57 protein-coding genes (2 of these 57 running past the window's edge) are annotated in these 55918 nt (G+C 69.3%); 25 read left to right on the plus strand and 32 right to left on the minus strand.

Going from position 1 to position 55918, the window contains the following annotated elements:
• On the plus strand, positions 1 to 472 hold the final stretch of the coding sequence (locus ABEA43_RS26120) for an ATP-binding protein (protein WP_345565722.1). 758 nt of this gene lie to the left of the window's left edge; the window shows 472 of its 1230 coding nt (coding positions 759-1230); the start codon falls outside the window, past its left edge; its stop codon occupies positions 470 to 472.
• 58 nt (positions 473 to 530) lie between these two features.
• Here the strand turns inward: ABEA43_RS26120 and ABEA43_RS26125 are convergent, their stop codons facing one another.
• From ABEA43_RS26125 to ABEA43_RS26155, 7 genes are all read right to left on the minus strand, one after another.
• Complete coding sequence (locus ABEA43_RS26125) at positions 531 to 1457, minus strand: aldo/keto reductase (protein ID WP_345565723.1); 927 nt, start codon at positions 1455 to 1457, stop codon at positions 531 to 533.
• A gap of 121 nt (positions 1458 to 1578) precedes the next feature.
• The gene (locus ABEA43_RS26130; RefSeq protein WP_345565725.1) at positions 1579 to 2559 is read right to left on the minus strand and encodes an ABC transporter permease; all 981 of its coding nucleotides are present in this window, start codon (positions 2557 to 2559) and stop codon (positions 1579 to 1581) included.
• A 5-nt stretch (positions 2560 to 2564) separates the two neighbouring features.
• Entirely contained in the window at positions 2565 to 4016 is a 1452-nt protein-coding gene (locus tag ABEA43_RS26135; RefSeq protein WP_345565727.1) for a sugar ABC transporter ATP-binding protein, read from the minus strand.
• A 29-nt stretch (positions 4017 to 4045) separates the two neighbouring features.
• Positions 4046 to 5068, minus strand: coding sequence for a sugar ABC transporter substrate-binding protein (locus ABEA43_RS26140; protein WP_345565729.1), 1023 nt, complete (start codon positions 5066 to 5068; stop codon positions 4046 to 4048).
• Positions 5069 to 5116: 48 nt separating this feature from the next.
• Positions 5117 to 5851 (minus strand): SDR family NAD(P)-dependent oxidoreductase, encoded by a 735-nt coding sequence (locus ABEA43_RS26145; protein WP_345565731.1) that lies wholly within the window; start codon positions 5849 to 5851, stop codon positions 5117 to 5119.
• Positions 5848 to 7206 (minus strand): L-fuconate dehydratase, encoded by a 1359-nt coding sequence (locus ABEA43_RS26150; protein WP_345565733.1) that lies wholly within the window; start codon positions 7204 to 7206, stop codon positions 5848 to 5850. Before ABEA43_RS26150 ends, ABEA43_RS26145 begins: the two co-directional genes overlap by 4 nt.
• On the minus strand, positions 7203 to 8048 hold the full coding sequence (locus ABEA43_RS26155) for a fumarylacetoacetate hydrolase family protein (protein ID WP_345565735.1): 846 nt from the start codon (positions 8046 to 8048) through the stop codon (positions 7203 to 7205). Before ABEA43_RS26155 ends, ABEA43_RS26150 begins: the two co-directional genes overlap by 4 nt.
• A 685-nt stretch (positions 8049 to 8733) precedes the next feature.
• Between ABEA43_RS26155 and ABEA43_RS26160 the strand changes: the two genes are divergently transcribed.
• A complete protein-coding gene (locus tag ABEA43_RS26160) occupies positions 8734 to 9918 on the plus strand; it encodes a cytochrome P450 (protein WP_345565737.1) in 1185 nt (394 codons plus the stop codon).
• Between the two features lie 124 nt (positions 9919 to 10042).
• Here the strand turns inward: ABEA43_RS26160 and ABEA43_RS26165 are convergent, their stop codons facing one another.
• Together ABEA43_RS26165 and ABEA43_RS26170 are read right to left on the minus strand one after the other, a co-directional pair.
• Positions 10043 to 10678 (minus strand): DUF559 domain-containing protein, encoded by a 636-nt coding sequence (locus ABEA43_RS26165; RefSeq protein ID WP_345565739.1) that lies wholly within the window; start codon positions 10676 to 10678, stop codon positions 10043 to 10045.
• Between the two features lie 1252 nt (positions 10679 to 11930).
• Positions 11931 to 12776 carry an LLM class flavin-dependent oxidoreductase gene (locus ABEA43_RS26170; RefSeq protein ID WP_345565741.1) on the minus strand — a complete coding sequence of 282 codons (846 nt, stop codon included), beginning with the start codon at positions 12774 to 12776 and terminating at the stop codon, positions 11931 to 11933.
• 75 nt (positions 12777 to 12851) lie between these two features.
• On the opposite strand from ABEA43_RS26170, the gene ABEA43_RS26175 reads away from it, so the two are divergent.
• Positions 12852 to 13352, plus strand: a complete 501-nt coding sequence (locus tag ABEA43_RS26175; protein ID WP_345565743.1) for a MarR family winged helix-turn-helix transcriptional regulator — start codon at positions 12852 to 12854, stop codon at positions 13350 to 13352.
• 225 nt (positions 13353 to 13577) lie between these two features.
• Here ABEA43_RS26175 and ABEA43_RS26180 read toward each other — a convergent pair whose 3' ends face one another.
• Genes ABEA43_RS26180 through ABEA43_RS26190 form a run of 3 tightly spaced genes read right to left on the minus strand, consistent with a single transcriptional unit; the run spans position 13578 to position 15506 of the window.
• Positions 13578 to 13988 carry a DUF2000 family protein gene (locus ABEA43_RS26180; RefSeq protein WP_345565745.1) on the minus strand — a complete coding sequence of 137 codons (411 nt, stop codon included), beginning with the start codon at positions 13986 to 13988 and terminating at the stop codon, positions 13578 to 13580.
• Between the two features lie 59 nt (positions 13989 to 14047).
• Positions 14048 to 14884 (minus strand): SRPBCC domain-containing protein, encoded by an 837-nt coding sequence (locus ABEA43_RS26185; protein WP_345565747.1) that lies wholly within the window; start codon positions 14882 to 14884, stop codon positions 14048 to 14050.
• A complete protein-coding gene (locus ABEA43_RS26190) occupies positions 14877 to 15506 on the minus strand; it encodes a helix-turn-helix domain-containing protein (protein WP_345565749.1) in 630 nt (209 codons plus the stop codon). Before ABEA43_RS26190 ends, ABEA43_RS26185 begins: the two co-directional genes overlap by 8 nt.
• Positions 15507 to 15567: 61 nt before the next feature.
• On the opposite strand from ABEA43_RS26190, the gene ABEA43_RS26195 reads away from it, so the two are divergent.
• Complete coding sequence (locus tag ABEA43_RS26195; protein WP_345565750.1) at positions 15568 to 15729, plus strand: hypothetical protein; 162 nt, start codon at positions 15568 to 15570, stop codon at positions 15727 to 15729.
• 17 nt (positions 15730 to 15746) lie between these two features.
• Positions 15747 to 15878, plus strand: a complete 132-nt coding sequence (locus tag ABEA43_RS68215; protein WP_425570372.1) for an AraC family transcriptional regulator — start codon at positions 15747 to 15749, stop codon at positions 15876 to 15878.
• A 205-nt stretch (positions 15879 to 16083) separates the two neighbouring features.
• Here ABEA43_RS68215 and ABEA43_RS26205 read toward each other — a convergent pair whose 3' ends face one another.
• Positions 16084 to 17112 carry a GDP-mannose 4,6-dehydratase gene (locus tag ABEA43_RS26205; protein ID WP_345565752.1) on the minus strand — a complete coding sequence of 343 codons (1029 nt, stop codon included), beginning with the start codon at positions 17110 to 17112 and terminating at the stop codon, positions 16084 to 16086.
• A gap of 282 nt (positions 17113 to 17394) precedes the next feature.
• On the opposite strand from ABEA43_RS26205, the gene ABEA43_RS26210 reads away from it, so the two are divergent.
• From ABEA43_RS26210 to ABEA43_RS26225, 4 genes are all read left to right on the plus strand, one after another.
• Positions 17395 to 18642: a glycosyltransferase family 4 protein gene (locus tag ABEA43_RS26210; protein ID WP_345565754.1), complete on the plus strand. Its 1248-nt coding sequence runs from the start codon at positions 17395 to 17397 to the stop codon at positions 18640 to 18642.
• Between the two features lie 20 nt (positions 18643 to 18662).
• Entirely contained in the window at positions 18663 to 19373 is a 711-nt protein-coding gene (locus ABEA43_RS26215) for a class I SAM-dependent methyltransferase (RefSeq protein WP_345565756.1), read from the plus strand.
• Entirely contained in the window at positions 19370 to 20425 is a 1056-nt protein-coding gene (locus ABEA43_RS26220) for a prenyltransferase (RefSeq protein WP_345565758.1), read from the plus strand. The genes ABEA43_RS26215 and ABEA43_RS26220 overlap by 4 nt, the downstream gene beginning before the upstream one ends.
• A 127-nt stretch (positions 20426 to 20552) precedes the next feature.
• Positions 20553 to 21548 (plus strand): DUF1702 family protein, encoded by a 996-nt coding sequence (locus ABEA43_RS26225; RefSeq protein WP_345565917.1) that lies wholly within the window; start codon positions 20553 to 20555, stop codon positions 21546 to 21548.
• 7 nt (positions 21549 to 21555) lie between these two features.
• On the opposite strand, the gene ABEA43_RS26230 is transcribed toward ABEA43_RS26225, so the two are convergent.
• On the minus strand, positions 21556 to 22185 hold the full coding sequence (locus tag ABEA43_RS26230) for a class I SAM-dependent methyltransferase (RefSeq protein ID WP_345565919.1): 630 nt from the start codon (positions 22183 to 22185) through the stop codon (positions 21556 to 21558).
• Positions 22186 to 22271: 86 nt separating this feature from the next.
• Between ABEA43_RS26230 and ABEA43_RS26235 the strand changes: the two genes are divergently transcribed.
• From ABEA43_RS26235 to ABEA43_RS26260, 6 genes are all read left to right on the plus strand, one after another.
• Complete coding sequence (locus ABEA43_RS26235) at positions 22272 to 22724, plus strand: pyridoxamine 5'-phosphate oxidase family protein (protein WP_345565760.1); 453 nt, start codon at positions 22272 to 22274, stop codon at positions 22722 to 22724.
• Positions 22721 to 22912 (plus strand): ferredoxin, encoded by a 192-nt coding sequence (locus ABEA43_RS26240; protein ID WP_345565762.1) that lies wholly within the window; start codon positions 22721 to 22723, stop codon positions 22910 to 22912. The genes ABEA43_RS26235 and ABEA43_RS26240 overlap by 4 nt, the downstream gene beginning before the upstream one ends.
• 33 nt (positions 22913 to 22945) lie before the next feature.
• Entirely contained in the window at positions 22946 to 24034 is a 1089-nt protein-coding gene (locus ABEA43_RS26245) for a Zn-dependent alcohol dehydrogenase (protein ID WP_345565763.1), read from the plus strand.
• 126 nt (positions 24035 to 24160) lie between these two features.
• A complete protein-coding gene (locus ABEA43_RS26250; RefSeq protein ID WP_345565765.1) occupies positions 24161 to 24586 on the plus strand; it encodes a hypothetical protein in 426 nt (141 codons plus the stop codon).
• 58 nt (positions 24587 to 24644) lie between these two features.
• Positions 24645 to 25445 (plus strand): phytanoyl-CoA dioxygenase family protein, encoded by an 801-nt coding sequence (locus ABEA43_RS26255; RefSeq protein ID WP_345565766.1) that lies wholly within the window; start codon positions 24645 to 24647, stop codon positions 25443 to 25445.
• A gap of 146 nt (positions 25446 to 25591) precedes the next feature.
• Positions 25592 to 26128 (plus strand): GNAT family N-acetyltransferase, encoded by a 537-nt coding sequence (locus ABEA43_RS26260; RefSeq protein WP_345565767.1) that lies wholly within the window; start codon positions 25592 to 25594, stop codon positions 26126 to 26128.
• 7 nt (positions 26129 to 26135) lie between these two features.
• Here the strand turns inward: ABEA43_RS26260 and ABEA43_RS26265 are convergent, their stop codons facing one another.
• From ABEA43_RS26265 to ABEA43_RS26290, 6 genes are read right to left on the minus strand one after another with little or no spacing between them, the layout of a single operon-like run.
• Positions 26136 to 27143, minus strand: a complete 1008-nt coding sequence (locus ABEA43_RS26265; RefSeq protein WP_345565921.1) for a sugar phosphate isomerase/epimerase family protein — start codon at positions 27141 to 27143, stop codon at positions 26136 to 26138.
• A complete protein-coding gene (locus ABEA43_RS26270) occupies positions 27144 to 28295 on the minus strand; it encodes a Gfo/Idh/MocA family protein (protein WP_345565769.1) in 1152 nt (383 codons plus the stop codon).
• Positions 28296 to 28306: 11 nt separating this feature from the next.
• Positions 28307 to 29362, minus strand: coding sequence for a substrate-binding domain-containing protein (locus tag ABEA43_RS26275; RefSeq protein ID WP_345565771.1), 1056 nt, complete (start codon positions 29360 to 29362; stop codon positions 28307 to 28309).
• Positions 29359 to 30381 carry an ABC transporter permease gene (locus tag ABEA43_RS26280; protein WP_345565773.1) on the minus strand — a complete coding sequence of 341 codons (1023 nt, stop codon included), beginning with the start codon at positions 30379 to 30381 and terminating at the stop codon, positions 29359 to 29361. Before ABEA43_RS26280 ends, ABEA43_RS26275 begins: the two co-directional genes overlap by 4 nt.
• Positions 30381 to 31865 carry a sugar ABC transporter ATP-binding protein gene (locus tag ABEA43_RS26285; protein ID WP_345565775.1) on the minus strand — a complete coding sequence of 495 codons (1485 nt, stop codon included), beginning with the start codon at positions 31863 to 31865 and terminating at the stop codon, positions 30381 to 30383. Before ABEA43_RS26285 ends, ABEA43_RS26280 begins: the two co-directional genes overlap by 1 nt.
• A 22-nt stretch (positions 31866 to 31887) precedes the next feature.
• Positions 31888 to 33045: an ROK family transcriptional regulator gene (locus tag ABEA43_RS26290; protein ID WP_345565777.1), complete on the minus strand. Its 1158-nt coding sequence runs from the start codon at positions 33043 to 33045 to the stop codon at positions 31888 to 31890.
• Between the two features lie 146 nt (positions 33046 to 33191).
• On the opposite strand from ABEA43_RS26290, the gene ABEA43_RS26295 reads away from it, so the two are divergent.
• Positions 33192 to 34676: an alpha/beta fold hydrolase gene (locus tag ABEA43_RS26295; protein ID WP_345565779.1), complete on the plus strand. Its 1485-nt coding sequence runs from the start codon at positions 33192 to 33194 to the stop codon at positions 34674 to 34676.
• Here the strand turns inward: ABEA43_RS26295 and ABEA43_RS26300 are convergent.
• Both ABEA43_RS26300 and ABEA43_RS26305 read right to left on the minus strand, forming a co-directional pair.
• On the minus strand, positions 34673 to 35545 hold the full coding sequence (locus ABEA43_RS26300) for an SDR family oxidoreductase (RefSeq protein WP_345565781.1): 873 nt from the start codon (positions 35543 to 35545) through the stop codon (positions 34673 to 34675). The genes ABEA43_RS26295 and ABEA43_RS26300 overlap by 4 nt on opposite strands.
• A gap of 55 nt (positions 35546 to 35600) precedes the next feature.
• Positions 35601 to 36665, minus strand: a complete 1065-nt coding sequence (locus ABEA43_RS26305; RefSeq protein ID WP_345565783.1) for an MBL fold metallo-hydrolase — start codon at positions 36663 to 36665, stop codon at positions 35601 to 35603.
• Positions 36666 to 36719: 54 nt separating this feature from the next.
• On the opposite strand from ABEA43_RS26305, the gene ABEA43_RS26310 reads away from it, so the two are divergent.
• The gene (locus ABEA43_RS26310; RefSeq protein ID WP_345565785.1) at positions 36720 to 37565 is read left to right on the plus strand and encodes a glutathione S-transferase family protein; all 846 of its coding nucleotides are present in this window, start codon (positions 36720 to 36722) and stop codon (positions 37563 to 37565) included.
• Here the strand turns inward: ABEA43_RS26310 and ABEA43_RS26315 are convergent.
• Entirely contained in the window at positions 37513 to 38796 is a 1284-nt protein-coding gene (locus tag ABEA43_RS26315; RefSeq protein WP_345565788.1) for an MFS transporter, read from the minus strand. The genes ABEA43_RS26310 and ABEA43_RS26315 overlap by 53 nt on opposite strands.
• Positions 38793 to 39359 (minus strand): winged helix-turn-helix domain-containing protein, encoded by a 567-nt coding sequence (locus tag ABEA43_RS26320; protein ID WP_345565790.1) that lies wholly within the window; start codon positions 39357 to 39359, stop codon positions 38793 to 38795. The genes ABEA43_RS26315 and ABEA43_RS26320 overlap by 4 nt, the downstream gene beginning before the upstream one ends.
• A 73-nt stretch (positions 39360 to 39432) precedes the next feature.
• Between ABEA43_RS26320 and ABEA43_RS26325 the strand changes: the two genes are divergently transcribed.
• The 3 genes from ABEA43_RS26325 to ABEA43_RS26335 all read left to right on the plus strand — a co-directional run bounded on the left by ABEA43_RS26325 (position 39433) and on the right by ABEA43_RS26335 (position 44229).
• A complete protein-coding gene (locus tag ABEA43_RS26325; RefSeq protein WP_345565792.1) occupies positions 39433 to 40077 on the plus strand; it encodes a B3/B4 domain-containing protein in 645 nt (214 codons plus the stop codon).
• A gap of 204 nt (positions 40078 to 40281) precedes the next feature.
• The gene (locus tag ABEA43_RS26330; protein WP_345565794.1) at positions 40282 to 43920 is read left to right on the plus strand and encodes a multifunctional oxoglutarate decarboxylase/oxoglutarate dehydrogenase thiamine pyrophosphate-binding subunit/dihydrolipoyllysine-residue succinyltransferase subunit; all 3639 of its coding nucleotides are present in this window, start codon (positions 40282 to 40284) and stop codon (positions 43918 to 43920) included.
• 126 nt (positions 43921 to 44046) lie between these two features.
• On the plus strand, positions 44047 to 44229 hold the full coding sequence (locus ABEA43_RS26335) for a DUF6104 family protein (RefSeq protein WP_345565796.1): 183 nt from the start codon (positions 44047 to 44049) through the stop codon (positions 44227 to 44229).
• Here ABEA43_RS26335 and ABEA43_RS26340 read toward each other — a convergent pair.
• Positions 44226 to 44849, minus strand: coding sequence for a TetR/AcrR family transcriptional regulator C-terminal domain-containing protein (locus tag ABEA43_RS26340; protein ID WP_345565798.1), 624 nt, complete (start codon positions 44847 to 44849; stop codon positions 44226 to 44228). The genes ABEA43_RS26335 and ABEA43_RS26340 overlap by 4 nt on opposite strands.
• 10 nt (positions 44850 to 44859) lie before the next feature.
• On the minus strand, positions 44860 to 45729 hold the full coding sequence (locus ABEA43_RS26345; RefSeq protein WP_345565800.1) for an alpha/beta fold hydrolase: 870 nt from the start codon (positions 45727 to 45729) through the stop codon (positions 44860 to 44862).
• A 158-nt stretch (positions 45730 to 45887) separates the two neighbouring features.
• On the opposite strand from ABEA43_RS26345, the gene ABEA43_RS26350 reads away from it, so the two are divergent.
• Both ABEA43_RS26350 and ABEA43_RS26355 read left to right on the plus strand, forming a co-directional pair.
• Positions 45888 to 46691, plus strand: a complete 804-nt coding sequence (locus ABEA43_RS26350; RefSeq protein ID WP_345565802.1) for a DUF4097 family beta strand repeat-containing protein — start codon at positions 45888 to 45890, stop codon at positions 46689 to 46691.
• A complete protein-coding gene (locus ABEA43_RS26355) occupies positions 46688 to 47428 on the plus strand; it encodes a PadR family transcriptional regulator (protein ID WP_345565804.1) in 741 nt (246 codons plus the stop codon). The genes ABEA43_RS26350 and ABEA43_RS26355 overlap by 4 nt, the downstream gene beginning before the upstream one ends.
• A gap of 43 nt (positions 47429 to 47471) precedes the next feature.
• On the opposite strand, the gene ABEA43_RS26360 is transcribed toward ABEA43_RS26355, so the two are convergent.
• The 6 genes from ABEA43_RS26360 to ABEA43_RS26385 form a co-directional block, all read right to left on the minus strand.
• Positions 47472 to 48329, minus strand: coding sequence for an oxygenase MpaB family protein (locus tag ABEA43_RS26360; RefSeq protein ID WP_345565806.1), 858 nt, complete (start codon positions 48327 to 48329; stop codon positions 47472 to 47474).
• Between the two features lie 76 nt (positions 48330 to 48405).
• Positions 48406 to 49362, minus strand: a complete 957-nt coding sequence (locus ABEA43_RS26365; RefSeq protein ID WP_345565808.1) for a zinc-binding dehydrogenase — start codon at positions 49360 to 49362, stop codon at positions 48406 to 48408.
• Between the two features lie 9 nt (positions 49363 to 49371).
• Positions 49372 to 50247: a hypothetical protein gene (locus ABEA43_RS26370; protein ID WP_345565810.1), complete on the minus strand. Its 876-nt coding sequence runs from the start codon at positions 50245 to 50247 to the stop codon at positions 49372 to 49374.
• Between the two features lie 45 nt (positions 50248 to 50292).
• Positions 50293 to 50718: a type II toxin-antitoxin system VapC family toxin gene (locus ABEA43_RS26375; RefSeq protein ID WP_345565812.1), complete on the minus strand. Its 426-nt coding sequence runs from the start codon at positions 50716 to 50718 to the stop codon at positions 50293 to 50295.
• Positions 50705 to 50959 (minus strand): hypothetical protein, encoded by a 255-nt coding sequence (locus ABEA43_RS26380; RefSeq protein ID WP_345565814.1) that lies wholly within the window; start codon positions 50957 to 50959, stop codon positions 50705 to 50707. The genes ABEA43_RS26375 and ABEA43_RS26380 overlap by 14 nt, the downstream gene beginning before the upstream one ends.
• 96 nt (positions 50960 to 51055) lie before the next feature.
• Positions 51056 to 52495: an acetyl-CoA synthetase gene (locus ABEA43_RS26385; RefSeq protein ID WP_345565816.1), complete on the minus strand. Its 1440-nt coding sequence runs from the start codon at positions 52493 to 52495 to the stop codon at positions 51056 to 51058.
• Between the two features lie 284 nt (positions 52496 to 52779).
• On the opposite strand from ABEA43_RS26385, the gene ABEA43_RS26390 reads away from it, so the two are divergent.
• The 3 genes from ABEA43_RS26390 to ABEA43_RS26400 all read left to right on the plus strand — a co-directional run.
• Positions 52780 to 53901, plus strand: coding sequence for a trypsin-like serine peptidase (locus ABEA43_RS26390; protein ID WP_345565817.1), 1122 nt, complete (start codon positions 52780 to 52782; stop codon positions 53899 to 53901).
• 343 nt (positions 53902 to 54244) lie between these two features.
• Positions 54245 to 55369, plus strand: a complete 1125-nt coding sequence (locus ABEA43_RS26395; RefSeq protein WP_345565818.1) for a trypsin-like serine peptidase — start codon at positions 54245 to 54247, stop codon at positions 55367 to 55369.
• Between the two features lie 198 nt (positions 55370 to 55567).
• On the plus strand, positions 55568 to 55918 hold the 5' portion of the coding sequence (locus ABEA43_RS26400; RefSeq protein ID WP_345565819.1) for a trypsin-like serine peptidase. The gene runs 813 nt beyond the window's last position; the window shows 351 of its 1164 coding nt (coding positions 1-351); it begins with the start codon at positions 55568 to 55570; its stop codon lies beyond the right edge, outside the window.

A 55918-nucleotide genomic window follows, 5' to 3' on the forward strand; every position in this document is an offset into this window, starting at 1 on the left:
TCTGATCAAACGCGTACCCGCCTGGTCCCGGAACCTGAGCAGCCGTGCCGTCAGCACGTCCAAGGTCGCCTTCGTGGACTCCGGAGTCGCTGCGAACCTCCTCAGCATCGACGCACGAGGGCTCATTCGCCCGGGCGGGTTGTTCGGGCCCTTGCTCGAAGGCTTCGTCCTCATGGAGCTGGCACGCCAGCTGACCTGGTCGGAGGCGCAGGCCGACCTGTACCACTACAGAACCAAGGACGGCGTCGAAGTGGACGCCGTGCTGGAGAATCGGCGGGGACAGGTGGTGGGCATCGAAGTCAAGGCTTCCTCCACCGTCCGGGCCGACGACTTCAAGGGCTTGCGGCACCTCGCTGATCGACTTGGTGATGATCTGGTCGCCGGAATCGTCCTGCATACCGGCACTCAGACGCTGCCCTTCGGCGACCGGATGCGCGCCATGCCCGTCAGCGCGTTGTGGGAGGCCGGCTGACGAGATCCACCACGATCACCGCTGTCCGGCCGGTTACGCAGCGTTTTGCGACAGCGCGCTATTGCGGCAGCAGACCCTCCGCCGCCAGTTCCTCCCACAACGCGTCCGGGACCGGGCTGGACCACAGGGCGGCGTTCGCGGTGACCTCCTCGGGCGCGCGGGCGCCCAGGACGATCGTGGCGATCGCCGGGTGACGCAGGGGGAAGGCCATGGCCGCCTGGGGCAGCGTGACGCCGTGGCGTTCGCACACCCGCGCGATCCGCCTGGCCTTCTCCACCAGCGGCGCCGGGGCCGGCTGGTAGTCGTACGTGCCCGACGGCTCGTGGGTGGCGAGGAGGCCGCTGTTGAAGACGCCCGCCGCCAGCACCCTGACCCCGCGCTCCACGCACGCCTCCAGCAGGGGCAGGCCCGACTGGTCGAGCAGGGTGTAGCGGCCCGCGAGCATGACGACGTCGATGTCCGTCTCCTGGATGAAGCGCAGCGGCGCCTGCCACTGGTTCATCCCGACGCCGATCGCCTTGACCACGCCCTGGGAGCGCAGCTCGGCCAGCGCCGGATACGCCTCCATGATCGCTTGGTCCACGTGCGCGTCCGGGTCGTGGATGAGGGCGAGGTCGACGGCGGGCAGCGCGAGCCGGGTCAGGGACTCCGCCAGCGACCTGCGTACGCCGTCACCGGTGAAGTCCCACTGACGGACGAGGTCGGCGGGGACGTCGAAGCCCTCGTCGTCGCGGCCGTCTCCAGAGGGCGCGGGCACCAGCAGGCGCCCGACCTTCGTGGACAGGACGTAGCCCGAGCGATCGGCGAGCGCCGCGCCGAGCCGCCGCTCCGACAGGCCGAGCCCGTAGTGGGGCGCGGTGTCGAACAGGCGCACCCCGCTCTCCCAGGCGGCTTCCACCGTGGCCAGGGCCTGCTCGTCGGAGATCGGCTGGAAGAGGTTCCCGAGCGGCGCGCCGCCGAAGCCGTGGCGCGGCAACGCGATCACGCCGCACCCCCGCGCTCGGTCCTGGACCCGCACCCGCTGGCACTGATGCTCGCGCTGGCCCTCACGCTGGCGCTAGCCCCCGCGCTGGTGGGGCGAAACGCGCCGGTCGTATGATGTGTCATCAATCTTGTGCCTTTCCGCCCGCGATCCGGCTGATCATCAGCGCGATCAGGATGATGGCGCCGTAAATGACCGGCTGCCAGAAGCCGGAGACGCCGATGAGCGTCAGGATGTTCTGGACCAGGCCGATCACCAGCACGCCGGTCAGCGCGCCGAGGATCGTGCCCTTGCCGCCGTCCATGCTCACGCCGCCGATCACCGCCGCGGCGAACACCATGAAGATCCACCCGACCCCCTGGTTGTTGCCGATCGCGCCGAGCCGGCCGGTCTCCAGGATGCCGGCCAGCGCGGCCAGCGTTCCGCCCAGGATGAACACGCCCCACAGGACCCGATCCACCCGGATGCCCGCGGCGCGGGCGGCGTCGGAGTTGCCGCCGATCGCGTAGAGCGAGCGGCCGAGCCTGAGGTAGCCGAGCGCGAAGATGCCCGCGGCGAACAGCACCGCGGCGATCCAGATGGCCGCCGGCAGGCCGAGCCACATGGCGCTGCCCAGGTAGAGGATCGACTCGGGGAGCTCGAACAGCGTCTTGCCCTCGGTCGGACCCTGCAGGAAGCCGTGCACGATGATCAGCATGGCCAGCGTGACGATGAACGCCGACAGCTGGAACCGGATGATCAGGAACCCGTTGAACGCCCCGATGGCCGCACCGATCAGCAGCGCGAACGGGATCACCAGCACGCCCGGCAGCCCGATCCCGAACCCGCCGGCCGACACCGGGATGACCAGCATCACCGCGATGGCCGGGGCCGTGCCGACGGTCGACTCCAGCGAGAGGTCGAACTTGCCGGCGATCAGGATCATCGCCTCCGCCAGCACGAGGAGCGAGATCGCCGCCTGCTGCTGGAGGACGTTGGTCAGGTTGCCCGCCGTCAGGAAGGTCGGATCCAGGAACGCGCCCACGACGATCAGGAGCAGGATCACCGGCACCAGCGTCAGGTCACGGAACCTGGCCAGCCGCACCCGGGGGGCCGGCGCAGTCAAAGTGGTCAATCTTCTATGCCTTCCATCACGGCCACGAGCTCGTGGTCGGTCCACCCACGCGGCACGTCCTTCACGACCCTGCCGTGGAACATCACCAGCACCCTGTCGCAGATGCGCAGATCATCCAGCTCGTCGGAGACCACCACGGCCCCCGCTCCCCGTTCGACCGCGTCCTCCACGGCGCCGAGCAGGGCCTGCTTGGCCTTGACGTCGACGCCGGCGGTCGGGTTGATCACCACCAGCACCCTCGGGTCGTCCACGAGCGCCCGCGCGAAGACCACCTTCTGCGCGTTCCCTCCGGAAAGGTCTCCGACGGGCTGATCTGGTCCTTCCGTCTTGATGTCCAGATCTTTGATCATCTGTACGGCCTTGACCCGCCGTTTGGCCGGCGACACCATGCCGTACCGGCCCAGCTTGCGGGCGATGGGGAACGTGGAGTTCTCCCCCACGGACAGCAGCGGCACGAACCCCTCGTGGTGACGGTCCTCGGGCACGAACCCGAGACCCGCCTCCATGGCGGCGGGCACGTCACCCGGCCGCACGCGGGTGCCGTTGACCGTGACCGTGCCCGCGTCCGCCCTGCGCAGCCCGACCAGGGTCTCGGCCAGGCCGACCTTGCCGCTGCTCGCGGATCCGGCCAGGCCGACGACTTCGCCGGAGCGTACCGAGATGTGGACGTCCTGGTAGCGACCGCCCAGCGAGAGGCCCTCGCCCGTCAGCACCACCGTCTCGGCGGGCGTGCGGGTGCGGGACTCGTACGCCTCGGTGGCCTCCCCCGTCATGGCGGCGACCAGCTCGTCGTGCGGGAGGTGGGCGACCGGCCGCGTGACGATGTGCCGGGCGTCGCGGAAGACCGTCACGCTCTGGCAGATCTCGTAGACCTCGTCGAGGTGGTGGGAGATGTACATCATCGTGACGCCCTGCTCGCGCAGCGAGCGCATGCGGGTGAACAGCCGCTCGATGGCCGGCCCGTCGAGCCTGGCGGTGGGCTCGTCGAGGATGATGAACCTGGCGCCGAAGGACAGCGCGCGGGCGATCTCCACGAGCTGGCGCTGCTCGACGCTGAGGTCTCCGGCGAGCGCCTGCGCGTCGACGTCCACCTCGTACGTGTCCAGCAGCTCGCGTGCCCTGGCCCGCAGCGCGCGCCAGTTGATCACGTCACCGGTGGCGGACTGGCGGTTGAGGAAGAGGTTCTCCGCGACCGTCAGCGCCGGGATGATCGTGGACTTCTGGTAGACGCAGGCGACGCGCTGCCGCCAGGCGTCGCGGTCGGCGAGGGCGGGCGCCGCCTCACCCGAGAACAGCACCTCGCCCTCGTCAGGCCGCTGGAGCCCGGTGAGGATCGACACCAGGGTGGACTTCCCCGCGCCGTTCCTGCCGACGAGCGCGTGGGTCTCGCCCTCGGTGATCTCGATCTTCGCGCCGTTGAGTGCGGTGGTCGGGCCGAAGCGCTTCACGACATTTCGGGCTTCAACGTGATTTTTCATCACTTGACCTGGTTACCCCAAAGGCTCTTGTCGTCCACGTTCTCCTTCGTCACCAGTGGCGCGGGGAGCTGGTCCTCCAGGCCGTTGGGAAGCTGGATGATCGTGCTGCCGTGGTCCGTCGGGCCCGGCTTGAACGACTTGCCGTCCGCCGCCGCCTTGGCGTAGAAGAGGGCGTACTTGGCGTAAAGGTCGGCCGGCTGCGACACCGTGGCGTCGATGTCGCCCTTGCGAATCGCCTCGAACTCCTGCGGGATCCCGTCGTTCGAGATCACGAAGATGTGCTTGTCGTCGGTCGGCGGGACGAGCAGGCCCTTCTGCTTGAGCACCTGCAGCGTCGGCGCCAGGTGGACGCCGCCGGCATGCATGTAGATCCCCTTGATGTCCGGGTTCTGCTCCAGGCGGGTCTGCAGCATGGACGCGGCCTTGCTGCCCTCCCACTCCGTCGGCTCGCTGAACACCGTGATCCCGGGGAACTTCGCCTTCATGCACTCCGAGAACGCCTCGGACCTGTCGCGGCCGTTGATCGAGCTGAGCGCGCCCTGGAGCTGGACGACCTTGCCCTTGCCGCCGAGCTTCTCGCCGAGGAACTCGCAGGCCTTGGTCCCGTACGCGCGGTTGTCGGCGCGTACGACCATGTAGACCTTGCCCTTGTCCGGCCGGGTGTCGACGGTCACGACGGGGATCTTCTTGTTCTCGAGCTGCTGCAGCGTGTTCGCGACCGCGCCCGTGTCCTGCGGCGCCATGACGATCACCTTGGCGCCCTGGCCGATCAGCGCCTGCACGTTGTTGACCAGCTTGGCCACGTCGTTCTGCGAGTTCGTGGCGGGCATGAGGTCCACCTTGAGCTCGCCGGCCATCTGCGGGACGTACTTGATGTAGGAGTTCCAGAAGTCGGAGTCGGCGCGGGGGTGGTCGATGCCGACCTTCCCGCCGCCGCCTCCTCCTTCCGTGGAGGTGCCTGAGCCACACGCGGTCACGACCGCCAACAGGGCCGCGACCGCGACCGCCGGTCCGAGCTTCATTGGGGGGGTACCTTCCTTAGTGCCTTGCTGCAGGCCGGGGTGCCGGCCTCAGTTGGTTGGCCGGAGCCGGAGGCCCTGCATGCCGCCGTCGACCGCCAGCGCGGTCCCGGTGGTCGCACCGGCTTCCGGACTCGCGAGATAGGCGATCGCCGCGGCGACCTCCTCCGCGCTGACCAGGCGGCCCATCGGCTGCCTGGCGTTGAGTGCCGCCCGCTCCGCCGCAGGATCCGGAGCCGAGTCGAGCAGCCTGCCGACCCACGGGGTGTCGGCAGTGCCCGGGTTGACGCAGTTGACCCGGATTCCCTCGCGAATGTGGTCCGCGGCCATGGCGAGCGTCAGCGACAGCACCGCGCCCTTGGTCGCGCTGTAGAGCGCCCGCTGCGGCAGCCCGGCGGTCGCCGCGATCGAGCAGGTGTTCACGATCGCGGCGTGCTCGGACCTCCTCAGGTACGGCAGCGCCGCCCGCGCGACCCGGACCATGCCGAGCACGTTGACGTCGAACACCTTGTGCCACTCGCTGTCCGGGTTGTCCTCGATGCTGCCCTGTGCCCCGATGCCCGCGTTGTTGACGAGCACGTCGATGCCGCCCAGGCGCTCGGCGGCCTCGGCGACCGCCGCGCGTACCCCGGCGTCGTCGGTGACGTCCGCCTTGATCCCGATGAACGGCTCGCCGGGCGGGTTGAGGTCGAGGCAGGCGACCTTCATGCCGCGTTCGGCGAGCAGAGTGGCGGTGGCCAGGCCGATGCCGGCCCCGCCGCCGGTCACGATCGCTTTGAGGCTCACTCGTCCCTCCAGACCTCGCCGCCGGGGAACGTGTGGGCGGCGATCGACTCCGCGTGCATCTCCGCGCTGAAACCCGGCGCGGACGGGGCAACATAACGGCCGTTCCTGATGACGACCGGGTCCACGAAGTGCTCGTGGAGGTGGTCGACGTACTCGATCACGCGGCCGTCCATGGATCCGGTGACGGCCACATAATCGAACATCGACAGGTGCTGCACCAGCTCGCACAGCCCGACGCCGCCCGCGTGGGGGCACACCGGGACACCGAACTTGGCCGCGAGCAGCAGGATCGCGAGGTTCTCGTTGACCCCGCCGACGCGGGCCGAGTCGATCTGCACATACGAGATGGCCTCGGCCTGCAGGAGCTGCTTGAACACGATGCGGTTCTGGACGTGCTCACCGGTGGCCACCGGGATCGGGTCGATGCCCCTGGCGATGGCGGCGTGGCCGAGCACGTCGTCGGGGCTGGTCGGCTCCTCCACCCAGTGCGGCCTGAACTCGCGCAGCGCGTTGATCCACTCGATCCCCGAGCCGACGTCCCAGCGCTGGTTGGCGTCGATCGCGATCGGGTAGTCGGGCCCGCACACCTCGCGGGCCACCCTGAAGCGGCGCCTGTCGTCCTCGAGATCGGCGCCGACCTTGAGCTTGATCTGGCCGAACCCCTGGTCGAGCGCCTCTTTGCAGAGCCGCCGCAGCTTGTCGTCGTCGTAGCCGAGCCACCCGGGGGAGGTCGTGTAGGCGGGGTAGCCGCTCTCGATCAGCCGGTTGATCCGCTCTTCCTTGCCCTGTTCCGCATTTTTCAGGATATGGAGGGCCTGCTCCGGCGTCAGCGCGTCGCTCAGGTAGCGGAAGTCGATGAGATCGACGATCTCTTCAGGGGACATCTCGGACAGCAACCGCCACAACGGCTTGCCCGCCCGCTTGGCCTTCAGGTCCCACAGGGCGTTGACCACGGCGGAGATCGCCATGTGCATGACGCCCTTCTCCGGCCCCAGCCACCGCAGCTGCGAGTCGTTGACCATGTCCTTGTACAGGGCGCCGAGGTCCTCGACGTCCTTGCCGATCACGTACGATTCCAGCGCGCTGATGGCCGTGGTCTGGATGTCGTTGCCACGCCCGATCGTGAACGCGAACCCGTGCCCCTCGAACCCGTCGTCCGTCCTGAGCACGACGTAAGCCGCGGAGTAGTCGGGATCGGGATTCATCGCGTCGGAGCCGTCGAGCTCCCGCGAAGTCGGGAACCGCACGTCGTGCGTCTCCAACCCCACGATCCGGTACGCCCGCGCTGCCGTCACGCCCGTCCCACCGTCCGGCGCTGCCGTCACGCCCGCCCCACTGCCTGGCGCTGCCGTCATGCCTGGCCCACCGTCTGGCGCTGCCGGCCCAGCCGCTCGATCTCCAGCTCCATCACGTCTCCCGCACGCAGGTACGGCTGCCCTGGCATGCCCATCGCGACACCGGCCGGCGTACCGGTGTTGATCACGTCACCGGGCTCCAGCACCATGAACTGGCTCAGGTAGCGCACGATCTCGGCCACGTCGAAGATCATGTTTTTCGTGCCGCCGTCCTGGCGCAGCTCGCCGTTCACCCAGAGGCGCAGCGACAGGCTCTGCGGGTCGCCCACCTCATCCGCCGTCACCAGCCAGGGGCCGAGCGGATTGAACGTCTCGCAGGACTTGCCCTTGTCCCACTGCCCGCCGCGTTCGAGCTGGAACTCGCGCTCGGAGACGTCGTTGGAGATCGCGTAACCGGCGATCACCCCCAGCGCCTCCTCCCGGCTGCTCAGGTAGCGGGCCTCCTGCCCGATGACGATGGCCAGCTCCACCTCCCAGTCGGTCTTCACGCTGTCCCGCGGGACGAGCACCTCGTCGTACGGGCCGATCATGGTGTTGGCGGCCTTCATGAACACGACCGGCTCGGCCGGCACATCCGCGCCGGACTCGGCGGCATGATCGCTGTAGTTGAGGCCGATGCAGACGATCTTCCCCGGACGCGCGATCGGGGCCCCGATCCGCAGCCCTTCGGCGTCGACCACGGGCAGATCACCGCGCTCCAGCGCGTCACGGACGCGCGCTACTCCCCCGGAAGCGAGGAAAGCCCCATCGATCTCGGGCTCTCCGATGTCGCGCAGGTCACCGGCGGCATCCAGCACCACCGCCCGCTCCTGGCCGACAGGTCCTACTCGCAGCAGCTTCACACCGCATCCTTCATCTATACATCGGATGTCTTGCCTTCCGATGCTGGTGCGGACGGGTGGAGCGTGTCAAGGGTGCGGGCGTGTATACATCCGATCCGTGACCTCGAAAGACACCTTCGCGGGATTGCGGAGGGCCCTCGGGGGATCTCGGGCTACTGTGAACCGATTTAACCGCTCCGACGACTGCGTTTACGCCCTCGAAATTTCGCCCACCAAAACATCGGAGGTAAAGCCACCAGCCCCAGCACCCCACCCACAGCCGCATCCCCGCCACCCGAACCCACCACCCGGAACACACCGCCTCCGCCTCAACCGACCACCCCCGAACGCACCACCCAAACCGTCACCCGAATCGGGCCACCTCAACCCGCCACCCCGAAGGCACCGCCGAAACCCGCCACCCAAACGCACCACCCCAACGGCCACCCGAAACCGCCATGCCAGCCCCAATGCGCCATCCGAACGCACGACCACCTACGCCACCACCACCTACGCCCGACACCTTCGTCGTACCGGCTACCCACCGCTCCGGCCCACACATCGCGAGCCGAAGGAGCACCCCGCCCTCCCCGGCTAGGCCTATTGACCTCGCGCCCGGCGCGCGGCTCCTTGACGACCGTACAGGGACGTAATAGAACACGTTTCAGTAGGAGAAACCAAGCGCTTGATCAAGAGGGTGAGTCCAGTGCAGATCAACCTCATCGACAGGGACCTCTACGCGACTGCTGGACCACCACATGATCAGCTGGCCTGGCTCCGTGCCAATTCCCCCGTCCACTGGCACGAGGGCGAGCCGGGCTTCTGGGCCGTCACCAGATACGAGGACGTCGTGCACGTATCGCGGCACTCCGACCTGTTCTCCTCCTCCAGAAAGCTCGCCCTGTTCGACGAGATGCCGGAGGAGCAGATCGCGCTCCAGCGCCTCATGATGCTCAACCAGGACCCACCGGAGCACACGAGACGGCGCTCGCTGGTCAACCGTGGCTTCACCCCGCGAACGATCGGCGCCCTCGAACAACACATCCGCGACATCTGCGACGACCTCCTGGACAAGTGCTCCGGCGAGGCCGACTTCGTCACCGAAGTCTCCGCACCCCTGCCTCTCTACGTGATCTGCGAGCTGCTCGGCGCGCCCGTGGCCGACCGCGACAAGCTGTTCTCCTGGTCGAACCGCATGATCGGCAGCCAGGACCCCGACTACTCCGACTCTCCCGAAGAGGGCTCCGACGCCGCGATGGAGGTCTACGCCTACGCCAACCAGCTCGCGGCGCAGCGCAGAGCCAACCCGAAGAACGACATCGTCACCAGGCTGATCCAGCCCAACGAACACGGCGAGACGCTCGACGAGAACGAGTTCGACCTCTTCGTCCTCCTGCTGGTGGTCGCGGGGAACGAGACCACCCGCAACGCGGCCTCCGGCGGCATGCTCGCCTTCTTCGAGCACCCCGACCAGTGGGACCGCCTGGTCGCCGATCCCACCCTGGCCAAGACGGCCGCCGACGAGATCGTCCGCTGGGTCTCCCCCGTCAACCTGTTCCGTCGCACCTCCACCGCCGACCAGGTCCTCGGCGGGCAGCAGATCAAGGCCGAGGACAAGGTCGTGGTCTTCTACTCCTCCGCCAACCGAGACACCACGGTCTTCCCTGACGCCGAGGTCTTCGACATCGCCCGCGACCCCAACCCCCACATCGGCTACGGCGGCGGCGGAGCGCACTTCTGCCTCGGCAACCACCTCGCCAAGATGGAGTTGCGCATCCTCTTCGAACAGCTCGCCCGCCGCCGCCCCCGCCTCCGCCAAACCGGGCCGGCCCGGCGCCTGCGCTCGAATTTCATCAACGGCATCAAGGAACTGCCGGTAACCATCGGCTGACAACGGTGACGTGGCGGACGGTAGCGACGTAACTGACGTGGCCATGTAGCGGCTGACATGGCCTTCCCTTCGCGGGACGGGTGGTGGGGTTTGGGTGCGGTGATGTGGACGTGTGGGGGATCGATCAGGCTCGCCTGGGTGCCGCTGACCTGAATCGGGATTTGCGTCGGGCCGCACGGATGCGGCGGAGGATGCGAATGGTCTCGTCTGGACCGGGTCGCCAGCCGCGTTCGATCAGGGCGTCGGCGACGTTGTGGAGGAGGTCTGCGATCTGGCCGGGTATGACGTCTCTGCGGACGGCGATCACCCGCCAGCCGCGCTGTCGGAGCTCTTCCCTGCGGTCGGCGTCGTGTTGCCGGTCGGCGTCTGAGGTGTGGTGCTCCTGACCGTCGTACTCGACTGCGAGTTTGAACTCCTCCCAGCCCAGGTCGAGGTACGCGGATCGGTCGTTGGTCAGGTCGACCTTGATCTGGGTGACGGGCCTCGGGAGGCCGCCCTCCACGAGGACGACCCTGAGCATGCTCTCCCTGGGTGAGGCGGCACCCCGGTCGGCCAGGCTCAGGGTGTCGCGCAAGTGCCAGGAGTTGAGCGGGCGATGCCACAGGGCTTCGAGGTCCACGCCCATGCGGGCGAACTGGTCGAGTAGCACCACCGCTTCCATGCGGGGCAGCCAGCGGGCGCAGTCGAGGGCTGTGCGTTCCATGGTGGTGAGGCGGACGCCCTGGTGCTCGGTGATGTCTTCGGCGGAGAGCGGCACCACGTACGAGACGCAGCCGGGGAGCGCCAGGTAGCTGGGGGCGATCAGCTCGACTGGCCAGTCTTCCTCTGTGCCTCCTGTGAGGCTTATGCCCCAGATGTGCGCGGCCGTCTGGCGGCATACGACGGCTTGCGGGACCGATCGCGTAACCCGGGCGGCGCGCTCGGTCAGCGGGGGCGTCTTGCAGGGTGGACGCCCAAGAAGTGTGTAACGCGTCCGGTGAGGTGGGAGCTCGGTCTCCGGTTGGTGAGGCGGAGCACCCGCGGACCAGGTCTCGGATCCGGCCTTGGGTCCGGCCTTGGGTCCGGCCTGAGGTTCGGCCTTGGGTCCGGCCTCGGACGCGGTCTCGGACGCGGTGTGGGGCCATGCCTCGGACGCGGCGTGGGGCCATGCCTCGGACACGATCTTGGGTGCGGTCTCGCGAGGTGGTGCCGCCGGTGCCCCAAACCCAGCGACGGAAGCGGCCAAGGGTCCTTCTCTAGGGTCACCGCTGAAGTCGGCCATCAGTCCCGTGGTGGGATGGTCGATAGGGCTGATGGACGTCGTTGACTCGGCCGCCGTCGCCGATCCAGTGGACGTCGCGACCCCAGCGGGCCTCGCTGACCTGGCGGACGTCGCGGAGCCAGCCGGACTCCCCGGGCTGGTGCGCATCGCTGATCTGGTGGACCTCGCCGACCCAGCAGGTGCCGCCGACCCAGCGAGCGCCGCCAACCCAGCGAGCCTCGCTGATCTGGCGGACGTCGCGGAGCCAGCCGACGTCGCCGGACTGGTGCGCATCGCAGCTTCAGTAGGCGTCGCGGACCTGGCTGGGGTCACGGGCCCGGCACGGGTCGCAAGCCCAGTCGGGATCACGGGCCCGATTGGAGCTGCAAATCCAACCGGGGGTGCAAGCCCGCCGAGGAATGCGAGCCCGGCAAGGGATGAGAGCCCAGTGGAGGAACCAAGCCAGGCAGAAGACCCGAGACCAGCAGGGGACGCGGGCCCGGTGGAGGGCCCGAGACCGGCCGAGGACCCGAGACCGGTGGAGGGCGCGAGCTCGGCGGGGGGTGCGGTGGGTGGGCTGGGAGAAGGTGCAGGTCCGGTGGGGGTGGGTGGGCACGCGGATGGGAGGGGTGCGAGCGGCGGGTGATCCATGCGGCCAAGGGTGCCTCGGCGGGGTGGTGCTTGTGGGGGCCGAACTGGATTCTGTGGATAAGTTTCGGCTATCCACAGGGAACGCAGAACAGGTGCGCCGCGCACCGCCCCACGGTCCGCGTTATGGCTGGGGTGTGAGGGCGCGCAAGGCCGGGAGGACCTCTGCGGCCAAGAGTTCCGCCTGCTCACGTGGCGCGGGGCCCGTGGGAATGAAGTTCATCGAGGTGAAACCCAGCTCGGCGAACCCCGCGAGTACATCGGTCACCTGCTGCGCTGAACCGGCCACGACCGCTCCATCGTCCCCAGCCCGGCCGATGTGGAACGGCACGTTGTATACGCATCTCACGGCCCGCCCAGCCGACAGGACCCGCTCCCGCATCGCGGCCGCCTGCTCCGGCGGGGCGAAGCTGAGCGAAGGGATCCAGCCGTCCGCCAGGCGGCCGGTCGCCTCCAGGGCGCGCTTCCCGTACGTCCCCAGCCAGATCGGGATCGGGCTGATCGGCTTGGGCTCCATGGCGGCCTGGTACGTGTGGTAGCGGGTGCCTTCGTAAGTCAGGTCCGGCTCCGTCCAGAGCCCGCGGATGATGTGGATCGCCTCCACCATGCCGTCCACCTTCTCCTTCGGCGTCGGCACCCCCAGCCCGAACGCCCGGAATTCCTCATCCGAGTACCCGCCCCCGAGCCCGAGGATCAGCCGGCCGCCCGACAGCCGGTGCAGCGTCTCGGCCATCTTGGCCACCATCGCGGGCGAACGGTACGGCACCCCGAGCACCCGCGTGGCGACCCTGATCCGCGAAGTCGCGGCGGCGACCCAGGTCAGCATGGTCCACACCTCGTACGTCGGCTCGTTCCCGGACGGATGGTCCGAAGCCGATACGAAGTCGAACCCGAGCTCCTCAGCCACCCTCGCGTCCCCCACAGGATCGGCGCCGGGAGCGGCCGAGGTCGATAGGCCCAGTCCGAACATGTCGCTCTCCCCAAAGCTTGGTTTACATGTAACCTAGATCCGCAATTGGTTACACGTCAACTAAACTTCCCCGGCATGGACCCACGCTGGTTGGACGACGCCGAGTTCCGGGCCTGGATCGGCTATCGCAGGATGCGGTTGCTCCTCGACGCGCAGGTCAGCCGGGACCTCCAGCGCGACTCCGGCCTGTCCGCCCCCGACTACGACGTCCTGTCCGCGCTGACCTCGACCGAGGATCATCGGTGGCGGCTGACCAAGCTGGCCGACCGGATGCTCTGGTCGAAGAGCAGGCTTTCGCGGCACATCAGCCGGATGGAGCAGCGGGGATTGGTCACCAGGGAGGGGTTCGAAGGTGACGGCCGTGGCGCCATGATCGTGCTGACGGAAGGCGGGCTGCGGGCCATTCGGGAGGCGGCTCCCGATCATGTCGCGTCCGTCCGCCGCCACTTCATCGACCTGCTGTCGGCGGAGCAGATCGAGGTGCTGGGCACGGTTGCGGAGACGGTCCTGGCCCATCTGACAGGCGTCGACGACGCTCAGCAGGCTCAGGAGGGACCGATCACGGAAGACGTCTGATCAGCCCGCCCACGAGGGACCGGCGCCCCGGCCTGATCGGCTGCGAGAGACGCCTGACCCCCCGCTGGGGAGGCCGCAGGACGGTCCCGCCGCCCCGCCGCAGAACGGGCCCGCCGCCCGCCATCCACTGCCCGCTGCCCACCGCAAGCGGCCCGCTGCCCACCACGCGCCACCCGGCCAGCCGACCGCCGACCGTCGGTCGGCCACTGCCCGGCGACCGACCAGTCAGGGATGCAGCGTGAGCCCCTTCAGCACCTTGTCCACGCCGTTCTTAGGCCCATGGATCGCCACCCCCACCAGCGCCAGCTCATCGGCCCCCACAGCCCGCACAGCCGCCCGGTTGTCCACGTCGTTCCCCGTCTTGAACATCTCCTCGATGTAGACGGCCACCTCCATCCCCCGCCCCGACGCCTTCTCCCGCACGCCCCTCAGCTCCTCCAAGCCCCCCGCATAAACCAGCACAGGCTGCCGGAACATCGGCAGATACCCGTTCCCCGACCCGTCCTCATACGGCTCCCCGATGGTCTCCGGCACCCCGCCCGCCACCGCCGAGGCGAGGAAGGCGGTGACGTTGAGCCGCTGCCACGCGGCCAGATCCGCGCGAACCACAATGCCGATCTTGGTATCGAAACGCATGGCCCCAGTCTCCACGCCCCGCCCCGCCACCTCTTGGACGCTCGTGCGCAGGAAAGCGTCTAGCCGGCCGCCGAGATCGGCTGCCAGTCCGGGATCTCGTGGTAGCGCCGCAGCTCCGCGATCCCCGACAGGAACCCGCCCCACGCCGCGTAGGGAGGCTGTCCCGCGTCGAACCCGCTCTGCACCAACGTCAGCCGCGTCTTACCGCCCGACCCCTCCAGCTCCCACGTGCCGACCCCGGGCCCGCCCCAGTCCACGGAGAGCTTGCTGTCGGGCACCAGTTCGAGCACCTTGGCCGCGTTCGGGTCGTTGTCGAACCCGCCCATCGCGAAGCGCCCGCCCACGTACGGCTCGATCTCGATCTTGTACCCGAACCACTTGGTCACCGCCTCCGAGTCGGTCAGCGACTCGAACACCGCCGCCGGCGACGCCGCGATCGACACCTGCGCCCGCATGTCGGTGGAGGTGTAGTCGACCTTCGGCGTGAGCTCCCGCCCCTCGAAGTGCTCGACCAGGTTGGCCAGCGCCAGATACCAGTACGTCTCCAGCACGCCCCGGATGCTCTTGCCCGTGATCACGTCCTGGAAGTCGAAGTGCGTCTGCGACAGCGTCAGCGCGGTCGCGTCCCCGTCCTCCTCCAGCACGAACCCGGTGGTCGTCTCCACACCGTCGAGCAGCCACGAGAACCGGACCGTGCGCTCGTCGGCGTGCAGCAGCCGCTGGTGCGGCGCGTCCCCCTCAGGCGTCGTGCGCCCCCAGAACCCGAACCGGTCCGGCAGCTCCACCTCAGCGTGCTCGGCCAGCCAGATCCGCAGCAGGGCGGGGTCGGTCAGCGCGTGGCGCACCTCCTTGAGCGGCGCCGGCACGCGGACCTTGATGATCGTAGGCTCAGTCATTTCCTTCTCCTCTGGGATCGTCCGCCGCCTCGGGGGCCGGCGGTGCAACGGCGGGGGCCGCAGGATCGGGCTCGGCCGGGGCCTGGGGATAGCAGGCGACGGCGAGCTTGAAGCCGTCGCCCTCCGCCCCGCCATACCGGGTGAACAGGCCCTGCAGCATGCTCTGCAGCTCGTTCAAGAACTCCTGACGGTCCTCAGGACGCACGCGGATCTCCCCGGACAGGCCGATGGACGGCAGTTCGGGCGCATTCCGGTCGAGCACCGCGATGTCGGCCTGAACCTCCTCCATGAGGTCGAGCAGGTAGCCCAGGCTCAGCTCGTCACGGGCCTTGCGCAGCCCGATCCGGCCCACCAGCCGGGGCGACAGCCAGTACGACCGCGCGCCCGCCTGGTAGATGCCCTCGTGGATCCCGCGCACCTTCCGCTCCGACACCAGGTCGACCAGACCGGCGTCCACGAGCCGCTTGACGTGGTAGTAGACCCGCTGCGGCGTCTGCCCGAGCCGCTCGGCGACCTCGGAGCACGTACGCGGCTCGGCCAGCTGCCGCAGCACTTCCACGCGCTGCGGCTTGAGCAGCGCCTCGGCCTGCTCGATCTCTTCCAGGTACAGGACATCTCTCATCGCAAAAACAATCTTTTACGTAAAAATCCCTTTTGTCAATACGATCCGAGGGGATGGAGGGATGACGCATGACTGGTCCCGATACGGGCGGTCGCCCGACCGGCCGTATCGAGGCCATGTACGCCTGCACACGGCGCTCCTGGGCGACGCAACGGCCCTGCGGCGCGAGGAACTGCTCACCGCCACAGTGGGCGGCATGGCGCCGAGCGACAGCTACGCCTGAGGACCGCGTGCACGCTGATCGCGGCCGCGGACGCGGACGCGACGGGCTTCGCCGACCAGAGCCATCTGATCCGCCGGTTCAGCCGCTACTTCGGAACGACCCCGGGGTCGTTCCGCCGCGCGATTCACTGCACCCGGGCGATCCGCTGAACATTTGGGGTGGGCCGGTTTCCGTGGAGTTGGTGAACTTGCGCGCCGTAACGGTGGCGCGCCACTGACCGGTCAGCGGCCGTTTCCTGGACAGACGCGCGCCAGCGGCGGCGGGTGGCGAGCCACGGCAGCGCGTACAGGATGGGGGGTTGAGGTTTCGGCGACCCAAGACCAGTCGCCCAAGGCCCGTAACGGCCAAGACCCATCACGGCCAGGAGCTGTCCTGGTCCGGGTCGCCGCCGTTGGCCAGGAGCCGGAGGTCGGATTCGACCATCTGGGCGACGAGTTCGTCGAACGACACCTTCGGCTCCCACCCCAGTTGCACCCGCGCCTTCTTAGGATCCGCACACAGCAGATCCACCTCAGCCGGCCGGTGCAACGCCTGGTCGGTCACCACGTACCGCTCCCAGTCCAGCCCCGCCGCCGCGAACGCCGCCTCCACCAGCTCCCTGACCGACTTCATCCGCCCGGTCCCGATCACGTAGTCCTCGGGATTGGCGGCCTGCAGCATCAGCTGCATCGCCTTGACGTAGTCCCCAGCGAAGCCCCAGTCCCGCCTGGCCTCCAGGTTGCCCAGCCGCAGCTCCGTGGCCTGCCCGAGCTTGATCCGCGCCACCCCGAGCGACACCTTCCTGGTGACGAACTCCGCCCCCCGCCGCGGCGACTCGTGGTTGAACAGGATCCCCGACACGGCGAACATCCCGTACGACTCCCGGTAGTTCTGCGTCAGGAAGTGCCCATAAGCCTTCGCCACCCCGTACGGCGAGCGCGGGTGGAAGGCGGTGCGCTCGTTCTGGGGCGTCTCGCTGACCTGCCCGAACATCTCAGACGACGAAGCCTGATAAAAGCGGATCTGGCCGGCGGAACCCACCGGGACCCCTCGCGACACGCCCGAGCACACCCGGATGGCTTCGAGCATCCGCAGGACGCCCATCCCGGTCACCTCGGCCGTGAGCTCCGCCTGCTCCCACGACATCGGCACGAACGAGATCGCGCCCAGGTTGTAGACCTCGTCCGGCTGCACCCGCTCCACCGCCGAGATCAGCGACCCCTGGTCGAGCAGGTCGCCCCGCACCACCTGGACGTCCGTGAGGAGCTTGCGCATCCGGGACACGCGCGGGTTCGCCTGGCCCCTGGCCAGGCCCCACACCTCGTACCCCTGCGCCAGCAGATGCTCCGCCAGATAAGAACCGTCCTGGCCCGTGATGCCGGTGATCAGAGCGCGCCTGGCCAAGGGGTCCTCCAACTATCGCTACCTGCGGTGGCCCACCGGACGCGGCCCGACCGTGCCGTGTCCCTTTGGGACGGGAATGTACAGCTAAGCGCCTCATAGAGCATCAGGCCACCTAGAACACGTTCCACCGAACCACGCTCGGTTACAGCAACGTCGCAGTTCGCACGGCCTAAGACGGCCGTTGTGAACAATTCTCAGTGACCTACCGAATGGTAGCCTTCTCGGACTAAGGTCATCTTTCACGGTACACGCCCGTCTCTGGGCCATACCGGCAAGAAAGGGGTGTCCGTGCGGGAGCGAACGCTGCGGATCGCGCTGCTGTCCTACCGCAGCAAACCCACCTGCGGTGGCCAGGGCGTCTATCTCCGCCATCTGAGCCGCGAGCTGGTCGCGCTCGGGCACCACGTCGAGGTGTTCTCCGGCCAGCCCTACCCGGAGCTGGACGAGGGCGTCATCCTCCGGGAGGTGCCCAGCCTCGACCTCTACCGCGACGAGGACCCCTTCAGAACGCCCAAGCTGCACGAATACCGCGACTGGATCGACTGGCTCGAAGTCGGCACCATGTGGACCGCCGGGTTCCCCGAGCCGCTGACGTTCACGTTGCGGGCCCACCGCGAGCTGAAGAAGCGGCTCGGCGACTTCGACGTCGTGCAGGACAACCAGACCCTCGGCTACGGCCTGCTCGGCATCCAGAAGCTGTTCCCCGTGGTGGGCACCATCCACCACCCGATCAGCGTGGACCGGCGCATCGAGCTGGAGGCCGCCAAGGGCACCAAGCGGCTGAGCATGCGCAGGTGGTACGGGTTCGTGAAGATGCAGGCGCGCGTCGCGCCCCGGCTGAGCCCCATCCTGACCGTCAGCGAGTCCTCGCTGGCCGACATCCACCGCGACTTCAACGTTCCTCAGGCGAACATGCGGCTGATCCCGCTCGGCGTCGACACCCGCTACTTCCACCCGCGCCCGGACAAACCCCGGCGCAAGGGCTCGATCGTGGCGGTCGCCAGCGCCGACTCGCCCATGAAGGGCGTCTCGACGCTGCTGCGCGCCGTGGCCAAGCTGGCCACCGAGCGCGACGTGCACCTCACCGTCGTCAGCAAGCCCACACCGGGGGGCCCGACCGAGCAGCTCGTCCAGGAGCTGTCCCTCCAGGAGCGGGTGCGCTTCGTGCACGGCATCTCCGACGACGAGCTCGGCGAGCTGATCGCCACCTCGGAGATCTCCGTCGTGCCCTCGCTCTATGAGGGCTTCTCGCTCCCCGCCGTCGAGCACATGGCCTGCGCCACGCCCCTGGTGGCCAGCCGTACGGGCGCGTTGCCCGAGGTCGTGGGGGACGCGGCCGTCCAGGTGCCGCCGGGCGACGCCGAGGAGCTGGCCGCGGTGCTGCGCCGCCTGCACGACTCGCCCGAGGAGCGCGAGCGCGTGGGACAGGCCGGATACGACCGCGTCATGGAGCGCTACACCTGGCACGTCGTGGCCAGGAAGACCGTCGAGGCCTACCACGAGGCCATCGCGGCCCACCGCACCACCTGACCTAACAGGAGGAGAACCGAGTGCTGACCGTGGACTTCGCCCGGCTGCCCATCGGCCCCGGCGTGCGCCTGCTCGACCTGGGCTGCGGGGGCGGCAGGCACGCCTTCGAGGCGCTGCGCCGTGGGGCGGACGTGATCGCGTTCGACATGGACCAGGCCGAGCTGGACAGCGTGGCGGCCATGTTCGTGGCGATGGACAAGGCGGGCGAGGTGCCTCCGGGCGCCACCGGCGAGACCGTCCAGGGCACGGCGCTGGACATGCCGTTCGAGGACGGCAGCTTCGACCGGGTGATCGCGGCCGAGGTGCTTGAGCACATCCCCGACGACATGGCGGCCATGCGCGAGCTCTTCCGCGTGCTCAAGCCGGGCGGCACCGCCGCGATCACCGTGCCGAGCTTCCTGCCCGAGCGGGTCTGCTGGGCGCTGGACGAGGACTACCACACGGCTCCCGGCGGGCACGTGCGGATCTACACGCTGGCCGAGCTGTCGGCCAAGCTGAAGTCCACCGGCTTCGAGATCGGCCCGCACCACCACGCCCACGGGCTGCACGCGCCCTATTGGTGGATCAAGTGCGCGGTCGGCGTCAACAACGACGACCACCCGCTCACGAAGGCGTATCACGAGCTGCTGGTCTGGGACATCATGAAGCGTCCCGCGGCGACCAGGATCGCCGAAGCCCTGCTCAACCCGATCATCGGCAAGAGCGTGGTCCTCTACGTCAGGAAGCCATGATCTCCCGCGAGGAGGTCGTCAGGACGGCCGGGAGCATCGCGGCGATACAGCAGGACGACGGCGGGGTGCCCTGGCCGGAGGGACACGTCGACGCCTGGAACCACATCGAGTGCCTGATGGCCATGTCCGTCGCGGGGCTGACCGAGCCCGTGCGGCGCGGCTACGCATGGCTGGCCCGCCACCAGCGCGCCGACGGCTCCTGGCCGATGAAGCTGGTGGACGGCGTCCCCGCCGAGCACGGCGGCGAGACCAACCACGCCGCCTACATCGCGGCCGGCGTCTGGCACCACCACCTCGTCACCGGCGACCGGGCCTGGACCGAGCAGAGCTGGCCCATGGTCAAGGCCGCGCTCGACTACGTGGCGGGGCTCCAGACCGAGCGGGGCGAGATCGTCTGGGAACGCGACGCGCAGGGCAGGGCCTCGGCGTACGCACTGCTGACCGGCTGCTCCTCCATCCACCAGGGGCTGCGCTGCGGCGTGCTGCTCGCCGACCACCTCGGTGACCCGCAGCCGCACTGGGAGCTGGCCGCCGACCGGCTGGCGCACGCGCTGGCCGCCCATCCCGAGGCGTTCGCCGACAAGAGCCGCTACTCCATGGACTGGTACTACCCGGTGCTCGGCGGCGCCGTGCGCGGGCGGCAGGGGTTCGAGCTGCTCGAACGCGAGTGGGCCACGTTCGTGGTGCCGGGGCTGGGCATCAGGTGCGTCTCCGACCAACCGTGGGTGACCGGGGCGGAGACCTGCGAGCTGGTGCTGGCGCTCGACGCGCTGGGCGACAGGGAGCGGGCGCGGACGCTGTTCGCCGACATGCAGCAGCTGCGGCACGCGGACGGCTCGTACTGGACCGGCTGGCAGTTCGCCAACCGCAAGCACTTCCCGCACGAGCGCTCCGGCTACACCGCCGCCGCCGTGATCCTGGCGGCCGACGCGCTGCTGCAGCTCTCCCCCGGGTCCGGGCTGTTCCGCGACATCGCGGGAACGTCCGTGTTCGATCCCGAGGTCTGCGGATGCGCAGCCGGTACGGGATCGCGCCTGCCCGAGGGCCTCTGACCCGACTTGGGCCCGCACAAGGGCTTTTGCGGGTTCTTTGCCGGGGAAATCCGGTGCGCCGCCGATGAAAGGCGCAATGGGGTTACTAGTTTCGTGAGTGGCCGTACGAGGCGTCTTCGGGGGAAGCGTGGGCGACACGGGCACAACATCGTTCTTGGATCAGGTCAGGACCGAGCCGACACTGTCCCCGGCCAGGGGGCTGCGGAGGTTCCTGGCCAAGGATCCGCAGGAGTCCGATCTGAGCCGGCGGAGGTTCCGGCTCAGAGAAGGAGCTTCTCGGACAGTTTTCACCGATGCCGAAAAGTCGTATGTCTTCGGCTTCAACGCGGTGATGTCCAGGGAAGTAGAGAAGGTCGAGGAGATTTCGGAAGAGCAGCGCCCCTTCGGTTACGAGGGCGCGGCGGCTGCCTGCACCGTACTCGACCTGCTCACGCTGACACGGGGCCGGCGCCTTCATGAGCTACTGGCCGGCCCCGCCCAGCATCATCGGCACGCCGCCTATCTCGGCGCGGGCCGTGCGTACGCGCTGCTGCGGCTGCGCCCGGTATGGGGCGCGCGGCGCGCGCATCCGCTGCTGCGGTGGCTGGCGGTGGACGGGTTCGGGTTCCAGTGGAGCCTGACCAGGACCGACCGGATGGTGGGCGAGCGCACGATGCCCGACCTGCTCACGCGGGCCCACTGCGCGGTGTTCGACCAGGGGCTGGGACGGCTGCTCTGGTATCACGACTGCGCCTCCCCCGACGACGTCTCCGCACGGATCGGCGGATATCCGGCGGCGCGGCGGGCCGACCTGTGGAGCGGGGTCGGGTTCGCGGCCACCTACACGGGCGGCGCCGAGATCGAGGAGCTGTGGTGGCTCACCGAGCACGCGGGGGCCGACGGGTTCCGTGCCCACCTGGCACAGGGATGCGCGTTCGCCGTGGCCGCCAGGCTGCGTTCCGGCGCGCTGCCCGACCACGCGGCGCAGGCCGTGCCGATCCTGGCGGGGGCCGAGCCTGAAGAGGCGGCCTCGTGGACGGACCGGGCGCTCATCGCGCTCGGGCACGAGGCACACACCCATGAGGACTTCCAGAGCTGGCAGTCACAGACCCGCCGCTCCTGGACCCGCCGGGACCGCCACTAGCCCGATCTCAGATGCCGGGCGCGGTCCGCTCCAGCACGCGGAGCGAGCCGTGCACGGCCACCTCCGTGAACGCCCCCGACTCCAGCGCCCGCAGATAGACCCGGTAGGGCGCCTGCCCGCCCTGGGCGGGGTCGGGATAGATGTCGTGGAAGACCAGCGCGCCGCCGTCCATGACGTGCGGCGCCCAGCCCTCGTAGTCGCGGGTCACCGGCTCCTCCGAGTGGCCGCCGTCGATGAACAGCATCCCCAGCGGCGTGTTCCAGAGCCTGGCCACCCGCTCGGAACGCCCGACGATCGCGATCACCTCGTCCTCCAGGCCCGCCGCCGCGATCGTGGCCCTGAACGTCGGCAGCGAGTCCATCTTCCCGAACCTGGGGTCCACCAGCGACGGATCGTGATGCGCCCACCCCGGCTGGATCTCCTCCGAGCCCCGGTGGTGATCCACCGTGACCACCACGGACCCCGCCTGCCTGGCGGCCGCGCCGAGGTAGACGGCGGACTTCCCGCAGTAGGTGCCGATCTCGCAGATGGGCCCGAGCTTGCCGTACTGGCAGGCGGTCTCGAACAGGGCGAAGCCCTCCTCGGCCGGCATGAATCCCTTGGCGTGCTTCGCTGCGTAACGCAGCTCGGACGGCATCGTCATAGGGATGCACCCTAGCCGAACCGAATAACATTCCAGCGAGCCCTTGCAGCCGTCTTCTGTAACCTGTTCTACTTGGCAACGTGAATCAGCGCGCTCGCATCGCGATGTCGGACGAGGACGTCACGGCGTTTCTGGAGGCCGCACGCAAGCTGCAGCTGGCGACGATCAACGCGGACGGCACGCCGCACCTGGTGACCATGTTCTACGGCCTGGACGCGGGGCGGATCGCCTTCTGGACCTACGCCAAGGCGCAGAAGGCCCGCAACCTGGAGCGCGACCCCAGGGTGAGCTGCCTGGTCGAGGCCGGTGAGGACTACGGCGAGCTGCGCGGCGTCCTGCTGTACGGCAAGGCCCAGCGGGTGGACGAACGCGACCAGGTCATGGCCATCGGCATGGCCGTCGCGCGCCGGATGACCCCGGGCGTACCGGACGAGCTGCTGCTCCCCTACGTCGAAAAAACCGGGCTCAAACGCATTGCGTACGTCGTGGAGCGCAGCAAAGTGGTCTCATGGGATCACCGGAGGCTGACATGAAGGTCAAGGTAGACGAGCTGGTCTGCGAGGCCAACGCCGTGTGCATGGGGCTCGCCCCCGAGGTGTTCGAGCTGGATGACGACGACCAGCTCCACATCCTGCTCCCCGAACCGCCCCCCGAGATGCAGGACCGCGTCCGCCACGCGGTCCGGTCCTGTCCCAAAGCCGCCCTTTCCTTCGAGGAATAGCCTCAAAGGCACGAGCTGGAGGAGGAACCCCACATGCGCGCCGCGATCTTGCACGCCGTAGGCAACGACAAGCTCGACATCCGCGACGACGTCACACTGACCCCCGTTGGGGAGACGGACGTACGCGTACGGATCAGAGCGACAGGAGTCTGCCATTCGGACCTGTCGGCCATGTCCGGCGTGCTGCCGCAACCCGTGCCCCTCGTCCCCGGCCACGAGGGGGCGGGCGAGGTGGTCGAGGTGGGCGCGCATGTCACGTCCGTCAAACCGGGCGACCACGTGGTGATCAGCTGGCGGCCGGCCTGCCAGAACTGCGACCTGTGTGTCGGCGGGCAGCCGTACCTGTGCATGAAGTACGTGATCGAGTCCTTCACCAAGGGCAACTTCCGGTTCGGCGGCGACGGGGCGACGGCGTTCGGGATGGCGGGCTGCGGCACCTGGGCCGAGGAGATCATCGTCCCGTGGCAGGGTGCGATCAAGATCGACGATGACGTGTCGTGGGAGGCGGCGGCCCTGATCGGCTGCGGCATCACGACCGGCGTGGGCGCCGCGATCAACACCGCGAAGGTGCGTCCTGGCTCGACGGTCGTGGTGATCGGCTGCGGCGGCGTCGGCCTGTCGGTCATCCAGGGCGCCCGCGTCTCCGGCGCCAGGACGATCCTCGCGGTCGACCCGCTGGAGTCCAAGCACGAGCTGGCCAAGAAGGTCGGCGCGACCCACGCGGTCACGCCCGAGGACGTCCCCGGGGCCCTGGCCGAGCTCACCGGCGGCGGCGGCTTCGACTACGGCTTCGAGGTGGTCGGCAAGTCGGCCACGATCCAGAGCGCGTGGCAGCTCACCAGGGCGGGCGGCGACGTCATCGTGGTCGGCGCGGGCGCGATGGACGACATGGTGTCGATCTCGGCGTTCAGCCTGCTGTTCGAGGGCAAGAACCTGCTCTCCAGCCTGTACGGCGAAGCCGACGTCCGCCACGACTTCCCCTACTTCGCCAAGCTCCACAAGTCCGGCAACCTGGACCTCGAATCGATGATCAGCTCCCGCATCCGCCTCGGCGACCTGAACGACGCGGTGGCGGCTCTGCGCGGCGGCGAGGTCCTCCGCCAGATCGTCCTCATGGACTGACCATCCGAGTGCGCGGCGATCCTCCTCCGGAACCACGGCGGAGGATCGCCTGTCATTCCCTGCGGGGAATTGTCCGGTTCCCCGGCCGCGGCCAGAGTCGTACCCTCAACCGACTTTGGAGCGCACATGCCGAACATCGACGCCCACGACCTCGCCACCCGTTTCGTCGCCATGTGGAACGAGCCGGACCCTGAGCTGCGCCGCAAGAGCATCGAGAGCCTGTGGGCGGACGACGCGGCCCACATCCTGCACCCGCCCCAGGAGATCCGCGAGGCCGCCGCCGGCCTGGGCTTCGCCTCCAGCACGCTGGAGGCACGGGGGCACGACGCCATCGAGTCGCGGGTGACGAAGTCGTACGAGGACTTCGTCGCGCCGGGCACGATCACCTTCAGGGCCCGCACCGACGCGGCCGTCCGCCTGGACAACGTCGTCAAGCTGATCTGGGAGGTGGTGACGGTGGAAGGGTACGAGGTCCAGGGCGGTGGCCTCGACCTGCTCATCCTCGGCGACGACGGCCGGATCGAGCGGGACTACATGTTCCCCGGGCTGTAGTCCCGCGAGGCCCGGCTGCCGCTGAAAACCGCTGGACAGCGCTGTTAGCGTCCCAGATATGCATGTGATCGACGTCGACCAGTTCATCGCCGACGGATTCGCCAAGGTCGAGGCGGTGGTGCCGCGTGAGGTGGGCGACGCGGCCAGGGAGCTGCTGTGGCGGCGCATCGCGCCGTCCCCGCAGGACCCGTCGTCATGGACGCAGCCGGTCGTGTGGACGGCCGACCTGACCGGTGAGGGCCCGTTCGGGCAGATCATGGCCGGCGACCGGCTGCGCGAGGCGCTCGACCTCGTGGCCGGTCCCGGCGGGTGGGTGCCGCGCAACAGCCTGGGCAACATCCCGGTGCGCTTCCCGCGCGTCCCGCCGGCCGACGACCGTGGCTGGCACATCGACGCCTCCACGCCGCGCTCGGACGGCACGTGGGGCGTCAGCGCCCGGCCGCACGCGCTGCTGCTGCTGGTGCTGCTGTCGGACGTCGGGCCGGACGACGCGCCGACCCGGGTCCGGGCCGGCTCGCAACGTGACATGGCCGCCGCCCTGGCCGACCCGCAGACCCTGACCGGCGAGAGCCAGCCCCCTGGCGGGGACACGCAGGCGGCGGGCGGCGCCGTGCCGGATGGGCAGGTGCTCGACCCGATGGCCATCGGCACCCGGTTCGAGCGGATCGGCGCCGACCGCCCGGAGGCGCTGGTGACGGGCCGGCCGGGGGACGTCTACGTCGTGCATCCCTTCCTGGTGCACGCGGCGCAGGAGCACCTCGGGACGGAGCCGCGTTTCATGGCCCAGATGCCGCTGTTCCTGACCAGCCCGTTCGACCCGGCCGCCGACACCCCACTGGCCCGCGCCGCCCGCCTCTGACCCCGCCGACACCCCACTGGCTCGCGCCGCCGTACCTGACCCGCTGACACCCCGCTGGCCCGCGCCTGACCTCCGCCGCACCGGCACCGGACGGGCGGCCCGCCAGGGGTTTTTTCCGAGGGGTCCGGTTTGGCATGCTGCTCCTCATGAGCATGGACCAGACCCCTGTCCGGATCCGGCCCGTTCGCGATGAGGACCGCCAGGCCGTCCTGGCGCTGGCCCCCCGGCTCGCCGAAGGCGTGGCGGCGTGGCGCGACGCCAGAGCGGCCACGGACGCGGCGCGCCGCTGGCTCACCGACTCCATCGCCGCCGCGCAGGACCCGCACGGAGCGGTGTTCGTCGCCGTCGCGAACACCGGAGACAGCGCTGCCGACGGGAGGGCCGCCGACGGCGGCCCGCGCGTCGTCGGCGTGGTCTCGGTCAACCGGCAGCAGCACTTCACCGGCGTGACCGACGCCTACGTCGGCGAGCTGGCCGTCGACCCGCGCGTCGTCCGCGGTGGTGTCGGCCGGATGCTGATGGCCGCGGCCGAAGGCTGGGCCCGCCGCCAGGGTCTGCGCCACCTGACCCTGGAGACGGGCGCCGCCAACATCACCGCCAGACGGTTCTACGCCGCCCTGGGCTATCGGGAGGAGGGAGTCAGGCTCACCCGCCCGATCGAGCTAGAGAGCACCGCCACGTGACGGCGCCCTACGTCGTGGAGAAGGCGGCGTCGAAGGCCGTCGTGGGCGGGGTGATGGAGTTGAGTGTGCGGATGTAGGCCAGCGCCTCCCTCGCCCCGTCCAGCCGGTCCATGCCCGCGTCCTCCCACTCGATGGAGATGGGCCCGTCGTACCCGATCGAGTTGAGCGCCCTGAAGCAGTCTTCCCAGGGCACGTCGCCGCGGCCGGTCGAGACGAAGTCCCAGCCCCTGCGCATGTCCGCCCACGGCAGGTGGGAGGACATGCGGCCCTTGCGGCCGTCCCCCACGCGCATCCGCGTGTCCTTGCAGTCCACGTGGTAGATCCGGTCCTTGAAGTCCAGGATGAACGCGACCGGGTCCAGGTCCTGCCAGACCATGTGCGAGGGGTCCCAGTTCAGGCCGAACGCCGCGCGGTGGCCGATGGCCTCCAGCGTCCGCTGGGTCGTGTAGTAGTCGTAGGCGATCTCGCTCGGGTGGATCTCGTGGGCGAAGCGGACCCCGACCTCGTCGAAGACGTCGAGGATGGGGTTCCAGCGGTCCGCGAAGTCCTGGTAGCCGGCCTCCACCATCGAGGCGGGCACCGGCGGGAACATGGCCACCGTGTGCCAGATCGACGACCCGGTGAAGCCCACGACCGTGTCGACGCCCAGCAGCCTGGCCGCCCTGGCGGTGTTCTTCAGGTCCTCGGCGGCGGCCTGGCGCACCGACTCCGGGTCGCCGTTGCCCCAGATGCGCGCGGGCAGGATGGCCTTGTGGCGCTCGTCGATCGGGTGGTCGCAGACGGCCTGGCCCACGAGATGGTTGGAGATCGTCCAGACCTTCAGGCCGTGCTTGTCGAGCTGAGCGCGCTTCTGCTCCACGTACGAGGGGTCCGACACGGCCTGGGCCACATCGAAGTGGTCGCCCGAGCAGGCGATCTCCAGGCCGTCGTAGCCCCACTCGGCGGCCAGCCTGCACACCTCCTCGAACGGCAGGTCGGCCCACTGTCCGGTGAACAGCGTGACTGGTCGCATCAGTCAGTCCTCCACGCTCGTGTAGCGGCTGCCGTCAGCCGCGCTCCGCTCGACCGCCGCCAGCACCTTCTGGACCCGCAGGCCGTCCGCGAACGACGGCGTCGGGTCCGCTCCGGTGGCGATCGCCTCCAGGAAGTCCTTCACCTCGTGGGTGAAGGTGTGCTCGTAGCCGAGCCCGTGTCCCGGCGGCCACCAGGCGCCCACGTACGGGTGGTCCGGCTCGGTGACCAGGATGCGCTCGAAACCGCCGCCGCCCTGGCTGAGCCACAGCTCGTTCATGGACTCGAAGTCGAACGACAGGCTGCCGAGCGAGCCGTTGATCTCGATGCGCATCGCGTTCTTGCGCCCGCTGGCGAACCTGGTCGCCTCGAACGAGGCCACCGCGCCGCCGGACAGCCGGCCGATGAACAGCGCGGCGTCGTCCACCGTCACCGGCCCCTTCTCGGACGTGCCGGTCGCGCCCAGGCCGGCCGACTCGGACGCGAGCGGGCGTTCCTTGATGAACGTCTCCGTCAGCGCGGAGACGCCCACCACCCGCTGCCCGGTGATGAACTCGGCCGCGTCCACGATGTGCGAGCCGATGTCGCCCAGCGCGCCCGCGCCCGCCTTGTCCTTCTGCAGCCGCCAGACGAGCGGGAACTCCGGGTCGACGATCCAGTCCTGCAGGTATTGAGCCCGCACGTGCCTGATCTCGCCGAGCCGGCCCTCCTCGACGTAGCGGCGGGCGAGCGCGACCGCGGGCACCCGCCGGTAGTTGAAGGCCACCATGCTCTTGCCCGGCGCCGCGGCCGCGGCCGCCACCATCGCCTCGGCTTCGGCGACGGTGTTGGCCAGCGGTTTCTCGCAGAGCACGTGCTTGCCTGCCTGCAGCGCGGCGATGGCGATCTCGGCGTGGGAGTCGCCAGGCGTGCAGATGTCCACGATCTGCACGTCGTCGCGCTTGACCAGCTCTCTCCAGTCCGTCTCTATGTCGGCCCAGCCGAGCTGCGCGGCGGCCGTCTCAGTGCGCTCCTTCGACCTGCCCGCCAGCACCGCCATGCGTGGTGCCAGCGGGAGGTCGAAGAAGGCCCCCACGCTGCGCCAGGCCTGAGAGTGGACACGGCCCATGAAGGCATAGCCGATCATGCCCACGCCGATGCTCGTTCTGTCTGACATGCAACCCCCGATCAGGATTCGAAGCCGAGCGCCAGATACTTCTCGACGTTCTCCTTGGTAATGGTCTCGGACGCCAGTGTGATCGACTGGGGAACGGAGTTCTCCACCAGATCACTCATGCGCTTCTCCTGTGCTATCAGACGAGCGAGCTTGATCGCCGAGGAGGCCATCGTCGGGCTGTAGGTGACCGTGGCCTTCAGCACCGACGTGCCCGACTGGATCTCCTTCATCGCGTTGAGCGAGCCGGCGCCGCCGACCATGATGAACTCGTTGCGGTTGGCCTCCTTGATCGCGGCCAGCACGCCGACGCCCTGGTCGTCGTCGTGGTTCCAGAGCGCGTCGATCTTCTTGTGCGCCTGGAGGAGCGACGTGGCCACCTGGTTGCCCGTCTCGACGGTGAACTTGGCGTCCTGCTTGGCCGTGACGCTGAAGTTGTAGGTCTTCAGCGCGTCCGCGAACCCCTTGCTGCGGTCCTGGGTCAGCGGCAGCGTGGCGATGCCCTGGATCTCGACGATGACGGGGTTCGTCACGCCCTTGTCCTTGAGCTGCTTGCCGATGAAGTGCCCGGCCGCGACGCCCATGCCGTAGTTGTCGCCGCCGATCCACGTCCGATAGGCCAATTTGTCGGGGAAAACGCGGTCAAGGTTGATGACCGGGATGCCCGCCGCGGTCGCCTGCAGCGCGACCTGGTTGAGCTGCTGGCCATCGTTCGGCAGGATCACCAGCGCGTTCACCTTGGCCGCGATGAGCGACTCGACCGCGGAGATCTGCTGGTTGATGTCGTTCGTGGGCTCGACGGGCTTGAACTCGACGTCGGAGTACTGCTTCGCGGCAGCCTCCGCGTTCTTGGCGATGGCCGCGATCCAGCCGTGGTCGGCGGCCGGCGCCGAGAAGCCGATCACGACCTTCGTACCCGGCTGGTCGTTGCCACTGGCCGCCGGAGCGGGCGCGGGAGCTGCGCTGCTCGGTGCCGCCGCCGGCTCGTTGCTGGTGCAGCCCGACACTAAGAGCGCCGCTCCACCCAGACCGCCGACCAGGAATCCCCTGCGCGCGACGTTGTCACTCATGGTGCTCTCTCCTTTAGGTTCCGCCGCTGGAGAAGAACGGCGACGACGATGATCAGGCCCTTGGCGATCAGCTGGTCGCTGGTGTTGAGCCCGTTGAGGATGAACAGATTCGTGATGAGCGTGAAGATCAGCAGACCCAGGATCGAGCCCACGATCGTGCCCCGGCCCCCGGTGAGCAGCGTGCCGCCGATGATCACGGCGGCGATGGCGTCGAGCTCGTACAGGTCGCCATGGGTGGACGAGCCTGTCGTCGTACGGGCCATGATGAGGATGGCGGCGATGCCGCAGCAGAGCCCCGACAGGGCGTAGAGCAGCATGGTGTGCCTGCGCACGTCGATCCCGGCGAGCCTGGCCGCCTCGGGGTTGCCCCCGACCGCGTACGTCCGCCGCCCGAACGTCGTGCGATTGAGCACGATCCACCCCAGCACCACGACCAGGGCGAAGATGTAGACCAGCAGCGGAATGCCGAGCAGACGTGTGGTCGACAGGTCCACGAGTGAGGCGTTCTCGGGATGGATGATCTGTGTCTTGCGGTCGGACATGCGCTGCGCCAGCCCTCGGGCGGCGACCAGCATGGCCAGCGTGGCGATGAACGGCACCAGCCGCCCGTAGGCGATCAGCAGCCCGTTGACCAGCCCGGCCCCTGTGCCGACGAGGACGGCGCAGACCGCCATCACCACCGGCCCGTACGACTGCGTGGCCAGCGTCGTCGCCCAGACCGAGGCCAGCGCCATGACCGCGCCCACCGACAGGTCGATGCCGCCGCCGATGATCACGAACGTGGCCCCGACCGTGATCACGCCGATCGTGGCGGCCAGGGACAGGATGCTGACCAGGTTGGAGGCGGTCGCGAAGTTCTCCGGCCTGGTGACCAGGCCGACGACGATCAGCAACGCGAGCGCTCCCAGCAGCCCGAGGTGCCGCATCTCACCGAAGCCGGAGCCGAGGTTGCGCATCGACGCCAGCCCGGTGGCGGCCGCTTTCGCGGGCGGATCCGCGTGTCTTGTGGGCTCGGTCATTACGCCGCCCTCCCATTCATGATCATGTCGAGTACGCGGTGCTCGTCCAGCTCCGCCGCGCCGCCCTGGTGGATGACGGTCCCTTCGCGCAGCACCAGCACGCGATCGGCCAGGCCGAGCACCTCCGGCACCTCGCTGGAGACAAGCAGCACGCCGATGCCCTGTTCGGCCAGGTCGCGGATCACCGCGTAGAGCTCGGCCCTGGCCCCCACGTCGACGCCCCTGGTGGGCTCGTCGAGCAGGAGCAGCTTGCGTCCGCCGAGCAGCCAGCGGGCGAGCACGGCCTTCTGCTGGTTGCCCCCCGAAAGCGTGCGGATCGGGCGTTCGGTGTCGGGTGGCCGGATGTCCAGCATTTGCGACAGCCGGCTCGCCTCGCTCCGCTCCCGCTTACGGTCGATCCAGCCGAACCTGGAGAACCCCGGCAGGGTGCCCAGGGTGATGTTCGCCGTGACGCTCTGGTCGAGGAGCAGGGCCTGGGCCTTGCGTTCCTCCGGGGCCAGGCCCATGCCGTGCCGGACCGTGCCGACGACGCCCCGGCGTACGGGCCGGCCGGCGAGCAGGACGCGGCCCGAGGCGGGACGTGCGCCGTACACCGCCTCCAGGATCTCCGAACGCCCCGAGCCGACGAGCCCGGCCAGCCCGACGATCTCGCCCGCCCGCACGGAGAACGACACGTCGGCGAAGACGCCGGGCGAGCTCAGGCCCTCGACTTCGAGTACGGTCTCGCCCGGCGCGCGCTCGGCTCTGGGCGGGAAGACGTACTCGACGTTCCTGCCGGTCATGAGCGAGACGATCTGCGTGGTGGGCGTGTCGCGCGCGGACAGTCCGACGGCGACCGTGCGGCCGTCCTTGAGCACGGTGACCCGGTCGCCGATCTCGCGGATCTCCTCCAGGCGGTGCGAGATGTAGACGACGGCCACGCCCTGGGCGGTCAGCTCCCTGATGATGCGGAAGAGGTTCGCGACCTCGTCGTGGGCGAGCGCGGCCGACGGCTCGTCCATGATGATCAGGCGGGCGTCGTGCGAGAGCGCGCGTGCCATCGAGACCACCTGCTTGGCCGCCGGTGACAGCCGTCCGACCTCGGTGGACGGGCGGATCTCCGGATGGCCGAGCCGTTCGAGCACCTCGCGGGCGGCGCGCCTGGCGGCGACCCTGTTCACGAAGCCGAAGCGGGCGTGCTCGTGGCCGAGGAAGATGTTCTCGGCCACGCTGAGCCCCTCCACCAGGTCCAGCTCCTGGTAGATGGTGGCGAAGCCGAGCTTGATGGCGTCGATCGGGCTGCTTGGGCGCACCTCCGCCTCGTTGAACAGGATCGTGCCCTCGTCCGGCTGGTGCACCCCGGCCAGCACTTTGATCAGGGTGGACTTCCCCGCGCCGTTCTGGCCGAGCAGGCAGTGCACCTCGCCGGCCCGTACGTCCAGGTCCACCCCGTCCAGCGCGCGCACGCCGGGGAACTGCTTGACGATGCCCTTCATGACCAGCATCGGGCTTCCTTCCAGGCGTTCTTCAGGCGTTGACGATGCGGTTGATGTTGTCCGGTGACAGGTAGTGCTCGATGGCGAGGTTGCCCGAGCCGAGCGCGGCGGCGTTGATGCCCGTACGGCTCGGCGTGATCGACAGGTGATGCGTGGCCAGCGGGAGCGACCTGCGGTAGACGGTCTCCCTGATGCCGGCGAGCAGGTGCTCGTGCACCCGCGACAGGGCGCCGCCGATGACGATGACCTCGGGGTTGAAGAAGTTGACCAGGCTGGCCAGCACCTCGCCGATCAGCCGGCCCGCCTCCCTGACCAGCCGCAGCGCCTGCGTGTTGCCCGCCTGTACGAGCGCCACGACGTCGGCTCCCGACTCGGCCGCGAGACCCAGCTCGGTCAGCCTGCGCGCGATCGCGGCCCCGCCGGCCACGGCCTCCAGGCAGGCGCTGTTGCCGCACCGGCAGCCGGCGTCCTCGTGGCCGCTGACCCGGATGTGCCCGATGTCGCCCGCCGAGCCCTGCGCGCCCCTGTGCAGCTTGCCCTCGGCCATGATCCCGCAGCCGATCCCGGTGCCGACCTTGACGAACAGCAGGTGGTTGATGCCGGGGAAGGAGTTGCGGTGCTCGCCGAGCGCCATCACGTTGACGTCGTTGTCGACGAGCACGGCCACGCCGCCGAAGTATTCGGGGATCGGGTAGTCGTTCCAGCCGGGCATGATCGGCGGGTTGTTCGGCCGGCCCGTGGCGAACTCGACCGGCCCCGGCACCCCGATCCCCATCGCGCGCAGCGCCGTCCTGGGCCGTCCCACCTGGCCGAGCAGCCGGTCGAGCCGCTGGTCGACGTGGGCCAGCACCTTTTCCGGGCCCTCGCCGATGAGCAGCGAGTCCTCGCACTCGGCCAGCACGTTGCCCGAGATGTCCATCAGCGCGACACGGCAGTGCGTGGCGCCCAGATCGACGCCCGCGAAGGCGTGGTCCTCGGTGTGCAGGCGCAGCTGGCGCGGCGGCCGGCCGCCGGTGGACTCGCCGCTCTCGGTCTCCTCGACCAGGCCGCGCTCGATCAGCGCGTCCACGCGCTGGGAGATCGTGGACCTGGCCAGGCCCGTGAGCCTCGCGAGATCGGAACGGGTCGTCGCCGAGCCTGCACTGATCAAAGTCAGCACATCACCGGCGGAGCCCGGCTGGGGGGTCATGCCGAGACAATAAGATCACCGATGCGGCAAATCAAGAGTGAGAATCGACCAAACTCCCCCAACTTCCGCCGAAGATCGAACAAAGCCGGGTTTGTGCTTGAATTTCCCGACATTTCGGCGCTTATCGGGACCCCTTGGAGCCAGGCGTGTTTCGTCGTTTCTCCGGCCTGGCCCTTCTGGCCGCGATCGGCGCCGTGCTCGTCTATTGGTGGGGCGGCACCGTGCTCACCACCCAGACCGACGAAGCCCTGCGCGCCCAGCGTCCCGTCAGGGAGCGATGCCCCGGCGACCACGACGCCGAGTGCGCCGCCATCAAGGTCCCGCTCGACCACGCCGCGCCGGAGGATCGTCCGATCGAGCTGGCGCTGGCCCGGCTCCCCGCCCGCCACCCGGACCAGCGGATCGGCTCACTCGTGGTGAACTACGGCGGTCCTGGCGTCTCCGGCATCGACAGCCTCCTCGCCGACCCCGAGCTCTTCATCGCGCTGCGCGCACGCTACGACATCGTCGCCTTCGACCCGCGCGGCGTCGGCAAGAGCTCTCCCCTCAACTGCCGCCCCGGTGGGGAGCCCCTGCCCTATCTCGCCATAGACCAGACGCCGGACACGGCGCGCGAGCTGGAGATCCTGGTCAAGGCCAGTGACGACTACGCGGCGGCGTGCAAGCGACAGGCCGGGTGGCTCCTGCCGCACCTCACCACCGATGCGACCGCCCGCGACCTGGACATCCTCCGGTCAGCACTCGAAGAGCCGGAGCTCACCTTCTTCGGCTACTCCTACGGCGGCGGTCTCGGCGCCGCCTACGCCAAGCTCCACCCCGGCAAGGTCCGGCGCATGGTCCTGGACGCCCCGTCCGCGGACCCCGGCGGCGGCCCGCTCATCGAGCATCCCGCCATCGTCTCCGACGAGCCCATCCGGGTGTTCGCCGCCGACTGCGTCAAGCGCCGCGGCTGCCCCCTCGGCCGCAAGGTGCGTACGGGGCTCACGAAGATCCAGACGTTCGTGGAGAGACTCGACCGGCGCCCGCTGCCCGTCTCCGGGCACAAGCTCACCGACGCCCTCGCGGTCGAAGGCCTGAACGAGTTGCTGCGCACGACGGATGACTGGCCGCGGCTCCGCCGCGCGCTGGCCGCGGCGTTCGAGGGCGACGGCCGGCCGCTCTACGACGCGGCCATGGACTTCCAGGAGTCCCAGGGCTTCTCCAGGGACGCCTTCACCGCGATCAGCTGCGCCGACACCTCGACGCGGCCGCGGCCGGGGTTCATCGAGGAGCAGGCGAAGATCGCGCGAGAACGTGCGCCGATCTCCGGCGCGTGGTCGGCCTGGAGCGCACTGATGTGCCAGGGCTGGGACACGGTCAAGGGGACGGCCTGGCTGACCGATCCGCCCCGGCAGCTCTCGCCGATCATGGTGGTCGGGACCGACGGCGATCCCGTCGTCCCCTATGAGGTCGTGAAAGAGGTCAGGTCCACGCTCTCCGGCTCGGTGCTGGTGACGCTGCACGGTGACGGGCACACCGCGTACCGGACCGGCGTGCTCTGCGTCAACGAGGCGGTGGAGGCGTACCTGCTCGACGGGGAGGTCCCCACCGCCGACGTGAAGTGCCGGGCGGCGGGGACCGGCAAGCGCTAGAGCATCGCCTTCATCGAGTCGGCGGCCGTGAGGACGTAGGGCTGCTCGGCCATGATCGACTCCCAGTTGCCGGCGATGGACTCCGGCGTGAGGTCGTCGTCCTTCCAGCCTGGCCCCTCGGCCACGAACACGCGCGCGACCCGCCCGCCGCCGACGGTGAACACCTCGCCGCTCGACTCGCACGACTCGTGCACGAGGTAGGCCACCAGCGCGCTGACCCGCTCGGGCGTGAACTTGGCCTCGAACTCGGCCGGCAGCAGCGCCTCCGTCATCCGGGTCCAGGCGATGGGCGCGATGGCGTTGGCCTTGATGCCGTTGCGCGCGCCCTCGATGCCGAGCGTCTTGGTCAGGCCGACCAGGCCCATCTTGGCGGTGGAGTAGTTCGCCTGGCCGAAGTTGCCGAACAGGCCCGCAGGGCTGGAGGTGTTGACGATGCGGCCGTAGCCCGCCTCCTTCATCAGCGGGTAGGCGGCCTGGCTGACCAGGTACGAGCCGCGCACGTGCACGGCCAGCACCCCGTCGAAGTCCTCGGCCGTCATCTTCCCGAGCGACTTGTCGCGCAGGATGCCCGCGTTGTTGACGACGATGTCGACCCTGCCGAACGCGTCGGCCGCCGCCTGCACGATGGCCCTGGCGCCCTCGGGCGTGGCGACGTTGTCGGTGCTGGCGACGGCCTGGCCGCCGTTCTTCACGATGAGGTCGGCCACCTCGGCGGCGGGCCCCGCGGAGGCGCCGGTGCCGTCGAGCGCGCCGCCGAGGTCGTTGACGACGACCTTGGCTCCCCGCTCAGCCAGCAGGAGCGCGTGCGATCTGCCGAGGCCGTGCCCGGCCCCCGTGATGATCGCGACCCTGTCATCGAACCGAAGCATCGAACCTCCCACGCAGGAGAACAACATTCTAGTACGAGTACGATAACCCGCCGGGTCACCCGGCGGCCGGGAACCACAGGTCCGGCTCCCCCGCCACCCGGCGTACCCGCCCCTTGGCCTCCAGCCACGCCAGATGGGCCAGTGTCTCGTTGTTGGCCGAGCGCCGCATGTACGGCGGGATCGTCTCCCACGGCCGCGACCACGTCAGCCGGGTCGCCACGTCCCAGCAGGCCACGCCGTCGCGCGCGCCGACGACCTGCTCGATCTCGGCCAGGCGCTCGTCATGGTGCGCCAGCACGTAGTCCACCCGCTCGGCCAGCTCCAGGAACCGGTATTCGTGCGCGGGCAGCACCTCCTCGACGTCCAGCTTGCGCACGGCGGCCAGCGAGTCGAGGTAGTCGGCCAGCGGGTTCGGCCCCGACTGGGGATGCACGGCCACGATGGGCGTGATCTTCGCCAGCACGTGGTCGCCGGAGAACAGCAGGCGGCGGCCGGGCGAGACGAAGCAGAGGTGGCCGGGCGAGTGGCCGGGGGTCCAGAGCGCCCGCAGGTCCCAGCCGGGCAGCCCGAGGTCGTCGCCGTCCTCGACCAGCCGGTCGGGCTTGGCCATCGAGACCATGTGCCTGATCATCATCGACGCGCCGGCCAGCTCGTCCAGCGTCATCGCCGGCACGCCGCAGCGGACGAGCAGCGCGCGCTCGCGTTCGACCAGGGAGTCGATGGCGGCGTCGTCGTAGCGGTCGCGGACCAGGCGGGCGTCGGCCGGGTGCAGCGCGATCCAGGCGCCGGAGGCCTCCCTGATGCGGCCGGCCAGCCCGTAGTGGTCGGGGTGGATGTGCGTGACCAATATGCCCTTGACGTCGGTGATCGCGTAGCCGGCCACGCCGAGCCCGGCGGCGAGCGCGTCGTAGGCCTCGTCGGTGTTCCAGCCGGCGTCGATGATCGCGACGCCGTCGGGGAGTTCGAGTGCGTAGACCAGCACGTATCGGAGGGGGTTGATCGGGATCGGCACCGGGATGGACCATAGCCCCGGGCGTACCCGCTCGACTTCGGGGATCGTCTTACCGATCCACGCCTCCCGCTGTGTCTCGTTTGCCGGGGTCACCACGAACTTCGCCATGCCCCAGATTGTGCCAGAATTAAATTCTGATCCGAATCATGTTCTACTAGGGGCATGAAGCTGAGCCGCGAGATCACCGACGATGGCCGCTTCGTCCGGCAGCCCAACCGCTTCACGGACCGGCTCGGTCCTCCCGAGCCCGGTCGCTACCGGCTCTACGCCTCCTACGCCTGCCCGTGGGCGCAGCGCGTGCTGATCGTCCGTGCGCTGCTCCGCCTGGAAGACCTGCTGGACGTCACGATCGTCGATCCCATCCGCGACGAGAAGGGCTGGCGGGTCCCGGGCGGCGAACCGGAGTACCTGTCCGAGCTCTACCACGCGACCGATCCTGGCTATGTGGGCCGCTACACCGTCCCGTGCATCTGGGACACCAAGGACAAGCGGATCGTCACCAACGACTTCCCCCAGATCACCCTCGACCTCGAAACGTCATGGGGCAGCTCGCCGAACCTCTATCCCGAGCGGCTGCGCCCCGACATCGACATCATGAACGACCGCCTCTACCACGGCCTCAACAACGCGGTCTACGAGGCGGGCTTCGCCCACGACCAGCAGGCGTACGAGGAGGCGGTGGCGCGCGTCTTCTCCACCCTCGACTTCCTGGAGGTGCGCCTGGCGGAGTCCGGCTTCCTCTTCGACACGCTCACCGACAGCGACGTGCGCCTCTACACGACCCTGGCCAGGTTCGACGCCGTCTACTACGCGCACTTCAAGTGCTCGATCAGGCGGCTGAGCGACTATCCGGCCCTGTGGGCGTACGCACGCAGGTTGTACGCCATCCCGGCCTTCCGCGAAACCACCGACTTCGACCAGATCAAGCGTCATTACTACATCACCCAGACCAACATCAACCCGAGCCGGCTCGTGCCGGTCGGGCCTGAGCTGGACTGGAGCGTGTAGACGCGGGCATCCGCAGAAACAGCAGGGCCGACGACAGCAGCACCACGGCGGTGGCGCCCCAGGCGGCGGCGAGGCCCGCCTGGGCGGCCAGGGTGGCGATCGTCAGGTTCGCCGCGATCCCGCCGGACTGCTGGGACAGCGAGCTCGTCGAGGTGACGGTGGTGCGCTCGGCGGCGGTGACCGCATTGTGGGTCATCTCCAGGCACAGCACGGCCATCACCGCGATGCCGACGAAGAGCACGATGTAGGCCAGCCCGGCGCTCACCAGCCCGGGCAGGCCGCCCAGACCGGCCGTCACGGCCAGGGCCCCGACGGAGAGCGCGGCCAGCGCGGTGCCCGCGATCGCGCCCCTGGCCGAGCCGCCCGCCAGCCGCGCCGCGCGGGGCGCGAGCGCGCTGCCGGTCGCGCTGCCCGCGAACCCGAGCGCCGCGACCACGGCGTAGGCGAGACTCCCGCGCTCGGGCGTGCCCGCCAGCTCGGCGAGGCGGCCCGGCGTGAGGAGCTCGATGATCATCAGCACCACGCCCGACGCGGCGGCGGCGAGCATGAGCCTGCGCAGCAACGCGCCGCCCGCGGCCACCCGGACGCCGGCGGCCACCGTGGCGGGCACCTCGCGCAGCACACTCGCCAGCGAGCGGCGCGCGTGCGCCGGCTCGGGCAGCGCGAACACCACCACGACCAGCAGCACGGCCGCCGCCACCGCGCCCAGCAGGGGCGGCGCGGCCAGCGGGAGCATCAGCGCGGGCGGCACCAGGAGCGGCACGCCGCCGCCCGCCAGCACGCCGACGCACAGGGCCACGGACTCCATCGCGCCGCCCCTGGCCAGGCCCGGCCTGAGGTCCGCCTCGTGGCCTTCGATCCCGTGCAGCGTGTCGACGTACCAGGAGGTGGCGGGGCCGCTGGACAGCGCCCTGGCCACACCCTTCAGCACCCCGCTCGCCAGGAACATCCAGAACGTGGTGGACACGCTCATCAGCGTCAGCCCCGCCACCGTGAACGCGGCCGAGGCGGCCAGCACCACGCGCCGCCCCACGACGTCGGCCAGCCCGCCCGTGGGCAGCTCCAGGCTCACGGTCACGACCGAGAACACGGTCACCGTCAGCCCCACCTGGGCCAGGCTCAGCCCCCGCTCGGTCATCAGCAGGACCATCCCGGCCATCATCAGCCCGATGGGCAGCCAGGTCAGGAAATTGACGAGCATGTAGCGCCGTAATGCGGAACGCGCGGTCACGGCTCCTCCGTCCGTGCCCGGGGGAAGCCCCCCACGAATATCTGGACATGCGGGGCGTCGGGAGCCCCCGCGTAGCGCTCGGCGAGCTCGCGCAGGATCTCCTCGGTACGCGTCATGAACTCGCCCACCGCGGCCGGCGGCAGCTGGAGGAAGTGGTCGCTCACGCCCGCCACCTCCACCCACTCCGGGGACCACGCGGACTCGTCGAACTCCTCGACCACCCGCCGGACCACCTCGGCCTGCCGCAGCCGCATGATCTTGACCGCCTCGCGGCCCTCGGGCGTGTCCGACAGCTCGCGGCTGTTCCACGAGGTGTAGCGGTGGCGGGCCCGCCAGCGGCGCTCGCGGCCGTCGCGCCGCTCGTCGTCCTCCTCGATGAACCCGTACTTGAACAGCTCGCGCAGGTGATAGCTGGTCGAGCCGGAGCTCTCGCCCACTCTGCGGCCCAGCTCGCTGGCCGTGGCCGGGCCGTCGGTCCGCAGCAGGCCGAGCAGCCGGACCCGCAGCGGGTGGGCGACCACTTTGAGCACCTGCGGGTCACTGATCTTGTAGCTGTACTCCACACAGCCGACGATAGACCGCAAAGACAATTTTGCAAAGGGAATTTTGTGATTGCTCCGCTCATACACTGGGCGGATGCTTGACGACATCTGGGTGGACGACTCCGTCTTCGCGCTGCGCCCCGACTTCGCGGTGCTGATCATGACCGCGCACGGCCTGCGCAACGGGCCCACCGACGACCGCTCCCGCGCGTGGCTGGCGGCGGCCTCCGACCTGGAGGTGCAGGCCGGCAAGATCGACGCCTGGAAGGAGGCCTACCGGGCGTTCGGGGCCAAGCCGCAGCGGACCAGGCCCTCGGTCGACGCACTCACCCGCAGGATGCCGCTGCCGGAGATCAACCAGGTCGTGGACGCGTACAACTCGATCAGCGTGAAGCACGCGCTGCCGATCGGCGGCGAGGACCTCGACCACTACGCCGGCACCGCGCGCCTGATCAGGGCGGCCGGGGACGAGGCGTCGGAGGAGGCGCTCGGGCAGCCCGAGCCCGGCGAGGTGATCTGGCGCGACGACACCGGCGTCACGTGCCGCAGATGGAACTGGCGTCAGGTGGTCCGCACGCGGCTCACCGAGGAGACGACGAACGCGATCTTCCTTCTCGAGCGGCTGGAGCCGATGTCGCTGGAGGAGCTGAAGGAGGCCGGCGAGGAGCTGGCGAACCTGCTGTCCGAGTTGTCCCCTGAGGTGCGGATCGCAAGCAGGTTGCTGTCCAGTGGGAAATAAACCTCTTGTGGAGCTGTTGATACCAAAGAGTAATAATTGCTGCACCACCCGGATTGACTAGGCAGACGTGACCTCTTTGCGCAGTCCTGAGAGGATCGTTCGAGGCGGCACGGGCTCTTCGGCTCGCGCTGCCGGTCCGGGCGAGTAGCCTTGGACAGGTTCTCTAACATCAACGCCGATCTGCGGAAGAGGGCGATTTCCGCCGTGTCGTCTGAGTCGTCGCGGACAAACCCGCTGGCAAGCTTTGGTCAGAACGAATGGCTTGTCGACGAGCTGTACCAGAAGTACCTCCAAGATCCAGAGTCTGTCGACAAGGCCTGGTGGAACTTCTTCGCTGACTACAACCCTGATTACGGACCGGGCAGAGCCCCGGTCAGGGAGGCGGCGAACGGCACTGCGACCGCCCCCGCACCTCCACAGGCGCCGCCCAAGGCGCCTCCGGCAGCCGAAAAGCCGAAGCAGCCCGCCACTCCGGTGCCCAAGGGCGCCGAAGAGGTCAAGCTGCGCGGCGCGGCGGCTCGCACCGCGGCCAACATGGACCTGTCGCTGACGGTCCCGACCGCGACGAGCGTACGAGCGATCCCGGCCAAGCTGCTCATCGACAACCGCATCGTGATCAACAATCACCTCAAGCGGGGTCGTGGCGGCAAGATCTCCTTCACGCACCTGATCGGTTTCGCGATCGTCAAGGCGTTGCAGGCCATGCCGGCGATGAATTACTCCTACACCGAGGTCGACGGCAAGCCGACGCTGGTCAAGCCCGAGCACGTGGGCTTGGGTCTGGCGATCGACGTGCAGAAGAGCAACGGCGAGCGCCAGCTCCTCGTGCCCTCCATCAAGGGCGCGGAAGAGATGGACTTCCGTCAGTTCTGGATCGCCTACGAAGAGGTCGTTCGCAAGGCCCGCGCGGGCAAGCTGGGCGTCGACGACTTCTCCAGCACCACGATCTCGCTGACCAACCCCGGCACGATCGGCACGGTCCACTCCGTTCCGCGCCTGATGCCCGGCCAGGGCACGATCATCGGCGTGGGCGCGATGGAATACCCGGCCGAATACCAGGGCGCGTCCCCCGACACGCTCTCGCGCCTGGCCGTCTCCAAGGTCATGACGCTGACCAGCACCTACGACCACCGGATCATCCAGGGCGCCCAGTCGGGCGACTTCCTGCGCACGATCCACCGGTTGCTGCTCGGCGAGGACGGCTTCTACGACGAGATCTTCGAGGCGCTGCGGATCCCCTACGAGCCGGTCCGCTGGGTCCAGGACATCTCGGCCTCCCATGACGACGACGTGGCCAAGTCCGCGCGCGTCATCGAGCTGATCCACGCCTACCGGGTCCGTGGCCACCTGATGGCCGAGACCGACCCGCTTGAATACAAGCAGCGCAAGCACCCCGACCTCGACATCCAGTCGCACGGGCTGACGCTGTGGGACCTGGAGCGCGAGTTCGCCACCGGCGGTTTCGGCGGCCGGGCGCTGATGAAGCTCCGCGAGATCCTGGGCGTGCTGCGCGACTCCTACTGCCGCACCGTCGGCATCGAGTACATGCACATCCAGAACCCCGAGGAGCGGGCCTGGATCCAGGCAAGGATCGAGAAGCCGCACAAGTCGCCCGAGCGCGACGAGCAGCTCAACATCCTGTCGCGGCTCAACACCGCCGAGGCGTTCGAGACGTTCCTGCAGACGAAGTTCGTCGGCCAGAAGCGCTTCTCGCTGGAGGGCGGCGAGTCCCTGATCCCGCTGCTGGACTCGGTGCTCAGCGACGCCGCCGACGAGGACCTCGACGAGGTCGTCATCGGCATGGCGCACCGCGGCCGGCTCAACGTGCTGGCCAACATCGTGGGCAAGTCCTACGCGCAGATCTTCGGCGAGTTCGAGGGCAACATCGACCCGCGCACCGCGCACGGGTCCGGTGACGTGAAATACCACCTCGGCGCGTCCGGCGTCTTCACCGCGCCGAGCGGCAAGACGATCACGGCGTCCGTGGTGGCCAACCCCTCCCACCTGGAGGCGGTCGACCCGGTCCTCGAAGGCGTCGTACGCGCCAAGCAGGACCTCCTGGAGCGCGGCGAGGAGGGCTTCACGGTCCTGCCGGTCCTCCTCCACGGTGACGCGGCCTTCGCCGGCCAGGGCGTCGTGGCCGAGACGCTCAACCTGTCGCAGCTGCGCGGCTACCGCACCGGCGGCACCGTGCACGTGGTGGTCAACAACCAGGTGGGCTTCACCACCTCGCCGGCCTCGTCCAGGTCCTCGGTGTACGCCACCGACGTGGCCCGGATGATCCAGGCGCCGATCTTCCACGTCAACGGCGACGACCCCGAGCAAGTGGTCCGCGTGGGCCAGCTGGCCTACGAATACCGCCAGGCGTTCCGCAAGGACGTGGTCATCGACCTCATCTGCTACCGCCGCCGCGGCCACAACGAGGGCGACAACCCCGCCTTCACCCAGCCGCTGATGTACGACCTGATCGACGCCAAGCGCTCGACCCGCAAGCTCTACACCGAGGCGCTGATCGGCCGGGGCGACATCACGGTCGAGGAGGCCGAGCAGGCCCTCCGCGACTACCAGGCCAAGCTGGAGCAGGCGTTCACCGAGACCCGCGAGGCGGCCAAGAAGCCGCAGGAGGCCGCCGCGATGCGGGTGCCCCCTGCGGAGATCATCAAGTGGTCCCACGACGACACGCCGACCGCGATCACCGACGAGACGCTCAAGCGCATCGTCGACACCCAGCTCAACCTCCCCGACGGCTTCACGCCGCACCCGCGCCTGGCGCCGGTGCTGCAGCGCCGCGGCCAGATGGTCGAGCAGGACGCGATCGACTGGGCGATGGGCGAGACGCTGGCGTTCGGCTCACTGCTCATGGACGGCCACCCGGTGCGGCTGGTCGGCCAGGACTCCAGGCGCGGCACGTTCACGCAGCGCCACGCCGTCCTGGTGGACCGGATGACCGGCGCGGACCACACGCCGCTCAAGTCCTTCAACGAGGGCACCACGAAGTTCTACGTCTACGACTCGCTGCTCAGTGAGTTCGCGGCGCTCGGCTTCGAGTACGGCTACAGCGTGGTCCGCCCGGACGCCCTGGTCGCCTGGGAGGCGCAGTTCGGCGACTTCGTCAACGGCGCCCAGACGATCATCGACGAGTTCATCTCGTCGGGCGAGCAGAAGTGGGGCCAGAAGTCCTCGGTCGTGATGCTGCTGCCGCACGGTTTCGAGGGTCAGGGTCCCGACCACTCCTCGGCCCGCATCGAGCGGTTCCTGCAGGTCTGCGCGCTCGACAACATGACGATCGCGCAGCCCACGACGCCCGCCAACTACTTCCACCTGCTGCGCTGGCAGGTGGAGTCGGAGCGGCACAAGCCGCTGGTGGTCTTCACGCCGAAGTGGCTGCTGCGGCACAAGGCGGCCACCTCCAAGGCGGCCGACTTCACCACCGGCACCTTCCAGCCGGTCCTGGGCGACAAGAAGGTCGATCCGGCCAAGGTCACCAAGGTGGTCATGTGCTCCGGCAAGATCTACTACGAGCTGGCCGCGGCGCGTGACAAGTCGGGCCGCGACGATGTCGCGATCGTCCGGCTGGAGCGCCTCTACCCGTTCCCGGCCGAGGAGCTGGGCGCCGAGCTGGCCCGCTACGGCTCGCAGGCGGAGCTGGTCTGGGCGCAGGACGAGCCGGTCAACATGGGGCCGTGGCCCTACCTGACACTCAAGCTGGCCGAGGACCCGGAGACGTTGAGCGGGCGGCGGCTGCGCCGCGTCTCGCGCACGCCCAACAGCTCGCCGGCCACGGGGTCGCACAACTCGCACGACACCGAGCTCGAGCAGATCCAGCACGAGCTGTTCGGCTGACATTCGGGCCTCCGGCTCCGGCCGGGGGCCCGCGTGCTGAAATGGCAGGTGCCGAAGTCGGCGCCTGCCATTTTCGTCGGCGGCGACCGCGCCGCCGGCTTTGTTCCGACAGATGGACGGAGAACGATGTACTTCACCGATCGGGGGATCGAGGAGCTGGTCGAGCGGCGGGGCGAGGAAGAGGTCAGCCTGCTGTGGCTGGGCGCGCGGCTGCGCGAGTTCGTGGACCTCAACCCCGAGTTCGAGACCCCGGTCGAGCGGCTGGCCACGTGGCTGGCGCGCCTGGACGACGACGAGGACGACCTCTAGGTGCTGGGCAGGAGCCGCTCGAAGCCGTCGAGCATGGCCGTGAGCCCGATCCCGAAATGGGCGTCGATCTCGGCGGCGTCGGCGCTCTCCGCGATCAGGTTGTAGCCCGGATCCTGCGGCGCGGGCTTCTTGCTGCGCAGGCCGGCGCCCAGGCGGACGGCGGCGATCGACTGCGCGTGCCCGAGCGTGAACTCCCGCAGGCACCTCGTGAGCTGCAGCGCGAGCGCGGGACCGAACCCCGCGTCCCGCAGGATCGCGATCGCCCGCTCGCCGTGCTCGATGGCGGCCGGGGAGCGCACCGGGCGGGTGGCGAAGATCGAGACGGCGTGCGGATGGTCCAGCAGCGTGTCGCGCAGGCGCGTGTAGAGCCGCTCGCACAGCACGCGCCAGGACGACTCCCACGGCAGCGTGTCCACCCGCAGCTCGTCGAAGAGCAGCTCCGCGATGCCGTCGAACAGCGCCTCCTGATCGCGGTAGTAGTAATAGACCGCCATCGGATCCACCCCGAGCTCCGCCCCCAGCTTGCGCATGGAGAACTTGCCGAGCCCCACCGAGTCGACGAGCGCGAGCGCGACGGTGGCGATGTACTCGTGATTGAGCGTCGGCTTGGTGGGCCGCACGCCTCCCCCTTTACCTCCGTGCGCGGAACCCGTCCAGGGTAGCCGCCAGCCGGTCGCCGAACTCCCTGGGGAACTCCTGGTAGCCGAGGTGCCCGCCGGGCAGCTCCGCGACCTCCGCGCCGAGCCGCTCCCCGAGCAGCCGGGCGGGCCTGGCGTAGAAGCGGCCCTCGCTCGCCGCGCCCACGGCGAAACACCAAGGGGCCGGTACGCGGCCCAGCGCCGACAGGTTCGGCTCGTACGCGAGGAACGCCGGAATCTCGGACCGCACGACGACCTCGGCGTTGCCGAACAGGCGTTGCATCCCGCCGGGTTCCCCCTTCCGCACCGCCATCGAGGCCCGCAGCCCGGCGGCCACCACCGCCCGGCCCGCCCGCGAACGGAACAGCCCGAGCGGCCTGGCCATGATCGCCGAAGCGAACAGCAGGTACGCCCTGAGCGCCCCCTCCCGCTCCCCGACCGCCCGCACCTCGTCGAAGAAGGCCAGCCGCTCGGCCGCGTCCGGCAGCACCCGGACGATGGGCGGCTCGTGCACGACGGCCCCCAGCAGCCGGTCAGGATGCCGGATGAGCAGCTCCAGGGCGATGATCCCGCTCGCGCTGGTGCCGAACACGTACGCCCGCGACAGCCCGTAGTGATCCAGCACGGCCACCACGTCATCGGCCTGCTCCCCCACGTCGACCGGCCTTTGCGGCCCCTCGATCGGGCTGCGCGAGTTGCCGCGCCGGTCGAGGGTGAGCACCGTGTACCGCTCGGCCAGCACCGGGACGACGCGGTCGAACGCGGACGTGTCCCCGCCGCCGCCGGGCACCAGCACGAGTGCCGGGCCGTCCCCGGTGCGCTCGGTGTAGAGGCGGGCGTGTCCCGCCTGGACGATGGTCATGCGATCTCCGTTTCTACGGTGTAGAACGACTCTACAGCGTAGAAACGTACAAGATGGAGGTCTGACCCCGACAGGCCATACGCGATACATCTTGAGTTTTGGACAGACGCGACATATCGTGTCTAGGGAGAGAACGTATCGCCAGGAGGGTCCGGATCATGCAGCAGTGGACGATCGAAGAGCCCGAACAGCTGACGTTCGGCGAGGTGGAGTCGCTCGACGTGCGCATCGTCGCCGGCCGGCTGGCCGTGCTCGCCAGCGAGGGCCCGCCCACGCTGGAGGTGTCCGAGATCGAGTCGGCCTCGCCGCTCATCGTGACCTACGACGAGGACACCAGGTCGCTCGTCATCGCCTACAAGGACCTCACCTGGGACGGCATGCTCGGCTGGCTGCGGCGCGACCGGCGCAGGACCGTGCTCTCGATCGCCGTGCCCAAGTCCTGCCGGGTCAACGCCGGGGTGGTGTCCGCGCCCTCCGTGGTGGCCGGGTTCGAGAAGCAGACGCACGTCAAGAGCGTGTCGGCGGAGATCGTCCTCGACGCCGTGAGCGGCGCCGTCGTGGCCAACACCGTGTCGGGCGCCGTCGAGAGCCGGACGATGGACGGCGACCTGTCGTTCAAGAGCATCTCCGGCGACCTGACCGTGGCCGACGGCACCCCGCGCCGGCTGAAGGCGAACACCGTCTCCGGCCGGATCACCGCGGACCTGGCGCTGCGGCCGACGGGGCATGTCACGCTCAACAGCGTGTCCGGTGACATCCTGGTCAGGCTGCCTGAGAACGTGGAGGCGGACGTCAACGTCAGATCCACCTCGGGCAGGCTGGTCAGCACGTTCGAGAAACTGTCCAACACGAGTGGTCCCGGCTCCAAGTCGATGTCGGGGCGGCTGGGTGGCGGCATGGCCTCACTGTCGGCGATCACGGTCTCCGGCGAGGTCGCGCTGCTCAAGGGAGAGAAGGAATGAGCCCTGTCTTCGGTCACGGCCGGCTCCGGCTGTACCTGCTCAAGCTGCTGGAAGAGAGCCCGCGGCACGGTTACGAGGTCATCCGGCTGCTCCAGGACCGCTTCCTCGGCGTCTACTCGCCCTCCCCCGGCACGATCTACCCGCGTCTGGCCCGCCTGGAGGAGGAGGGCCTCGTGACGCACGAGGTGGTCGAGGGCAAGAAGGTGTTCTCGATCACCGACAAGGGCCGCGAGGAGCTGAACGACCGCCTCGACGAGCTCGACGACCTGGAGCAGGAGATCTCCGCCTCGGTGCGCGACATCGCCCGCGAGGTCAAGGAGGACGTCCGCGACACCGTCAAGTCGCTGCGCGACGAGCTGACCCGGATGGCCAAGGACGTCCGCACGGGGCCGCGCGAGGACGCCAAGCGCTTCAAGGAGCAGCAGAAGGAGGACTTCAAGCGGCTCAAGGAGCAGCAGAAGCGGCAGTGGATGGAGCACGCCTACCAGTGGCAGGGGGAGGGCGAGCGGCTCAGCACGGAGTGGCGCAGGATCTGGTCGGAGGTCTGGGCCACGCTGGGGGGCGCGCCGCCCAACCGCGCCGCGCTCGACGCCGAGCTGGGCGAGCTGCTGGCCGACTTCGTGGCCCAGGCCCGCGAGGACGCCTCGGCGTCCGGGCTGACCCCGGAGAAGCTGGCCGAGCTCCGTACGGCGCTCGGTGACGCCGGCCGCCGCGTCCGCGACATCCTCGAATCCTGACCACCACCCCGAAACCGATCCGGCCCGCACGGGGTTGGGGCGGTCAGGCGGAGCGGAGCTGTCGCTGGAGCCGGCGCGAGCTCCGCGCCGCCTTCCGCGCGTGGTAGGCGAGCGGCATGTACCGCACCCGCTCGGGCAGGCGCGGCGTCAGCATCGCCACCGCGTGCCCGAGATGCCGCAGCCGCCGCTCCTCCCTGGCCGTCCACCGCAGCCCCAGCTTCGCCCGGACCGCCGGCGGCAACGTGCCGACGGTCACGAAGTGGTTGAACTCCCCGGAGCCCACACCCACGGGCGTCCACAGGCGGCGCAACGGCCGGGGCAGCCCCGGCGGCGCCGGCGTGCCACGCATGACCGCCAGCACGTCGAGCGCGGTCGGATGCGCCTCCAGCCGGTCGGCCACCATCGCGTCGAAATAGCGCCAGAACCCGTCGAGGTCGTCCGGCATCTCCCGCTCCGGCACCCGCAGGATCGCGCCGAGCTGCCGCGACTCGGCATAGAAGCGCCGCTGCTGCTCGACGGTGAACGGCGTCCCGAAATAGCGGTTGAGCGCGATGAACCGCTCGAACAGCGACAGGTGCACCCACGCCCACGCCTCGCCGTTGAGCGCGTGATAGTGCCGTCCCCGCTCGTCCACCCCGCTGATCGGCTTGTGCAGCTCCCGCAGCCGCTCGCCCTCCGCCGGGCCGCCGGCTCCGCCGTACACCCATTTCTGGACGGAGGCGAGCGTGCGGGTGAGCCGCCCCCACGGGTCGGCCTTGTACGTGGAGTGCTCCGCGACGGCCGCGCCGACCGCGGGGTGCATCGTCTGGATGACCAGCGCGCTGCCGGCCACGAGCAGGTTGCGGTATTCGCCCGCGGTGTCCCAGTGCATCGAACCTGGGCCGAAGGGCTCAACGTCCATGATGACGGCCTCCCGGGTGATACAACCTCACTCCTCTTGTATCACCCAGGAGGCGCATAAGTAACCCTTCACTTATTCAGCCCGCAAATACGATCTTTCCGAAAATCTCCCCTTCCGCCATGGCGGCGAACCCGTCCCGGGCCCCGGCCAGCGGAAGTGTCCGGTCGATGACCGGTCGCAGTCCGGTCTGCTCCAGGAACACCGCCAGCCGCTGGAGCTGGTCACGCGTCCCCATCGTGGAGCCGACCACGGACAGCTGCAGGAAGAAGACCCGGTTGAGGTCGGCGGGCGGGACCGCGCCGCTGGTGGCGCCGCAGACGACGATGCGCCCGCCCGGCTTGAGCGACTTGAGCGAGTGATCCCAGGTGGCCTGCCCGACGGTCTCCATGACCGCGTCCACCCGCTCGGGCAGCCGTGCGCCCGGCTCGAAGACCTGGTCGGCGCCGAGCTCGCGGGCGCGTTCGCGCTTCTCCTCCGTGCGGCTGGTCGCCCAGACCCGGTAGCCACCGGCCCGCCCGAGCGCGATCAGCGCGGTGGCGACGCCGCCGCCCGCGCCCTGCACCAGCACGGTCGAGCCGGGCTGGAGCCCGGCCTTGTCGAACAGCATCCGGTACGCGGTCAGCCAGGCCGTCGGCAGGCAGGCGGCGTGCTCGAAGCTGAGCGAGGCCGGCTTGGGCACGAGGTTGCGGCGCGGCACGGCCACCCGTTCGGCGAACGTGCCGTCGTAGGTCTCCGACAGCAGCGTGCGCTTGGGATCGAGGGTCTCGTCGGCGCCCGTGCCGATCACGGAGTGCACGATGACCTCGTTACCGTCCTCGTCCACGCCCGCGGCGTCGCAGCCGAGCACGATGGGCAGGCGGTCCTGCCTGATGCCGACGCCTTTGAGCGTCCACAGGTCGTGGTGGTTGAGCGCGGCCGCCCGCACGGAGACGGTCGTCCATCCGTCCGGCGCCTTCGGCTCCGGACGCTCGCCGAGCGTCAGCCCGGCGAGTGGGTTGTCGGGGTCGGTCTGTGTGGCGGTTACGGCGAACATGGCCGCACCCTACTTCAGCGTGATCTGGATCTCTTTGAGCGCCCTCTCGCGGAACGACTGCGGCCCCGTGACGGCGATCCGCACCCCGCCCTTGCACACCGACTCGGCCCGCCGCCCCCGCCCGTCGATCACGGACGGCACCGCGTTCGTGCCCCGGCAGCCGGGGGTCGGCACGAACGCGACCATCGGCCCGGCCCCGCCGCCGAACCAGAGCTGCGGCCCGACCGGGTAACCCTCCGCGCTCTCCCCCGGCTCGGCGAGCCGCACCAGGCCGCGTGCCGACAGGACGAGATAGCCGTTCTTGGTCACCCGGCCCTTGAGCTCCCGCGCGAGGGCCAGCCGCTGGTCGAAGGTCAGCCCCTGCCCCCGGTCGTACATGGCCAGCCGCCACTGCCCGAACGCGAACAGCAGCACCTGCCCGTAGGAGCCACTGCCCGCCTGGCGCGGCCAGAGGGTGACGTTGCGGGTGTAGTTCCTGATCGGCCGGCCACCGCGGGTGACCTCGATCTCCCCGTTGTACGGGGCCTGGAGCTGGCGGTACAGCCCGTCCACCCACACGCCCACGAAGGGCCGCGACCCCATCGCGTCGAGATCGAGCTCCGCGGGATAGCGCACCTCGGCCCGCTGCCCGTCGGGGAACACCGCCTCGAAGACCTCGTCGCGCCCCTTGGTCTTGACGGGGACGTTCAGGATGTTGGGCGCGCTCTCGACCCTGGTCAGGGACTGGATGGGCTCCGGAGCCGGCGTGACGGGCGGCGGCCCGGGATCGCTGCTGCTGAGCACGCCGACAATGGGGATCAGCAGGAGCGCGAGAACCACCGCCAGCCCGATCCACCGGCGACGGCCGCGCTCGCCTGACTCGATGACGTCGAACTGGTCAGCCACGACGTTCCTAGCCGAGTAGTGCCGGCTTGCGCCCTTGCTCTCAGTTCAGTTGAGCGGTGACCGCCAGCGCAAGCCCTCGAACCTGGCGAAATCGCGGTCGCAGGTCACGAATTCACAACCGTGCTCGATGGCCAGTGCGGCCAGGTAGGCGTCAGGCACGAGATTGCCCGTCGCCCCAGCCTGCCGGCACAGCTTGACGAAGATGTCCCAGTGCCTGGACCCCGCATTCACCACGACCGCATGCGGCTGGTGGCGGACGCCGTCGGCGAACTCCCGGGCGACCTCGAAGGGCGTCGCGCCCGGGATGCGGCGGTTGGTCACCACTCGCATGAACCCTTGGAGCGCGAAGTCACTCACGGCATAGGCCTCGTCGCCCTCGATGAGCTCCATGAGCACGGCATGACAGGGCTTGTGATGCTCGGCGTCGCGCCGCTGCGCGTTGAAGAGGATGTTCGTGTCAAGCATCCGCATGGCCGGCTCCCAGCACACGCTCGGCGTCTTCCTGGTCGAGGATCTCCTTGATCTCGGCCCAGGTCAGCATGGGGCCGGTGGCTGCTCCGGAGACGGGCAGGTTGATACGGGGACGATCCGCCACTTCGGCGGAGCGATTCATGAGTTGCCTCAAGGCATCCTCCATCACTGAGTTGAGACTGCGACCGTTACGTGCCGCGTACGCCTTCGCCTCGTTGAGGAGCGTCTCGTCGATGCGCACCGTTGTCCTCCGCATGACTCCAGCGTCCGCCTGTGACATCAAAATGTCAACACCAGAGAGTAGTCGCTCGAACACAATTTTGACCGCGCTTTGGCCTTACCAAGAGGCCACATTGACCTTCCCGTCGGACGTGAGCCGCACCGCCTGCCCCACCAGCTCCCGCCCGACCGCGTCCGCCAGCAGCGCCGGCTCCTCCGTCACCGCGTACGCCCGCCCGCCGCCCGGCACGTCCACCACCAGGACCGCGCGCTCCGCCACCCCGTCCCGCGTGTACGCCACCGTGTACCCCGCCACCACCCCGTCCCCCTCGTACGAGGACACGATCGGCACCCCCTCGGCCACGAACACCGGCGCCGCGCTCCCCAGCCGCCCCCCAGGCTCGCTGGACCACACCGCGTACGCGTGCTTGGTCAGGTGCATCCCCACCCCGGTCACCAGCCCGTGCCCCGACTGCGCCCGCAGCAGCCCCGCCATCGTCGCCGTCGAGTGCAGCACGTAGTCACTGGCCGGCCCGCCCGCGTACGGCAGCCCGCCGGTGACCGTGAGCCCGCGCCGGTCCAGCGGGTCGAGCCCGATCGCGTCGCACGCCTGCCGCAGCGCGATCGCGAAACAGCTGTAGAGGTCCAGCGCGTGCAGGTCGTCCAGACCCAGCCCCGCCCGGCGGAAGGCCGCCTCGGCAGCGCGCGCGATGGCCTCCGACGAGCCGAGCGCGGGCCGCCCCGCCACCTCCCAGGTGTCCTCCGCGTACGCCCATCCCCGCAGGTACACCCGCTGCTCAGCGGGCACGCCGAGCTGGTCGGCCAGCCGCGTGCTGGCCAGGACGACGGCCGCGGCCTGGTCCACCTCCATCACCGCCACCGTGCCGCGCGTGTACGGCCAGCCGACGAACCGGCCGCCCGCGGCGAGCTCCTCGGGGGTGCGGGCGGTCCTGCGCCAGGCGTACGGGTTCGCGGCGGCCACCTCGGTCATCGGCGCCAGCAGCCGGCCGCGGTCGCGCATCTCCTCCTCGACCGTGAGCCCGAGCGCCGCCCGCCGCGCGGTCTCCATGATCGCGTAGGTGTGCACCGGCAGGAACAGCCCGTGGGCCAGCTCGGCGGGATGCGGCGGGCGCTCCCACCCGTACGGGGGCTTGGGGTCGGCGGGGTGACTCCAGGGCACGCGCTCCCCCGCCAGCCGGTACGCCCTGCGCGTCGCCAGTGCCTCGGCCCCCGCGACCAGGGCGGAGTCCAGCTCGCCTGCCGCGATCCTGGTCGCCGCCGCGCCGATGAGCAGGTGCGGAGCCGTACCGCTGACCTTGGAGTAGGCGTGGTGGCGCGGCGTGGCCCCGAGCCGATCGGCCAGCCGGCACACCGGCGAGTCGTACTGCCAGGAGTCGCTGTAGACGAGCTGGATCGAGTCGAGCCGCTCCATCGGGAGCCGGGCGTCGTCGGCGGCGGCCCGCGCCACCTGCTCCCACAGGTCCAGCGGCTCCGGGCCCGGCTGCTCGCGAACGGTGCGCTGCGCGATGCCGATGAGACAGGGGGTGCGAGGGTCCATGAATACATCTAACCAGAACATAATTCGGCTAGTAAGCAGAGACTTTTGATAATTACCGTTACCGATGTTACTCCAGACCATTCAACAGGGCTTCGACCTGCGCAGATGCCAGTCGGTAAGGCATGCGGATTTGCCGTTCAGATAACGGAATGGAACCGTCCCATGCTTTTTGACGCCGCTTCCTGGCCACCCGCTTGCGCCATTCATTAACGTTTCGAACGTTTTCCTGGCCCACCGGGGCACAGTCCCCCGCTCTGGGCCGCCGAGAACTTGAGAGGAGCTCCATGTATTCCCGAGCAAGGCGCATCGCTATCCCGCTGGCCGGCCTGGTGGCCATCGGTCTGGCGGCGGGAACGATCAGCGGCACCGCGGCGAGCGCGACGGCACCCTCAGACGTCGTCTCCAAGAGTTCGTCCACCCCCGCCGAGCAGGCGATCCAGTTCTGGACGCCGGACCGCATGAAACTGGCCTCCGACTACGACGACGGCCTCGACCTGTCCTCCAAGGGCGTCAAGGGCACCAACGACGCGCCTGACGGTCCTCCCGGATCCGTTCCGCCGATCGGCGAGGAGAAGACCAAGTCCAAGAAGAGCAAGCAGGTCAACCTGCCGAACACCGTCGGCCGCGTGTTCTTCACGCTGCCCAGGAAAGACCCGCGCGACCCGCGGAACTGGCGCTACTGCTCGGCCAGCTCCGTCCAGGGCAAGTACCGCAACCTGGTGGCGACCTCCGCCCACTGCGTGTACGACACCAGCAAGAACACCTTCTACGACAACTGGATCTTCATCCCGTCGTACTGGGACGGCAACAATGTGTGGGAGGGCAAGGCCCCCTACGGCATTTACGCCGCCAAGACGTTCAACGCGCACGACGACTTCGTGGTGAAGGAGGACTACGACTACGACTACGCGTTCGTCAACGTCTTCAACGGCATCAAGGTCAAGTGGGAGAAGGTCGGCGCCCAGTGGAAGTGGACCGTCAAGAACGTCGGCCGGCTGGGTGACAACGTCGGCGGCCAGGGCTTCACCTGGAACCGGAGCACCAAGCTGAACGTGTTCTCGTTCGGCTACCCGGCGGGCGACCACCCCGACGGCGACAAGCCGTACACCGGCCGCACGATGAAGTACTGCTACGGCAAGACCAAGCCGATGCCCGAGGCCCGGAAGTACAACCTCCAGGAGCACATCGGCTTCAAGTGCTCCTTCACCGCCGGCGCGAGCGGCGGGCCGTTCATCTACAACTACAAGAGCGCGTCGCGGACCGGCTACCTGGTCGGCGTCAACAGCGTCGCGTGGGACACCGACGGCAACGACCGCTTCGACCACATCTCGTCGCCGTACTTCAACACCGACACCTACAAGGTCTACAAGGCCGCCGCCAACCGCTGGACCGGCAACATGCCGTGACGAGCGAGCACCCGAGGCCCCGGATCCCATGAGATCCGGGGCCTTCCCGCGCTCATTTGGCCCGCTCCAAGCGATCCGGCAACGTGTCGTACGCCACTGGGCGCACCGAATGCGGCCGCGCGAAAGAACGGAATTGCACTCCTCTCGCCCGACCGAAATCATGCCTCTGACCAGCGGATACGATGATCACTAATGATCATTCAGTGGCGCGGGGAGTGGATGTCTGACGGCATCCTTATAGTTCAGTGTGCACCCTTGATCAGGTAACGAATGTCTATCCTGGCTGCAATACGGCCTGCACATCTGGAAAAATCCACCCTTACGACCCCAAGAAAGGCATTTCATGATCCCCCGGGCCAGGCACGTGGTGGCGGCTGCGCTCAGCAGCGCGCTGCTGATCCTGCCTGCCTTGACGGGGATCGCGAACGCCGCGCCCGCCACCGCGCCCGCCAGCAAGGTGTACGCCATCCCGATGGCGCGAACCGCCGTGGACGTGAAGCGGGTCGCCGACTACTGGAAGCCCGACCGGCTCAAGAAGGCCGACAGCTACAGCCCGGCCACGCCCGGCGCCCAGGCCTCCCCGACCGCCTCGCCGACGTCCGCCGGCGCCGCGGCCGGTCCCAGCGGGACCACCGCCTCGGCCGCCGCCGCGGCCAAGCGCACGGCGGCGGACAGCGCGGCGCCCACGCTGCCGCGTAAGGGCACGGCCGCCAAGACCATGGGCAAGGTCTTCTTCCGGTTCGGGGACAAGGAGTACTGGTGCTCCGCCAGCGCGGTCACGGCCAGCAACCGCAGCGTGGTCGCCACGGCCGGGCACTGCGCGTATGACCCGCGGCAGACCAAGGCGGCCGAATACTGGATCTTCGTCCCCAACCCCGGCGCCAACGGTGAGACGCCTGACGGCATCTACGTGGGCGCCGCGCTCAGCATGCACGAGGACTGGTCCGGCAAGGGCGACTACGACTTCGACTACGCGTTCGTGACCGTGCACCGCGGCTTCGTCTGGGTCGCCAAGGACGGCGGCTACGTCATGGAGGACGTCGGCAGGCTCCAGGACAACGTGGGCGGCCAGGGGCTGGAGCTGAACAAGAAGCCGGGCACGTACACCGTGGCCGCCTGGGGCTACCCGGCGGGCGCGCAGCCCGACGGCTCCCGCCCGTTCGACGGCAAGAAGCTGATGCTGTGCCAGGAGGGGGCGACGCGCTGGACCGTCGCACCCAGCCTCGACCTGCAGAAGGGCGTGCAGCTCATGGGCTGCGACTTCAGCCCGGGCGCGAGCGGCGGCCCGTGGCTGATCGGCTACGACAAGAACCGCAGGCTCGGCAGCCTGAACGGTGTCAACAGCCTGACCTGGAACAGGGACGCCAAGGGCTGGTACGACGCGGTGTCGTCCCCGTACTTTGACACCACGGCCGGAGAGGTCTACAGGCGAGCCGCCTCACAGAACACTCCGCCAAATGTGACGTAAGTCATAGCAACCAATCGATCACTGCGGGTGATCAGCTAAAACCTTGATCTCGGTACGGTCACGGCGCCGGTTTGGAACGCTGACATGATCTACCGAAAATTCACATGACCAGAGTCAACGCTGTAGGTTCCGGGTCGTCCGTTTGCTGAGTTTTGGGGGTGCATAAGGCGCCTCATGTCAGCGCAACCTGGAGTTACCTTGAAGCGAATCCTTCTCCCCGCCGGCGGTGCCCTCCTGGCTACCGGGCTGCTCGCCGCGGGCCTGTCCGGCACCGCACAGGCCGATGGGGACGTCTCTCACGACCCCATGGCCCGCAATACGTCCGAGGCCTCCTCCGTCGCCTCCTTCTGGCTCGCGTCGAACGGCGCGGCGCTCCGTTCCGCGACGCAGTACACCTGGGACTCGAAGGAAGTCAGAAAGGTCGTCTCCAAGGGCGGCTACAGCCCCGACGGCCGGCCCGGCACCACGGCCCCGACCGGACAGACCAAGTCCGGCGCCACGGGCCAGAACGTGAACCTGCCCAAGACCATCGGCAAGGTCTTCTTCGTC

Origin of the sequence: Nonomuraea rosea (assembly GCF_039539705.1) — a bacterium.
GTDB classification, from domain to species: domain Bacteria; phylum Actinomycetota; class Actinomycetes; order Streptosporangiales; family Streptosporangiaceae; genus Nonomuraea; species Nonomuraea rosea.

Bases quoted from the DNA above. Each gene is read 5' to 3' on its own strand.
- ABEA43_RS26140 (WP_345565729.1), bottom strand. From the start codon at position 5,068: ATGAAGCTCGGACCGGCGGTCGCGGTCGCGGCCCTGTTGGCGGTCGTG.
- ABEA43_RS26150 (WP_345565733.1), bottom strand. From the start codon at position 7,206: ATGACGGCAGCGCCAGGCAGTGGGGCGGGCGTGACGGCAGCGCCGGAC.
- ABEA43_RS26170 (WP_345565741.1), bottom strand. From the start codon at position 12,776: ATGTTCGGACTGGGCCTATCGACCTCGGCCGCTCCCGGCGCCGATCCT.
- ABEA43_RS26175 (WP_345565743.1), top strand. From the start codon at position 12,852: ATGGACCCACGCTGGTTGGACGACGCCGAGTTCCGGGCCTGGATCGGC.
- ABEA43_RS26180 (WP_345565745.1), bottom strand. From the start codon at position 13,988: ATGCGTTTCGATACCAAGATCGGCATTGTGGTTCGCGCGGATCTGGCC.
- ABEA43_RS26185 (WP_345565747.1), bottom strand. From the start codon at position 14,884: ATGACTGAGCCTACGATCATCAAGGTCCGCGTGCCGGCGCCGCTCAAG.
- ABEA43_RS26190 (WP_345565749.1), bottom strand. From the start codon at position 15,506: ATGAGAGATGTCCTGTACCTGGAAGAGATCGAGCAGGCCGAGGCGCTG.
- ABEA43_RS26195 (WP_345565750.1), top strand. From the start codon at position 15,568: ATGACGCATGACTGGTCCCGATACGGGCGGTCGCCCGACCGGCCGTAT.
- ABEA43_RS26220 (WP_345565758.1), top strand. From the start codon at position 19,370: ATGATCTCCCGCGAGGAGGTCGTCAGGACGGCCGGGAGCATCGCGGCG.
- ABEA43_RS26230 (WP_345565919.1), bottom strand. From the start codon at position 22,185: ATGCCGTCCGAGCTGCGTTACGCAGCGAAGCACGCCAAGGGATTCATG.
- ABEA43_RS26240 (WP_345565762.1), top strand. From the start codon at position 22,721: ATGAAGGTCAAGGTAGACGAGCTGGTCTGCGAGGCCAACGCCGTGTGC.
- ABEA43_RS26245 (WP_345565763.1), top strand. From the start codon at position 22,946: ATGCGCGCCGCGATCTTGCACGCCGTAGGCAACGACAAGCTCGACATC.
- ABEA43_RS26250 (WP_345565765.1), top strand. From the start codon at position 24,161: ATGCCGAACATCGACGCCCACGACCTCGCCACCCGTTTCGTCGCCATG.
- ABEA43_RS26255 (WP_345565766.1), top strand. From the start codon at position 24,645: ATGCATGTGATCGACGTCGACCAGTTCATCGCCGACGGATTCGCCAAG.
- ABEA43_RS26260 (WP_345565767.1), top strand. From the start codon at position 25,592: ATGAGCATGGACCAGACCCCTGTCCGGATCCGGCCCGTTCGCGATGAG.
- ABEA43_RS26270 (WP_345565769.1), bottom strand. From the start codon at position 28,295: ATGTCAGACAGAACGAGCATCGGCGTGGGCATGATCGGCTATGCCTTC.
- ABEA43_RS26275 (WP_345565771.1), bottom strand. From the start codon at position 29,362: ATGAGTGACAACGTCGCGCGCAGGGGATTCCTGGTCGGCGGTCTGGGT.
- ABEA43_RS26280 (WP_345565773.1), bottom strand. From the start codon at position 30,381: ATGACCGAGCCCACAAGACACGCGGATCCGCCCGCGAAAGCGGCCGCC.
- ABEA43_RS26285 (WP_345565775.1), bottom strand. From the start codon at position 31,865: ATGCTGGTCATGAAGGGCATCGTCAAGCAGTTCCCCGGCGTGCGCGCG.
- ABEA43_RS26290 (WP_345565777.1), bottom strand. From the start codon at position 33,045: ATGACCCCCCAGCCGGGCTCCGCCGGTGATGTGCTGACTTTGATCAGT.
- ABEA43_RS26300 (WP_345565781.1), bottom strand. From the start codon at position 35,545: ATGCTTCGGTTCGATGACAGGGTCGCGATCATCACGGGGGCCGGGCAC.
- ABEA43_RS26305 (WP_345565783.1), bottom strand. From the start codon at position 36,665: ATGGCGAAGTTCGTGGTGACCCCGGCAAACGAGACACAGCGGGAGGCG.
- ABEA43_RS26310 (WP_345565785.1), top strand. From the start codon at position 36,720: ATGAAGCTGAGCCGCGAGATCACCGACGATGGCCGCTTCGTCCGGCAG.
- ABEA43_RS26325 (WP_345565792.1), top strand. From the start codon at position 39,433: ATGCTTGACGACATCTGGGTGGACGACTCCGTCTTCGCGCTGCGCCCC.
- ABEA43_RS26335 (WP_345565796.1), top strand. From the start codon at position 44,047: ATGTACTTCACCGATCGGGGGATCGAGGAGCTGGTCGAGCGGCGGGGC.
- ABEA43_RS26345 (WP_345565800.1), bottom strand. From the start codon at position 45,729: ATGACCATCGTCCAGGCGGGACACGCCCGCCTCTACACCGAGCGCACC.
- ABEA43_RS26350 (WP_345565802.1), top strand. From the start codon at position 45,888: ATGCAGCAGTGGACGATCGAAGAGCCCGAACAGCTGACGTTCGGCGAG.
- ABEA43_RS26355 (WP_345565804.1), top strand. From the start codon at position 46,688: ATGAGCCCTGTCTTCGGTCACGGCCGGCTCCGGCTGTACCTGCTCAAG.
- ABEA43_RS26360 (WP_345565806.1), bottom strand. From the start codon at position 48,329: ATGGACGTTGAGCCCTTCGGCCCAGGTTCGATGCACTGGGACACCGCG.
- ABEA43_RS26365 (WP_345565808.1), bottom strand. From the start codon at position 49,362: ATGTTCGCCGTAACCGCCACACAGACCGACCCCGACAACCCACTCGCC.
- ABEA43_RS26375 (WP_345565812.1), bottom strand. From the start codon at position 50,718: ATGCGGATGCTTGACACGAACATCCTCTTCAACGCGCAGCGGCGCGAC.
- ABEA43_RS26385 (WP_345565816.1), bottom strand. From the start codon at position 52,495: ATGGACCCTCGCACCCCCTGTCTCATCGGCATCGCGCAGCGCACCGTT.
- ABEA43_RS26390 (WP_345565817.1), top strand. From the start codon at position 52,780: ATGTATTCCCGAGCAAGGCGCATCGCTATCCCGCTGGCCGGCCTGGTG.
- ABEA43_RS26395 (WP_345565818.1), top strand. From the start codon at position 54,245: ATGATCCCCCGGGCCAGGCACGTGGTGGCGGCTGCGCTCAGCAGCGCG.